Origin of the sequence: Psychrobacter sp. UBA3068 (genome assembly GCF_002366815.1) — a bacterium.
Lineage (GTDB): Bacteria > Pseudomonadota > Gammaproteobacteria > Pseudomonadales > Moraxellaceae > Psychrobacter > Psychrobacter namhaensis.
Map to the genome: position 1 here is coordinate 374 of NZ_DFBY01000027.1, position 57671 is coordinate 58044.

General features: G+C 45.6%; 41 protein-coding genes, 1 tRNA gene and 1 pseudogene (1 of these 43 cut by a window edge). 33 read left to right on the forward strand and 10 right to left on the reverse strand.

Features of this window, described 5'->3' with window-relative positions:
* Window positions 1–343 precede the first annotated feature (343 nt).
* From B2P60_RS06765 to B2P60_RS06810, 11 genes and pseudogenes are all read left to right on the forward strand, one after another.
* A tRNA-Trp gene (locus tag B2P60_RS06765) sits at window positions 344–419 on the forward strand.
* A 51-nt stretch (window positions 420–470) separates the two neighbouring features.
* Window positions 471–956: a preprotein translocase subunit SecE gene (gene secE, locus B2P60_RS06770; RefSeq protein WP_193006697.1), complete on the forward strand. Its 486-nt coding sequence runs from the start codon at window positions 471–473 to the stop codon at window positions 954–956.
* An 87-nt stretch (window positions 957–1043) separates the two neighbouring features.
* A complete protein-coding gene (gene nusG, locus B2P60_RS06775; protein WP_193006698.1) occupies window positions 1044–1574 on the forward strand; it encodes a transcription termination/antitermination protein NusG in 531 nt (176 codons plus the stop codon).
* Window positions 1575–1666: 92 nt separating this feature from the next.
* On the forward strand, window positions 1667–2098 hold the full coding sequence (rplK, locus tag B2P60_RS06780; protein ID WP_193006699.1) for a 50S ribosomal protein L11: 432 nt from the start codon (window positions 1667–1669) through the stop codon (window positions 2096–2098).
* A complete protein-coding gene (rplA, locus tag B2P60_RS06785; RefSeq protein ID WP_193006700.1) occupies window positions 2098–2799 on the forward strand; it encodes a 50S ribosomal protein L1 in 702 nt (233 codons plus the stop codon). Before rplK ends, rplA begins: the two co-directional genes overlap by 1 nt.
* Before the next feature lie 109 nt (window positions 2800–2908).
* Window positions 2909–2971 (forward strand): annotated as a pseudogene (locus tag B2P60_RS12350) (hypothetical protein); the annotation flags it as partial.
* 263 nt (window positions 2972–3234) lie between these two features.
* A complete protein-coding gene (rplJ, locus tag B2P60_RS06790; protein ID WP_193006701.1) occupies window positions 3235–3762 on the forward strand; it encodes a 50S ribosomal protein L10 in 528 nt (175 codons plus the stop codon).
* Between the two features lie 126 nt (window positions 3763–3888).
* Window positions 3889–4260 carry a 50S ribosomal protein L7/L12 gene (rplL, locus tag B2P60_RS06795; protein WP_057761722.1) on the forward strand — a complete coding sequence of 124 codons (372 nt, stop codon included), beginning with the start codon at window positions 3889–3891 and terminating at the stop codon, window positions 4258–4260.
* 739 nt (window positions 4261–4999) lie between these two features.
* The gene (gene rpoB, locus B2P60_RS06800) at window positions 5000–9118 is read left to right on the forward strand and encodes a DNA-directed RNA polymerase subunit beta (protein ID WP_193006702.1); all 4119 of its coding nucleotides are present in this window, start codon (window positions 5000–5002) and stop codon (window positions 9116–9118) included.
* 152 nt (window positions 9119–9270) lie between these two features.
* Window positions 9271–13488 (forward strand): DNA-directed RNA polymerase subunit beta', encoded by a 4218-nt coding sequence (rpoC, locus tag B2P60_RS06805; RefSeq protein ID WP_286740181.1) that lies wholly within the window; start codon window positions 9271–9273, stop codon window positions 13486–13488.
* 273 nt (window positions 13489–13761) lie between these two features.
* The gene (locus B2P60_RS06810; RefSeq protein ID WP_286740182.1) at window positions 13762–14289 is read left to right on the forward strand and encodes a DUF6586 family protein; all 528 of its coding nucleotides are present in this window, start codon (window positions 13762–13764) and stop codon (window positions 14287–14289) included.
* A 95-nt stretch (window positions 14290–14384) separates the two neighbouring features.
* Here B2P60_RS06810 and B2P60_RS06815 read toward each other — a convergent pair whose 3' ends face one another.
* Entirely contained in the window at window positions 14385–17018 is a 2634-nt protein-coding gene (locus B2P60_RS06815; protein ID WP_286740184.1) for a penicillin-binding protein 1A, read from the reverse strand.
* A gap of 192 nt (window positions 17019–17210) precedes the next feature.
* Here B2P60_RS06815 and B2P60_RS06820 point away from each other — a divergent pair, with 192 nt between their 5' ends.
* The 11 genes from B2P60_RS06820 to B2P60_RS06870 all read left to right on the forward strand — a co-directional run bounded on the left by B2P60_RS06820 (window position 17211) and on the right by B2P60_RS06870 (window position 34100).
* Window positions 17211–18266: a pilus assembly protein PilM gene (locus tag B2P60_RS06820; protein WP_198333791.1), complete on the forward strand. Its 1056-nt coding sequence runs from the start codon at window positions 17211–17213 to the stop codon at window positions 18264–18266.
* On the forward strand, window positions 18266–18913 hold the full coding sequence (locus B2P60_RS06825) for a PilN domain-containing protein (RefSeq protein ID WP_286740186.1): 648 nt from the start codon (window positions 18266–18268) through the stop codon (window positions 18911–18913). The genes B2P60_RS06820 and B2P60_RS06825 overlap by 1 nt, the downstream gene beginning before the upstream one ends.
* Window positions 18910–19626 carry a type 4a pilus biogenesis protein PilO gene (locus B2P60_RS06830; protein WP_193006708.1) on the forward strand — a complete coding sequence of 239 codons (717 nt, stop codon included), beginning with the start codon at window positions 18910–18912 and terminating at the stop codon, window positions 19624–19626. Before B2P60_RS06825 ends, B2P60_RS06830 begins: the two co-directional genes overlap by 4 nt.
* The gene (locus B2P60_RS06835; protein WP_193006709.1) at window positions 19626–20159 is read left to right on the forward strand and encodes a pilus assembly protein PilP; all 534 of its coding nucleotides are present in this window, start codon (window positions 19626–19628) and stop codon (window positions 20157–20159) included. The genes B2P60_RS06830 and B2P60_RS06835 overlap by 1 nt, the downstream gene beginning before the upstream one ends.
* Window positions 20160–20186: 27 nt before the next feature.
* The gene (gene pilQ / locus B2P60_RS06840) at window positions 20187–22544 is read left to right on the forward strand and encodes a type IV pilus secretin PilQ (protein WP_286740187.1); all 2358 of its coding nucleotides are present in this window, start codon (window positions 20187–20189) and stop codon (window positions 22542–22544) included.
* 154 nt (window positions 22545–22698) lie between these two features.
* Window positions 22699–23253: a shikimate kinase AroK gene (gene aroK, locus B2P60_RS06845; RefSeq protein WP_193006711.1), complete on the forward strand. Its 555-nt coding sequence runs from the start codon at window positions 22699–22701 to the stop codon at window positions 23251–23253.
* 75 nt (window positions 23254–23328) lie between these two features.
* Entirely contained in the window at window positions 23329–24438 is a 1110-nt protein-coding gene (gene aroB / locus B2P60_RS06850) for a 3-dehydroquinate synthase (protein WP_286740188.1), read from the forward strand.
* 129 nt (window positions 24439–24567) lie between these two features.
* Window positions 24568–25677, forward strand: coding sequence for a hypothetical protein (locus B2P60_RS06855; RefSeq protein WP_286740190.1), 1110 nt, complete (start codon window positions 24568–24570; stop codon window positions 25675–25677).
* Between the two features lie 904 nt (window positions 25678–26581).
* Entirely contained in the window at window positions 26582–31051 is a 4470-nt protein-coding gene (gltB, locus tag B2P60_RS06860; protein ID WP_286740192.1) for a glutamate synthase large subunit, read from the forward strand.
* A gap of 187 nt (window positions 31052–31238) precedes the next feature.
* Window positions 31239–32660, forward strand: coding sequence for an FAD-dependent oxidoreductase (locus tag B2P60_RS06865; RefSeq protein ID WP_193006715.1), 1422 nt, complete (start codon window positions 31239–31241; stop codon window positions 32658–32660).
* Window positions 32661–32900: 240 nt separating this feature from the next.
* Window positions 32901–34100, forward strand: a complete 1200-nt coding sequence (locus B2P60_RS06870; protein WP_198334024.1) for an FUSC family protein — start codon at window positions 32901–32903, stop codon at window positions 34098–34100.
* Window positions 34101–34344: 244 nt separating this feature from the next.
* Here the strand turns inward: B2P60_RS06870 and B2P60_RS06875 are convergent, their stop codons facing one another.
* A complete protein-coding gene (locus B2P60_RS06875; RefSeq protein WP_286740195.1) occupies window positions 34345–35481 on the reverse strand; it encodes an ABC transporter substrate-binding protein in 1137 nt (378 codons plus the stop codon).
* A 326-nt stretch (window positions 35482–35807) separates the two neighbouring features.
* On the opposite strand from B2P60_RS06875, the gene B2P60_RS06880 reads away from it, so the two are divergent.
* Both B2P60_RS06880 and B2P60_RS06885 read left to right on the forward strand, forming a co-directional pair.
* Entirely contained in the window at window positions 35808–36605 is a 798-nt protein-coding gene (locus tag B2P60_RS06880; protein WP_230709835.1) for a 3-oxoacyl-ACP reductase, read from the forward strand.
* Window positions 36606–36695: 90 nt separating this feature from the next.
* Window positions 36696–36959 carry a hypothetical protein gene (locus B2P60_RS06885; protein ID WP_230709834.1) on the forward strand — a complete coding sequence of 88 codons (264 nt, stop codon included), beginning with the start codon at window positions 36696–36698 and terminating at the stop codon, window positions 36957–36959.
* A 61-nt stretch (window positions 36960–37020) separates the two neighbouring features.
* Here B2P60_RS06885 and B2P60_RS06890 read toward each other — a convergent pair whose 3' ends face one another.
* A complete protein-coding gene (locus B2P60_RS06890) occupies window positions 37021–37851 on the reverse strand; it encodes a Cof-type HAD-IIB family hydrolase (RefSeq protein WP_226949561.1) in 831 nt (276 codons plus the stop codon).
* Window positions 37852–38372: 521 nt separating this feature from the next.
* Here B2P60_RS06890 and B2P60_RS06895 point away from each other — a divergent pair.
* Window positions 38373–38966, forward strand: coding sequence for a hemerythrin domain-containing protein (locus tag B2P60_RS06895; RefSeq protein ID WP_193006719.1), 594 nt, complete (start codon window positions 38373–38375; stop codon window positions 38964–38966).
* A 266-nt stretch (window positions 38967–39232) separates the two neighbouring features.
* Here B2P60_RS06895 and parC read toward each other — a convergent pair whose 3' ends face one another.
* Window positions 39233–41551, reverse strand: coding sequence for a DNA topoisomerase IV subunit A (gene parC / locus B2P60_RS06900; RefSeq protein WP_286740197.1), 2319 nt, complete (start codon window positions 41549–41551; stop codon window positions 39233–39235).
* A 625-nt stretch (window positions 41552–42176) separates the two neighbouring features.
* On the opposite strand from parC, the gene B2P60_RS06905 reads away from it, so the two are divergent.
* The 5 genes from B2P60_RS06905 to B2P60_RS06925 all read left to right on the forward strand — a co-directional run bounded on the left by B2P60_RS06905 (window position 42177) and on the right by B2P60_RS06925 (window position 48852).
* Window positions 42177–43904 (forward strand): AMP-binding protein, encoded by a 1728-nt coding sequence (locus B2P60_RS06905; RefSeq protein ID WP_193006721.1) that lies wholly within the window; start codon window positions 42177–42179, stop codon window positions 43902–43904.
* A 614-nt stretch (window positions 43905–44518) separates the two neighbouring features.
* Window positions 44519–46216 (forward strand): AMP-binding protein, encoded by a 1698-nt coding sequence (locus B2P60_RS06910; protein ID WP_414706633.1) that lies wholly within the window; start codon window positions 44519–44521, stop codon window positions 46214–46216.
* Between the two features lie 211 nt (window positions 46217–46427).
* Window positions 46428–47144 carry a ribonuclease PH gene (rph, locus tag B2P60_RS06915; protein WP_193006723.1) on the forward strand — a complete coding sequence of 239 codons (717 nt, stop codon included), beginning with the start codon at window positions 46428–46430 and terminating at the stop codon, window positions 47142–47144.
* Between the two features lie 119 nt (window positions 47145–47263).
* Window positions 47264–47767, forward strand: coding sequence for a hypothetical protein (locus B2P60_RS06920; protein ID WP_286740200.1), 504 nt, complete (start codon window positions 47264–47266; stop codon window positions 47765–47767).
* 266 nt (window positions 47768–48033) lie between these two features.
* The gene (locus B2P60_RS06925) at window positions 48034–48852 is read left to right on the forward strand and encodes a hypothetical protein (RefSeq protein ID WP_286740201.1); all 819 of its coding nucleotides are present in this window, start codon (window positions 48034–48036) and stop codon (window positions 48850–48852) included.
* A gap of 134 nt (window positions 48853–48986) precedes the next feature.
* Here B2P60_RS06925 and hemJ read toward each other — a convergent pair whose 3' ends face one another.
* The 6 genes from hemJ to serB all read right to left on the reverse strand — a co-directional run bounded on the left by hemJ (window position 48987) and on the right by serB (window position 54627).
* Entirely contained in the window at window positions 48987–49421 is a 435-nt protein-coding gene (gene hemJ / locus B2P60_RS06930; protein WP_198333806.1) for a protoporphyrinogen oxidase HemJ, read from the reverse strand.
* Between the two features lie 93 nt (window positions 49422–49514).
* Window positions 49515–50675 (reverse strand): biotin synthase BioB, encoded by a 1161-nt coding sequence (gene bioB, locus B2P60_RS06935; protein ID WP_198333807.1) that lies wholly within the window; start codon window positions 50673–50675, stop codon window positions 49515–49517.
* Window positions 50676–50949: 274 nt separating this feature from the next.
* A complete protein-coding gene (locus B2P60_RS06940) occupies window positions 50950–51456 on the reverse strand; it encodes an SCP2 sterol-binding domain-containing protein (RefSeq protein WP_230709822.1) in 507 nt (168 codons plus the stop codon).
* 171 nt (window positions 51457–51627) lie between these two features.
* Window positions 51628–52029, reverse strand: a complete 402-nt coding sequence (aciT, locus tag B2P60_RS06945) for an AciT family ciprofloxacin tolerance protein (protein WP_230709820.1) — start codon at window positions 52027–52029, stop codon at window positions 51628–51630.
* 228 nt (window positions 52030–52257) lie between these two features.
* Complete coding sequence (locus B2P60_RS06950) at window positions 52258–53253, reverse strand: DUF368 domain-containing protein (RefSeq protein ID WP_286740203.1); 996 nt, start codon at window positions 53251–53253, stop codon at window positions 52258–52260.
* 183 nt (window positions 53254–53436) lie between these two features.
* Complete coding sequence (gene serB, locus B2P60_RS06955) at window positions 53437–54627, reverse strand: phosphoserine phosphatase SerB (protein WP_193006730.1); 1191 nt, start codon at window positions 54625–54627, stop codon at window positions 53437–53439.
* Between the two features lie 416 nt (window positions 54628–55043).
* On the opposite strand from serB, the gene B2P60_RS06960 reads away from it, so the two are divergent.
* The 3 genes from B2P60_RS06960 to B2P60_RS06970 all read left to right on the forward strand — a co-directional run.
* The gene (locus B2P60_RS06960) at window positions 55044–56525 is read left to right on the forward strand and encodes a hypothetical protein (protein WP_286740208.1); all 1482 of its coding nucleotides are present in this window, start codon (window positions 55044–55046) and stop codon (window positions 56523–56525) included.
* A gap of 184 nt (window positions 56526–56709) precedes the next feature.
* A complete protein-coding gene (locus B2P60_RS06965) occupies window positions 56710–56943 on the forward strand; it encodes a PA3496 family putative envelope integrity protein (RefSeq protein WP_021815424.1) in 234 nt (77 codons plus the stop codon).
* A gap of 279 nt (window positions 56944–57222) precedes the next feature.
* A protein-coding gene (locus B2P60_RS06970; RefSeq protein WP_198333811.1) for a UPF0149 family protein crosses the window boundary here: on the forward strand, window positions 57223–57671 show its 5' portion. 109 nt of this gene lie beyond the right edge of the window; 449 of the gene's 558 nt are visible here — the first part of the coding sequence; the start codon lies at window positions 57223–57225; the stop codon falls past the right edge of the window.

Below are 57671 nucleotides of genomic sequence, written 5' to 3' on the forward strand. Positions count from 1 at the left end.
TTTTGAGTTAGTCATAAAAAAGCCGTTCTCTTAGAGGATGGCTTTTTTTATGGGGGCGGGGAAGTGCTACATACGTGATAAAGCAAAAATAGAGTGCTTATTTTTCAAACACACTACCGGCTCACATCCACGTTTATTTGTTCTCATTGGTATTGTAATCTGTGACGTTGCTTGCTATATTAACGCTGCTTCTTATAAGCCGTGCAGGTTAGCGGTTTTGACAAAAGACTGACTGACAAACAGCAGTCTGGTATAAGAGGCAAGTTAGGGTAATAAAACAATTTTACCGCTAAGGGCTTGCATTTTATGCTAAATATTGTATAATGCTGTCCTTTACACCCATAGGCGATTGGCTCAATTGGTAGAGCATCGGTCTCCAAAACCGAGGGTTGTAGGTTCGAGTCCTACATCGCCTGCCATCTTCTTATCATTTCTTTGTTGTACCTCACCATCTCCGAAGCGAGTTCTTTATGAGCAATAATCAAGATAACCTCGAGACTAAGTTATCTGATGCCAAGGCGGTTGCTGGTGGAATGCTGTCTAAAGATAAGCATGTTTCAGCGGGTAATAATTCTGCTGTTGAAGTTGCTAAGACGGGCTCAATAAAAGATTTGATTTTGTGGCTTCTTGCCGCAGTGCTTTTGATAGGCGCAACGTTAGTTAATCAGTATTTACCCGGTTATTGGCAACCCGCCAATGATGTCTGGGTACGTATTGGTATCATCGTTGCCCTCATTGTAGTTGCAGTTGTGTGCTTGGCGTTAACGCATCAAGGTCGCGCTTTTAAAATATTGTTAAAAGACGCCGCTGTTGAGCTTCGCCGAGTGACATGGCCAAGTAAAGACGAAACCTTCCAATACACATGGCAAGTTATTGTCGTGATTGCTATTGTCGGGTTTTTCGTGTGGTTACTAGATAACTTTTTTAATTGGTTCGTTGGCATATTTATTGGTTAAGTGTTTTGAAGTTGATCGTGTATTACGATTGCCTTTCATTTAAATACTGCCACTCAAATTTTTACTTATAACGATTAGGAGCGTGATATGCGTTGGTATATTGTCCAAGCGTTTTCAGGATATGAAAAACAAGTACAACGTTCATTAACTGATCGTATTAATCGTAGTGACTTCGCTGAGTCGTTCGGTGATGTGTTGGTTCCTACTGAAGAAGTCGTTGAAATGAAAGACGGCAAAAAACGTAAGAGCGAGCGTAAGTTCTTTCCAGGATACGTATTGATCCAGATGGACATGAACGATAATACTTGGCACATCGTTAAAGACTGCCCACGTATTATGGGCTTTGTAGGTGGCACACCTGAAACGCCAGCGCCCATTACGCAAGTAGAAGCCGATCGTATCTTAAATCGTCTCAATCAGACTGAAACTGACCCACGTCCTAAGACGCTATTTGAACCAGGCGAAGAATTGTTGGTTATTGATGGTCCATTCACTGACTTTAAAGGGTTGGTAGAGAAAGTGGACTATGAGAAATCTAAGCTACATCTAACGGTAAACGTATTTAATCGACCGACTCAGGTTGAGCTTGAGTTTAGTAAAGTTGAGAAACTGGACTAAACCCGCAAAAATTTCATCAACCGGGGAGCTGTTAATCCGCACTGTGTCTACACAGGATTGATTTGGCGCTATCACCCATTTAGGAGAAAATCATGGCTAAGAAGATTGATGGTTACATCAAACTGCAAGTGCCTGCAGGCAAAGCAAATCCTTCACCACCTATTGGTCCAGCATTGGGTCAAAAAGGCGTGAACATCATGGCGTTCTGTAAAGAATTTAACGCTGCAACCTCAGGTCAAGAGCCGGGTCTACCGATTCCAACTGAGATCACTGTATACAGCGATAAGTCTTTTACCTTCATCATGAAATCACCACCAGCTGCGTACTTACTACGTAAGGCTGCTGGTATTGCTAAAGGTTCAGGTACACCAAACACCGCTAAAGTCGGTAAAGTTGATCGTGCGCAACTAGAAGAAATCGTTAAGACCAAAGATGCAGACTTAACTGCTGCTGATCTTGATGCTGCTGTCCGTACCATCGCTGGTACCGCTCGTTCAATGGGTATTACCGTGGAGGGTGTATAATGTCTAAGCTAACCAAACGTCAAAAAGAAATTCAAAGCCGTATTGATAACGAAAAACAATACACTATGGAAGAAGCCGTTCAAATCTTAAATGATTTGCCTGCGCTAAAATTCAAAGAGTCTATTGATATCGCAGTAAACTTGGGCGTTGACCCACGTAAATCTGATCAAGTGGTTCGTGGCGCTACCAACCTACCTGCTGGTACTGGTAAAACCAAACGCGTTGCTGTATTCGCTCAAGGCGCTGCTGCTGAAGCTGCTAAAGAAGCTGGTGCAGACATCGTTGGTTTTGAAGATCTTGCAGAAGAAATCAAAGCTGGCAACATGGACTTTGATGTTGTTATCGCCGCTCCTGATGCGATGCGTGTTGTTGGTCAGTTGGGTACGATCCTAGGTCCACGTGGCCTGATGCCTAACCCAAAAGTCGGTACAGTAACGCCAAACGTTGCTGAAGCTGTGACAAACGCGAAAGCCGGTCAAGCACAGTACCGTGTAGATAAAGCGGGTATTATTCATACCACTATCGGTCAAGTTGGTTTTACTGCTGAGCAAGTAATCCAAAATGCTGAAGCACTAATTACCGATCTAAAACGTGCTAAACCTGCTACTTCTAAAGGTACTTTCATCAAGAAAATCACCTTGTCTAGCACGATGGGTCCTGGTCTAAGTATTGATCCAGTTCCATATCGCACAGCAAAATAATTAAGTATATGCCTTTATTTGACAATTTCAAATAAAGGCGACAAAAGTCTTTTAAAGAATTAGGTCAGTGTAGCATACGCTATGCTGTCTAAGACCGTAGGTAGAGAGCGGTTTTGCGTTATTGATAGTGATTTTTGGATTATTAGTAATAACCACGAGCTGCTTTTGTTAATCGACAAAAGATGAAAATCTTAGTTGTCCTACGCAGACGGTGACCCACCCAGTTGTTGATAAGAGCCGATAGTTTAATCTATCACTTGATGTCATTCTGATAACGGTGCCGTAATCAGTCGTTATGAGTAGATTTTATTTTTATATTATTTACAAATAACGTGTCGTATCAAGTCAGTCTAAGCCAGACGTTTAATAAATGAAAACTTAGGTTTTTAAGTATTGAAGTACTGAGCTGATTGATAAGATTAAAGGAGTCAACTTATGGCATTAACGCTAGAGCAAAAACAACAAGTTGTGGCTGAAGTGTCTGAAGTTGCTGCTAATGCTTACTCAGCAGTAGCTGCCGAATATCATGGTATTGGTGTTGCAAAGCTTACTAAGCTGCGCGAACAAGCCCGTGAGAAAGGCGTGGTTTTGAAAGTGGTAAAAAATACCCTAGCAAAACGCGCTTTTGAAGGCACTAAGTTTGAGAGCATGTCAGACCGTATGACTGGTCCACTACTTTTGGCTTTCTCTATGGAAGATTTGGGATCTGCAGCTCGAGTCGTTTTCGACTTTAGCAAAGAGAACAAAGCTTTAGAGACCAAATTGGTATCAGTCGGTGGTGAAGTTTATGGTCCAGAAGAGCTAGAGCGCGTATCGAAGCTACCAACTCGCGACGAAGCAATCTCTATCTTGATGGCTACTATGAATGCACCAGTGACCAAGCTTGTCCAGACTATGAACGCTGTTCCTGGCAAGTTCGTTCGCACGGTAGCGGCAATCAAAGACGCAAAAGAAGCTGCTTAATTGCTTGTTTTAACGTAACTTTGACATCGCTGGTTACATTTTTTTGTCAACCCTATTTTCAAATTTGGCAAGTAATCAAAGCGATATTAAAATCAATTAATTTTTATCAGATAACGGAGAGTTCTCATGGCACTATCTAAAGATGATGTGTTAAACGCAATCGCTGAAATGTCAGTAATGGATATCGTTGAATTAATCAGCGACATGGAAGAAAAATTCGGCGTAACAGCTGCTGTTGCTGCTGCACCTGCTGCTGCTGGTCCTGCTGCTGCTGCTGCTGAAGAAAAAGACGAGTTTGACGTTGTTCTTGCCAGCTTTGGCGAGAAGAAAGTTGGCGTAATTAAAGCCGTACGTGAAGCTACTGGTCTTGGCCTAAAAGAAGCGAAAGATTTGGTTGAAAGTGCTCCAGCACCAATCAAAGAAGGCGCATCTAAAGCTGAAGCTGAAGAGTTGAAAAAGAAACTTGAAGAAGCTGGTGCAACTGTTGAACTAAAATAAGTTTAACGCTGTACGAAAAAAAGCTGGTAATGCCTTGCATTGCCAGCTTTTTTTTACTATAATTCGTAGCTTGACCTTTTGTGTCTGCCAACATACGTATGCAACATCACGGTGGATACCCATCAAAAGGACAGACGATATACATGCAAGCACACATGCCAGTTTTTGAAATCAGTTAATATGAGCTAAACGTCCGTAGATGTTTGGCATTTTTTTGTGTCTGCATGCTTTCCCATTAACACTATAGTTTATACTGATTCTAAAAGTTATAGTTATCCCTATTATTAATTCTAAAAAGCTACTGATCTTAGGTTATCCATTTAGCATGGTTTGCTGTCAGTATGTAGCCTTGTAGACGGTACCCGTCAGTGATGACGTGAGTTTTCCATGACGAGCTGTCTAAATGCAAAATGGGGCTTGATGACAGATAGCTTGGAAAAATCCGAGTAGTCATATTTTTTTGTAAGGTTGTTTGTGACTGATGCCGTAAGGGCAATAGACTGTATGATATTGAATTTTTTGGTATGGGTAGTCATATAGACTTATTTAGATACCGATTATACGATTAAGTGCAGTGTGCTAAACAAGCACTGATTAGTAAAGTAGTCGTTGATAAAAAGATATGAGTTGAACACGAACACCCGTTTTATATTATCGTTTACGTCGCTAAGTTTGCATTGTATTTATGCAGGTTGGCCGCGCTTTTAATTTGTTTCCACGTTTACTGTAAGGACTCTCGATGGCATATTCTTATACTGAAAAAAAGCGTATTCGCAAAAGTTTTGCTGAATTGCCCACTGTGATGGACATTCCCTATTTGCTGTCTATCCAAGTAGATTCTTATGAGCAATTTTTGCAAGAGCATAAAAAGCCAAAAGCTCGTGAGAATACTGGTTTGCAAGCTGCGTATTCCTCTATTTTCCCAATTGAGAGTCACTCTGGTAATGCTGAGTTGCAATTTGTTGAGTACTATTTAGGTACGCCAGAATTTGATGAGCGCGAGTGTATTTTGCGTGGTTCAACGTTTGCTGCGCCTATGCGTGTCAAAATCCGCTTAATCATCAAAGATAAAGACAGTAAAGACAAAGACAGTAAAGCTGCGATCAAAGACATCCGTGAGCAAAGCGTTTACATGGGTGAGATCCCGTTGATGACAGCGAACGGTACCTTTATTATCAATGGTACTGAGCGTGTCATCGTATCACAGCTACATCGTTCACCAGGTGTCTTCTTTGATCATGATAAAGGCAAGTCACACTCAAGTGGTAAAGTACTGTATAACGCCCGCATCATCCCTTATCGTGGCTCATGGTTAGATTTTGAATTTGATGCGAAAGACTTAGTATTTGCTCGTATTGACCGTCGTCGTAAGCTATTGGCTTCTATCATTCTGCGGGCACTCGGTCTGACGACTTCTGAAATCTTAGATCTGTTCTTTGATAAAGTAAGCGTTTACAAAGGCGAAGAGCAGTTTGAGATTGATCTGGTGGCTGATCGCTTGCGTGGCGAGATGGCACAGTTTGATATCGTTTCACCTGAAGGTGAGGTGATTGTTGAGCAAGGCAAGCGTATTAATGCACGCCGTATTCGTCAGCTTGAAGAAGCAGGTATGACGAAGATTGCTGTGCCTGATGAATATCTCTATGAGCGTATTTTGGCTGAAGATATCGTCGTGAATGATGAAGTCATCGCTCGCGCCAACACGCTCATTGATCATGAACTATTGGTTAAATTAAACTCGTTTGAAGCCAGTGGCGCTATTAAAGAATTCAGCATTCTATTCACGAATGACATCGATCAGGGTAGTTATATCGCAGATACGCTACGTGCTGACAGTACGTCAACCCGTGAAGAAGCGTTGATTGAAATCTATAAAGTCATGCGTCCAGGTGAGCCACCAACAGTTGAGACGGCTGAAAAATTGTTTGAAAGCATGTTCTTTAACGCTGATCGTTATGACTTATCAAATGTCGGTCGTATGAAGTTTAACCGCCGCCTTGGTTTAGAGTTTGATAATACAGATGATCCGGATGTTCAACGCGAACGCAGTGTGTTAACCAACGAAGACATCGTTAATGTACTAAAAGAGCTGATTGAGATTCGTAATGGTCGCGGCGACGTTGATGATATTGACCATCTTGGTAACCGCCGTATTCGCTCAGTAGGTGAGATGGCAGAAAACCAATTCCGTGTTGGCCTAGTACGTGTTGAGCGTGCGGTCAAAGAGCGTTTAAGCTCAGCGGAATCAGATAACTTGTCGCCACAAGATTTGATTAACTCTAAGCCTGTAGCGGCTGCGGTGAAAGAATTCTTTGGTTCAAGCCAGTTGTCACAGTTTATGGATCAGAACAACCCGTTGTCTGAAGTTACCCATAAGCGCCGTGTATCAGCACTAGGTCCTGGTGGTCTGACTCGTGAACGTGCAGGCTTTGAAGTACGTGACGTACATGACACGCATTATGGCCGTGTCTGCCCGATTGAGACTCCTGAAGGTCCAAACATTGGTCTGATCAACTCACTAGCGACATTTGCTAAAACCAATAGCTTTGGTTTCTTAGAAACGCCTTATCGCCGTGTGGTTAATGGTCAAGTGACCGATGAGATCGAGTATCTGTCAGCGATTGAAGAAGTGGGTACTGTCATTGCACAGGCCGACTCCCCGATGACCAAAGACGGCGCGTTAAGTGACGAGATGGTTAGTGTACGTAGCTATGGTGAATTTGTTCGTATGCCAGCTGACAAAGTGACGCATATGGATGTGTCACCAAGTCAGGTTGTCTCGGTCGCAGCAGGTCTTATTCCGTTCCTAGAGCATGATGATGCTAACCGTGCCTTGATGGGCTCGAACATGCAGCGTCAGGCTGTTCCTACGCTACGTGCTGATAAGCCGTTAGTAGGTACTGGTATGGAGCGTCACGTTGCTCGTGACTCTGGTGTTTGTGTGATCGCTAAGCGTGGCGGTGTGATCGAAGATGTTGATGCATCACGTATCGTTGTTCGTGTCAACGAAGACGAGATGACTGCTGGTGAAGCGGGTATTGATATCTATAACTTGATTAAATACACACGTTCTAACCAAAACACCTGTATCAACCAACGTATCATTGTTAACCAAGGCGACGAGATTGCCCTAGGTGATATCTTAGCTGATGGTCCATCAACGGATCTTGGTGAGCTAGCACTAGGTCAGAACATTCGCATCGCATTTATGCCGTGGAATGGTTACAACTTCGAAGATTCAATCTTGCTGTCTGAAAAAGTGGTGAAAGAAGATCGTTTTACTACCATTCATATCCAAGAATTGACGTGTGTGGCTCGTGATACCAAACTAGGTACAGAAGAGATCACGGCTGACATTCCAAACGTTGGTGAAGCCGCGTTATCAAGCCTTGATGAAGCAGGTATCGTCTATATCGGTGCTGAAGTTGACGCTGGTGATATCCTAGTGGGTAAAGTCACGCCAAAAGGCGAGACGCAATTAACGCCAGAAGAGAAATTGCTACGGGCTATCTTTGGCGAAAAAGCGGCTGACGTAAAAGACACGTCACTACGTGTACCGACCTCTAGTAAAGGTACGGTTATCGATGTACAGGTCTTCACCCGTGATGGCGTCGAAAAAGACGCACGCGCAAGAGCGATTGAAAAGTCGCAACTTGACAGCTATCGTAAAGATTTAAAAGAAGAACTACGTATCTTTGAAGAAGCAGCTCGTGGTCGTATTGGTACGCTGTTAGATGGTCAAAAAGTTAGTGGCGGTGCTGGTCTAAAAGCTGGTACGGTCATGGCGTTGGCTGATATGAAAGATATGAGCCTTGAGACGTTGCTTGATATCCAACCAGTTGAAGAGGAAATCTCTGAGCGTCTCACGCAAATCGCTGACTACTTGGTTGATAAGCAAAAAGACATCGATGTGAAATTTGCTGAGAAAAAACGCAAATTGACTGCTGGTGATGACTTGCAACATGGTGTACAAAAAATCGTTAAGGTTTATCTAGCGGTTAAGCGTCGTATTCAGCCGGGTGATAAGATGGCTGGTCGTCATGGTAACAAAGGTGTGGTATCGCGCATCATGCCGGTTGAAGACATGCCTTATGATGAAAATGGTAATACCGTTGACATCGTATTGAATCCACTTGGTGTACCATCTCGTATGAACATCGGTCAGGTTCTAGAGACGCATTTGGGAATGGCGGCAAAAGGCTTGGGCGAGAAGATTGACGGTATGCTCAAATCTCAAGCAGCGATCAAAGAGCTCCGTGACTTCTTGGACAAAATCTATAACCAAGTCGGCGGTGAGCAAGTTGATCTTGATAGCTTGAGTGATGATGACATCATGGCGCTAGCAGACAACCTACGTGGCGGTGTACCGATGGGTACGGCAGTATTTGACGGCGCAAGAGAAAGCCAAGTCAAAGACTTGCTAGAGCTTGCTGGTATGGATCGCGATGGTCAGCAAACCTTATATGATGGTCGTACTGGTCAGAAATTTGACCGTAAAGTGACGGTTGGCTACATGTACATGCTCAAATTGAACCATTTGGTTGATGACAAAATGCATGCGCGTTCAACGGGTTCTTACTCACTAGTCACGCAGCAGCCACTTGGCGGTAAAGCTCAGTTTGGTGGTCAGCGCTTTGGTGAGATGGAAGTGTGGGCACTAGAAGCTTATGGTGCGACCTATACGTTGCAAGAGATGTTGACTGTGAAGTCAGATGACGTTGAAGGCCGTACCCGTATGTACAAAAACATTGTTGATGGTGAGCAGTACATGGATCCAGGTATGCCTGAATCGTTTAACGTATTGACCAAAGAAATCAAATCACTGGGTATTAATATTGAGTTAAAACAAAGCAACTAACCCCGTTGTTTAACTTAGTTGTCCACTAAAGGCAGCCTGCTTTATTGCTGCTGCTTTTAGTGATTTGTCTCAACCCTATTCATTGCCTTCATTCATCTTATCTGCGTCAATAGATTGCAGTCAGATGATTATAAAGATAACGGAGAAGCAACTTGAAAGATTTACTCGATATCATGCAAAGCCCTGCCGGCAACGGTAATCAAGAGTTTGATAGCATTCAAATTACTTTAGCCTCACCTGACGTGATCAAATCATGGTCACATGGCGAAGTAAAAAAGCCTGAAACCATTAACTATCGCACGTTTAAGCCTGAACGTGATGGTCTGTTTTGTGCCAAGATTTTTGGCCCAGTAAAAGATTTTGAATGTCTATGTGGTAAGTACAAGCGCCGTAAGTTCCAAGGCGTTATCTGTGAAAAATGTGGTGTTGAAGTCACCACCGCTAAAGTCCGCCGTGACCGTATGGGTCACATTGACCTAGCCAGTCCTGTGGCACACATTTGGTTTTTAAAATCATTACCTAGCCGCATCGGTCTATTGCTAGACATGACGCTGCGTGATATTGAGCGCGTACTGTATTTTGAAAGCTACATCGTCACTGAGCCTGGCCTGACTTCTTTAGAGAAGTACCAGTTGCTGGATGATGAAGATTATTACAAAGCCCTAGAAGAATTTGGTGACGAATTCACGGCTAAGATGGGTGCTGAAGCGGTTCAAGACTTATTAAAAGATATCGACATGGATATCGAAATTGATGAGCTGCGTGAAGCGATTCCGCAAACAGGTTCTGAGACTAAGCTTAAAAAGATGTCTAAGCGTCTTAAATTATTAGAAGCGTTCCGCGATTCTAATAACAAGCCTGAGTGGATGGTAATGAATATCTTACCAGTACTACCACCAGATTTGCGTCCGCTAGTACCACTAGAAGGTGGCCGTTTTGCGACATCAGATCTAAACGATCTTTATCGCCGCGTAATCAACCGTAACAACCGTCTAAAGCGTCTGCTTGAGCTGAGCGCGCCTGACATCATCGTACGTAACGAAAAACGTATGTTGCAAGAGTCAGTGGATGCGTTGCTTGATAATGGTCGCCGCGGTCGTGCAATTACCGGCAGTAACAAGCGTCCATTAAAATCTTTGGCTGATATGATCAAAGGTAAGCAAGGTCGTTTCCGTCAGAACTTACTTGGTAAGCGTGTTGACTATTCTGGTCGTTCGGTCATCGTTGTTGGTCCAACACTACGTTTGCATCAGTGTGGTCTACCGAAGAAAATGGCACTAGAATTATTCAAGCCATTTACTTATAACAAGCTATTGTCTCATGGCCTTGCGACCACGATTAAAGCTGCCAAAAAGATGGTAGAGCGTGAAGAGCCACAAGTTTGGGACATGCTGGCCATGGTTATCCGTGAGCATCCAGTACTACTTAACCGTGCGCCAACACTTCACCGTTTGGGTCTACAGGCATTTGAGCCAGTATTGATCGAAGGTAAAGCGATCCAGTTGCATCCGCTTGTTTGTACCGCGTTCAACGCTGACTTTGATGGTGACCAAATGGCCGTTCACGTGCCATTGACACTAGAAGCACAGCTTGAATCACGTGCCTTGATGATGTCGACCAACAACATCTTGTCACCTGCGAACGGTGATCCGATCATCGTACCATCACAGGATGTGGTACTAGGTCTGTATTACATCAGCCGTTCATCTATCAATGCTAAAGGCGAAGGCATGGTTTTTGCCACCGTCAATGAAGCATTGCGTGCGATTGGCTCAAACGATTTACATGTAAACGCTAAAATTAAAGTGCGTGCGACCGAAACGCATATTGATGAAGATGGTAACGAAACCAAAGAAATCAGCATGAAAGAAACGGTTGCTGGTCGTCTACTTATCTGGAACATCATGCCTAAAGGTATGGCGTTTGATGAGTGTAACCAAGAGATGACGAAGAAAAACATCTCGCGTCTGATCAACTCTTGCTACCGTAAAGTCGGCGTAAAAGAAAGTGTCATGTTTGCTGACCAATTGATGTATCTTGGTTTTGCTCAAGCGACGCTATCTGGTGTGTCTATCGGTATCGATGACATGGTCATTCCACCACTGAAAAAGCAAATCATTGAAGTGGCAGAAGGCGAAGTTCGCGAGATTGAAGATCAATTCGAGCAAGGTTTTGTGACCGCTGGTGAGCGTTATAACAAAGTGGTTGATATCTGGTCACGTACCAATGATAAAGTCGCAAAAGCAATGATGGACAACTTGGCGACTGATAAAGTCATCAACGCCCAAGGTGAAGAAGACGAGCAGAAGTCGTTCAACTCAATCTTCATCATGTCAGACTCTGGTGCTCGTGGTAGTGCGGCTCAGATTCGTCAGCTCGCAGGTATGCGTGGTCTAATGGCGAAACCAGATGGCTCAATCATTGAGACACCCATTAAGGCTAACTTCCGTGAAGGTTTGACCGTACTACAGTACTTCATCTCAACTCACGGTGCGCGTAAAGGTCTAGCAGATACGGCACTGAAAACGGCTAACTCAGGTTACCTGACCCGTCGTTTGGTTGATGTGGCACAAGATTTGGTTATTACCAGTGATGACTGTGGCACAGAAGAAGGCTTGCTCATGAAGCCGCATATCCAAGGTGGTGAAATCATCGAGAAACTCGGTGAGCTAGTACTTGGTCGTGTGACTGCTCGTGATGTGACTTATAACGATGATGACTCAAAAGTCTTGATCCCAGCGGGTACCTTGATCGATGAGCATTGGGTAAACGTACTTGATAATAATGCGATCGATGACATCTGGGTACGCTCAGTCATTACTTGTGATGTTGAGCATGGCGTATGTTCACAGTGTTATGGTCGTGATCTTGCCCGTGGTCATAAAGTGAATATCGGCGAGTCAGTCGGTGTCATGGCCGCTCAGTCTATCGGTGAGCCTGGTACTCAGTTAACCATGCGTACGTTCCACGTGGGCGGGGCAGCCAGCTCAGCGTCTGTGGACAACAGCATCTCTGTACGTAATGCTGGTCAAGCGCATTTTGAAAACATGAAAACGGTACAGCATACAGACGGTCACTTGGTCATCGTATCGCGTTCAGCGGAAATCGCCTTGACCGATGAGCTTGGCCGTGAGCGTGAGCGCTATAAAGTACCGTATGGTTCAAGCGTACTTGTGAAAGATGAAGAGCAGGTCGAAGGCGGTCAAACCATCGCTAAATGGGATCCGCACACGCATCCTATTATTACAGAATTCGCTGGTACAGCACGCTTCAGTGATATCATTGATGGTTCAACGGCGACGGTCAAAGTCGACGATGCAACTGGTATGAGCTCATTTGAGATTCTAGCGACTCGTGACCGTTCAAGCTCAGCAAAAGACTTACGTCCTGCGATTATCTTGAACACTGACGAAGGCAAAGAAGTGGTTTACTTCTTACCAGCTGAGACCATCATTCGCGTCAGCGATGGTGAAAAAGTTGCAGCAGGTTCGATCTTGGGCCGTGTACCACAAGCGTCTTCTGGTACCAAAGATATTACCGGTGGTCTGCCACGTGTGGCTGACTTGTTCGAAGCACGTCGTCCAAAAGATCACGCCATCATGGCAGAGATGACTGGTGTGGTGAGCTTCGGTAAAGAGACCAAAGGTAAAAACCGCTTCATTATTACCAATGAAGATGGCGAGGTTCATGAAGAGCTGATCCCGAAATGGCGTCAAATCAACGTCTTTGAAAACGAGACAGTAGCACGTGGTGAGATTATCGCTGATGGTCCACAAAACCCGCACGATATCCTACGTCTAAAAGGTCAGACTGCGCTTGCTGATTATATCGTTAACGAAGTACAGGACGTTTATCGTCTGCAAGGTGTGAAAATCAACGATAAGCACATCGAAGTTATTATTCGTCAGATGTTGCGTAAAGTTGAAATCACCGATGGCGGCGATTCAAGCCACTTCAAAGGCGATCAGGTAGAGTATGCGGATATCAAAGCATTGAATGCGAAGCTAGAAGCGGAAGATAAATTCCCAGTACAGTATGAGCGTCAATTGTTAGGTATTACCAAAGCCAGCTTGGCTACTGAAAGCTTTATCTCAGCGGCTTCGTTCCAGGAAACAACCCGTGTACTAACTGCTGCTGCCGTAACTGGTAAAGTGGATGAGTTACGCGGCCTGAAAGAAAACGTGGTCGTTGGTCGCTTGATTCCTGCCGGTACTGGTCTTGCTTATCACAAGACACGTAAAGAAAAAGCGGATCAGAAGCTACAAGATAAAGATCTGAATGCCGCCTTTGATATGGGCGCAAGCACGGATAGCAAAGATTTTGCTAGCTTTGATGAAGCCTTTGCTCAAGAATTAAATCAAGATAATTAATCTTATTAACTGTTTTTGATACTTTCTTAATGTGATAAAAAAGCCAGCTTATAAGCTGGCTTTTTTGCGTTTTTAAACATTTAAATCGTCAAAAAATTGAGTGTGAATCTACATTTGGTAGGCTGAGTAGAGATGACGTGGTCACGTTGTGGTTCGGCTGTTATAATTTCTAAGAAAATCGGTCCAGTTAATAGTACACTTAAAGCATCACGTGATAAGTTATGACTGTACCAACTGGTCAGTGTTTATTGTCAATACAAGGATAAATAGCAAATGGCAGGTAAAACCCGTGTTGCCAAATATCAAGCAGATCGAACCAATCAAAAGTTATATTTCTGTCGTTTATCTTGCCAATCTGCAGGAAGTACCAATGATAAGCAGTTATACCAAGCCCATTGTGAGACTGCTATTTTTCATTTACATGGTGCTTTATTGGCATTTATTCAGGAGCTTGGTCATTTTTATAGTTTAAACATGACAGCGCCCACATTAATAGATATCGAGCAAGCCTTAAGCGAGCGGACACAGGTGTCGCCGGAAATTCAGCGCTTGCAGCAGTTACAACAACAAGGTTTTCTGGCCAATATAGAGCGTGCTTATCAGCGCTGTTTATATGCGGTACCGCCCGATACTATCGTTGATGAAAGGCCAAGTGATAATACGGCGGGATCAGCGGATCTGATTGTCAACGTTGTGACTTTGTCAAACCAGTGGTTACCGGATGAGGCGACCATACGCGAATGGCGCCAGCAGCTTTTAGAGCTTATCGAGCAGTTACGTGCTGGTATGGTTGAGTTTTAGGAGGGATAGGATTTTCAAAGGTTAAAAAAAGCGTGTTTAGTAATCACTAAACACGCTTTTTTTTGTGTGAGTTGTCACCGTACTTAAGGTATGATTTACTCGGGTATTGGTGGCATCTCATCAACGGGTGTCACTGAGAGTGGATTTTGCGGGGCACTATCATTATTACGGCTGTCATTCGATTTTGCTGCCTGTAAGTTACCTGTCTCCTCAGTTGCTTCAGGGGCTGATGGTTTGCGCTGCTGAGTTTGGGTTTTGACGGGCTGTAAGGTGCTGGTGTCAGAAGCCTCATCATCACTCGCCACACCATCATCAGTCATTTCTATCAATTTTTGCTGCTGCTTTTGAGACTTTGAGCGGTTATTGATAGATACCCACTGATTGGGTGCGTCTTTGAGCTGAGCTTTCATAAAGTCCATCCAGACGGGCAGAGCTGCCACACCACCATACTCACGGCGGCCCATCGTAGCTGGTTGATCGAACCCCATCCATACCACAGTAACATTGGTAGGATGAAATCCTGCAAACCATGCGTCTTTAGCTTCGTTGGTTGTACCGGTTTTGCCGCCGATATCATCACGACCCAGAGCTTTTGCTCGTACGGCTGTACCGCGTTGCACCACATCGCGTAAGATATCGGCCATCTCAAACGCTACTCTAGGCTTTAAGATTCTCGGGGCTTGTTTGGCCACTGTATACTGCACAGCAGGCGCTTGTAAGCGATCTGATTGTGGACTAGCATCAGTCACGTCTACATTGATTTGGGTGTTTTCTTCATTGCTCTTTAATGCTTGGCTTTCAGCAGTTATTGCCGCATCAGTGGTACTGTTTTCGCCTTCATTTGACTGACGATGCTCTTCGATTAGCGTTTTATTGAGGGTTTCGAGTTGTTCGTTAAAACACAAAGCGCACGCTTGGCGCGGGTTGGCTTGAAATAATAGCTCATTCTTATAGTTATAAATTTGTTCAATAAAGTAAGGTTGTATGCGGTGACCACCATTGGCAAAGGTGGAGTAGGCCGTTGCCATCTGTAATGGCGTTGCTTGCCCCGCCCCTAGTGCTAATGACAACGTCGTCGGCAACTTCTCTTTATCAAGACCGAACTCATCCAATAGGCTGCGCACATCAGAGATACCGATGGCTTGTAGAAGGCGAATAGAAACCAGATTGCGAGACAAATACAGCCCGCGACGTAGCGTGATGTCGCCTAAAAAACGCTCGTCAGAGTTTTTAGGTTTCCAGTCTCCTACTTGGATAGGGCGATCCGAGACAATACTATCTGGACGATAGCCTTTTTCTAACGCTGCTGTATACACCAGGGGTTTAATGGTTGAGCCAGGTTGCCGCCAGCCTTGTAAGGCGCGGTTAAACTTACTATGGTTAAAGTCAAATCCACCGACCAAGGCGTTTACCGCCCCAGTTTCTGGATCTAATGACACCAGACTGCCTTGTATGTTTGGTATTTGACTCAGCTGCCAACTGCCATTAGCGGTAGGTATCACGCGAATGATATCGTTTTGACTGACAATTTGACTGGCGTTCGTAGGGGGGTAGCCGATACGATCAGCAGAAATGTATTTGGCTGCCCAGCTCATCTCAGGCCAGTTAACGGTTATATTTTTACCTGATTGCAAGGTTGCATCAAAGCTTTGGGCGTTAACCTGAGTGACTTTGGCAGGATACATATTGCTGTAACGGCGGAAATTCTCTAAAGGTTCATCATTTGCTTCTGCCCCGCGCCAGCCGTGGCGATGCTCGTAAGCGACCAAGCCTGTTAGAATAGCCGCTTCTGCCGCTGTTTGTGCTTCGCTATCCACGGTAAGACGTACGCGCCAACCACTGTGCATCACTTGCTCACCGTAGCGTTCGACCAAGGTAGCGCGAGTCATTTCTGCCAAATATGGCATATTAACGTCAAGCTTCTCTTGATAAAGGTTGATGCCTACTGGTGAATTAACGGCTTCGTCATATTGGGCTTTGGTGATATAGCCTAGCTCGTGCATGCGTCCAATGATCCAGTTGCGACGAGTCAGCGCGCGGCTAGGATTGGCCACAGGGTTGTATTTAGATGGCGCTTTTGGCAGACCGGCCAACATGGCCATCTCAGCAATAGTCAAATTTTCTAGTGATTTACTGTAGTATTTTTTGGCAGCAGCGCGGACACCATATGCGCCTTCACCCAAGTAGATTTTGTTGACATAAAGCGTCAAGATCTCATTTTTACTGAGTTCATCTTCGATCTTACGAGCCAAGAACAGTTCAGTCAGCTTACGATTTAGGGTGCGTTCTGGACTCAAAAAGTAATTTTTGGCCACCTGCATGGTGATGGTAGAGCCACCTGTCTGGCTATCATCATCAGTCACCACTTCGGTAACCGCACGGCCAAGTCCCTTAATACTAATACCACTGTGCTGAAAAAAAGAGGCGTCTTCTGCCGCTAAAAAAGCATGGGTGAGATCTTCAGGAATCTCATCAAAGGTAACGGGAAGCGATAAGCGATTGCCATATTGACCGATTAATTTATCGTCACTACTATAAACCTGTAATGGCATCTCAAAATTTGCTGTCTTAATTTCTTGTGTGCTAGGCAAAGTAGGGGATAAATACATTGCCATACCGTAAAAACCGATAGGCACAGCAAGCGCTAAAACCACTGCTAACGCTAAGCAGGCGATAAAAAGTCCCACTAAAAAATGAATGAGACGTGCGGTAGCAATTTTTTTGGTCATAGTAAGGCTTATCAATTAAAATTTGCAACAGGTAAGGCATTATACCTTGAACAAAATAAGAGGTCATAATAAATGTGTAAGTTAGCCTTAACAGCCAATTTAAACGCTTGAATCTATCTATTAAGTAAAGTATTGTGTTCAATTATTACAAATAACTATCAAAGTGTACACTTAATATAAGGTATAGAGCTTGTGAGGCTATTTACTTCCAAAAGTCAACATTTGATTGGCGTGGATATTTGTGCCACCTCAGTAAAGTTGGTTGATATACAGCGCCAACAGGGCATGTTTCACTTAAAATCTTATGGTATTGAGGGACTTCCGGAAGGAGTAGTCGTCGATAAGCTTTTAGTAGACACTGAAGCGGTTGGCAATGTGATTGCGACTTTGGCTAGGCGCTGTCAGGCGACGGGTAGTCAGGCCGCCACGGCAGTATCAGGATCCGCAGTGATTACCAAAATTATTGATATGGACGCGGCGTTAAGTGATGTTGAGCGTGAAGCTCAAATACGTTTGGATGCCGATCAATACGTGCCGTATCCTTTAGAAGACGTGAATTTGGATTTTGAGGTGTTAGGTCCGTCTTTGTTAAGTGATGAGATGGTACAAGTATTACTTGCGGCCTCGCGCTCAGAAAATGTCGATCAACGTGTCGATGCTTTAACTTTCGGTGGTATGCAAACCAAAGTGATGGATATTGAATCCCATGCGATTGAGCGTGCGTTTGGACTGATGGTTGATAACTTACCAAATAATCCAGAGTTGGTGGCCTTGGTAGATATCGGCCATAATCAAACGACTTTGTATGTTGCTAAGAATGGCGAGTTTATCTATAGTCGCGAGCAATTATTTGGTGGCGTACAGTTGACAGAAGCGATTCAAAACCGTTATGGGCTCACGGCTGAAGAGGCAGATATCAGTAAGCGTGAGCGCACCTTACCTGATGATTACTATATTGATGTACTAACCCCATTTATCGAAAATACCATTCAACAAATCACTCGTTCACTACAGTTTTATTTCTCCTCAAGCCAGTACAGTAGTATCGATCATGTGGTACTGGCTGGTGGCAGTAGCTCTATCGCTGGTCTGGCAGGTATGGCACAACAAAAACTTGGTGTGACGGTCAGTATCGCCAATCCGTTTGTTAATATGACCATCGCGCCAAATATCGACAATGAACAACTGGCTATTGAGGCACCAAGCTTGATGGCGGCGTGCGGTCTTGCGTTAAGGAGCTTTGACTAATGGCTCGTATTAACCTTTTACCTTGGCGACAAGAAGAGCGCGAACGTCGCAACAAAGAATTTATAACATTAGTGGTCGCGGTGACTTTGCTCACTCTGTTGGTCGCCTTTGCTTCGTGGAGCTACTTTAACAATGAGCTTGATGAGCAGCTCGATGCCAACGCATTGATCGAACAAGAAAATGCTCGTTTAGACACAGCGCTCACTGAGATTGATAGTCTGGAGCAGCGCCGTGAAGACATTATCTCACGTATGCAGGTGATCCAAGACTTGCAGGGTCGACGCCCTGTACCAGTACGTCTGTGGGATGATCTTGCTAAAGCCATTCCCCCAGCATTGTACCTCAATAACCTCAAACGTGAAGGCGATACGCTCACTTTGACGGGTCTGGCAGACAACCCAAATGTAGTCTCAAGCTTGATTCGCAATCTTGATAACAGTAAGTGGATGGGCAACTCTGCGGTGAGTAACATTCAACAAAATATCAGTGCGTATGAAACAGCGCCAGCGCTTAATAATACGGTTACTGCTGGCGAGGCGCCGCGCCCTGTTTATCCTGAAGACAGTTATGTACAGTTTGTGGTAACGACGAAAGTGCAGTCAGAGACAGCCACATCTGCTGATGCTGAGCTGGGAGATGAGCTATGAAGCTTAGCCGCAAAAAAAGCCTGATCAAAACCAGAAAAACGGCGGTGACACCAAAGAAGCAGTTTGATCTAAATGAGTTTCGGCGCAGTTTTGAGTCTTTAGATTCCGAAAACTATGGCAGCTGGCCACTCCCAGTAAAAATAACCGTTATTGGGCTTATCATTGTCTTTATAGCGGCACTAGCGTGGGCGCTACCGATTAGCAGCAAGATTGATGAGATCAGCGCTGCCGAAAGTCAGCAGCAAACCTTGCTTGAGAGCTACCGTGAAAAAGAGTCACGCGCGCGCCACTTAAAAGCGTATCAAGCACAAGTTATCCAAATGGAGACGGAATTCAACACCTTACTCGATCAGCTACCAAAAGATACCCGTGTGTCAGAGTTGGTAGAAGGGATCAATATGACAGGGGTGGGCAGTAACATCCGTTTTCAAGACATTTCCGTCGAACCTGAGATTGAGAACGAGTTCTTTATTGAGCAGCCTATTCGCATTGCAGCTTTAGGTGAATATCATCAATTTGGCAGCTTTATCAGTGGTCTTGCCGCCTTACCACGAATTATTACCATGCACGACTTTGAGGTGAGTAATCCGCAGCCAACACTGGACGTCTTACCAGAGCTTAATCTGGTGCTACAAACCAAAACGTATCGCTCAAAAGAAGCGGCGCCTGAGGATGAAACTGGCGCTGCGACTGATAATGCAGGAGGCAACTAATGAGTAGCCAAAAATTGCCCATCCTACTGGTGTTAAGCGTTACTGTGTTATCAATGACGGGTTGTACTGACCGTATTGCCATGGCAGAGCAAGCAATGACTGACATACGCAATCAGCCTGCACAGCCTATTGAGCCGCCGCCCAAGGCGGAGCTGGTAGAGGACTTCGTTTACAGTGCTAGTGCGCAGCGTAGTCCATTTTTGCCACCAAGTTTGGTCAATGTAGAAGGCCCGACTACCTCAATTGACGGTGTGCGCCCTGATATTACCAGAGTAAAAGAACCGCTTGAGCAGTATGAGCTATCGCAACTGGTTTTTCGTGGTGTGGTGGTATCCCCCGAGGGACAGCGCTATGCGCTGATACAACGTCCTGATGGCTCGGTTGCTAGTGTTAAAGTAGGTGATTATCTTGGATTAAATGACGGCCGTATTGTTGAAATCACGCCGACCCAGATTAATTTGATTGAAATTGTGCCAGACAGCCGCGCAGGGTTCATTGAAAAACCCCAGTCGCTGGTATCCCCCATAAGCTAAGTCGGCAGATTTTTTGAGGAATAAGTAATGACAGTACGCAATAACAAGGTAATGATGATGAGCAACCGCGTGTCCTCTGCTTTTGCCATTTCAGCATTGGCAATCAGCATGGTAGCAGTGAGTAACAGTGCCCATGCTGTACAGCGTATTAACAACGTCACTGTGGTACAAACAGCGCCTGCGGTGACGCAACTGCGTTTGGGCTTTGCAGGCTTACCAGTATTACCGGCGGCTTATCAGCTGGATGATCCTAGCCGTTTGGTGCTAGATTTCGAACAAGTGCAAAACGGGTTGGCCAGTCGTTTCAATGAGTATAATGTTGGCGTGGTCAATGATGTTACGACGTTAAGTAGTGACAGTACCACGCGTCTTATCATTGGCCTCAAGCAGTCAGGCAGTTATACGACAGCGATTGAGGGCAATGATTTGTTGCTGACCATTACGGATCCCAATCGTCCAGTCGTGACCAGTGACCCTATTCAAGACGTGCTCAACGACAGTGATGACCTGACGACCACAGCTGTTGTCACACCAATCGTTGAGACCAGTGTGGCGCCTGTGGCTGCCGTCCGCACCACCAGTCGGGCAGTAGAAAAAAAGACCGTACCAGCCGATACGATGGTGGTTAGAGTCAATCCTCTACTCAATCCGCAGCTTGCCGCGTCACAAGTGAGTAAGCAGTACAGTTATGACGGTCTAAGCGCGGTCAATTTTGCGGCCGGGAATAATGGTGGTGGCAATGTCAGTATCGCCCTTGCCAACGAAGCCATTCCTGTGGATGTACAACGTCAAGGTAATAAGCTGGTTGTACGTTTGACAGGCAGTACGGTTCCAAGAAATTTACTACGTCGATTAAACATTAATAGTGGTCTTGTTAGTAGTATTGATACCAAGAACCAAGGCCAAAACGGTGTCATCACTATCAATATGGTCGATGATTACGAGTATCAAGCTTACCAATCGGGCAACCAGTTAAACATCAGTATCAATAAGCCTGAACTGCTACGCGAGCCGACGCTTGAAGAAAAAGTGTATAGCGGTGAGCGACTGTCTATGGAGTTCCAAGACGTTGAGATTCGTAGCGTTTTAGATATCTTAGCGCAGTTTACCGAGATGAATATTGTTGCTAGTGATTCGGTGTCTGGTAATATCACTTTGCGCCTAATCAATGTCCCATGGGATCAAGCACTTGATATTATTTTGAAAAGTAAAAACCTAGGCAAACGTGAAAATGGGAATGTCATCTTGGTGGCGCCAGCCACTGAGCTTGCTGAACAAGAAGCACGTGAGCTTGAGGCACAGCAAGCAGTTGAGTCTTTTGCCCCCCTACGCACTGAGTACATTCGCTTAAGTTATGCAAAAGCCCAAGATGTACTGACACTTATTTCTCAAGGTAGTGGCGCGTCTAGCGGTGGTAATAGTGGTATTGCCAATCGCGTTGACGACAATAATACGCTGTTATCCAATCGTGGAACGGTCACGGTCGATGAGCGCACCAATACGTTAATCATTAAAGATGTGGCTAAAAGTATTGAGAATATCCACAAATTAATCAGTAAAATCGACATTCCAGTTCGTCAGGTAATGATTGAAGCACGTATCGTCAGTGCCACTGATAGTTTTAGTAAAGAGATTGGGGTGCGTTGGGGTATCTTGTCAAATGGTGCGGCCAATAATCGTAATCTATTGGTTGGTGGTAGTAATCAGACCTTATGGGATTTGAAGGACTTTGATGTAGAAACGACGACAGTCAATGGCCAAACGGTTTCTTACCCTTCTTATGATATTACCCGTCCTGACAATCTAAACGTGGATTTAGGGGTGGCCAACCCAGCGGGTAGTATCGCTTTTGGTTTGCTCAGTATGTCTGATGTGATGCTCGATCTTGAGCTGTCAGCATTGCAAGCCGACAACCGAGGTGAGGTGATCTCTACGCCAAAGATTTTGACCGCAGATAAGCAAACAGCGAAAGTGTCTTCTGGTACCCAGATTCCTTACCAAGAGGCATCTGCCAGTGGCGCCACGACGACCAGTTTTAAAGAGGCGGCACTCAGCCTAGAAGCCACACCAAACATCACGCCTGATGGTAAGATTGGTTTGCAACTGGTCATTACAAACGGCACACCAACTATTATTAACAATCAGGTCGCCATCGCTGAGGACTCTATTTCAACCAACGTTATTGTTGAAGACGGTCAAACGGTTGTACTGGGCGGTGTCTTTAAAAACCGTACCAATAACGGCGTCGATAAGGTGCCTTTTTTAGGAGATTTGCCGTATATTGGTCGTGCGTTCCGTCGTGATGTGCGCAGTAACAATAAAGAAGAGCTGTTGATATTTGTCACACCAAAATTAATCAATGATGGTATCAGTCGCTTGGATTAAGCCGTCTTTGATTGTTTTTTGTCCGAAAAAGCAAGCCGCAACGCTTGCTTTTTTTATGTATAAATTTTTAAAGTTTGCGAACAATAATCACAGCGCATTACTAGCCAGAATATCAATGACGTTGTATCATACCTAATTTAGCTGAGTGAGTGTTATGGTGGAGGAATTACCGTCGGTGTTTTTAGTAGGACCGATGGGAGCAGGGAAGACGACGATCGGCAAATTGCTTGCCAAGCAGTTAGGACGCACCTTCGTAGACAGCGATTGGTATATTGAGTCACAAACAGGTGCCGATATTGCTTGGATATTCGCTAAAGAAGGTGAGGCTGGGTTTCGGGAGCGTGAGACGCGAGCCATTGATGAGCTCACTCAGAAACCCCACATTGTCTTAGCCACCGGTGGCGGCGCCGTGATGAGTGCTGAAAACCGCGCGTTTTTAAATCAACGCGGCATTGTGGTTTATTTGAATGCACCAGTCGATGTGCAAATGGCTCGTACGGCCAAAGACAAATCACGACCATTGTTACAGCAGCCTAATCCCAGACAAATACTGCAAGACCTGTATAGCACACGCGATCCATTATATCGTCAAGTTGCGCATATCATAATGCCAACTGGGCACACGTACCCGCGGCATATGGTCAACCAACTCTTACAGCAGCTAGCGTCCTTTAATATCTCTAGCGCAGTAGGCTCTAAAAAAGAGTGATAAGAGGCAAAGATAAACCGAGTTATTAATTACAGTCAGCTACTTTTATCTCATTAAAATGCTTAGGGAGTGCTCATGGCCAAGCCACTGTTTCATGATGGATTAACCGTTCATACGCAAAGTCATGACTATCCAATTGTCATTACTGAAAAAACGGCGACAGAAAATAACAGCATGGCAAAGCAAGTCGCACCCTATATCAGCGGTCGCCAAGTGTTGATTGTCACCAATGACACCGTTGCGGCTTTATACTTAAATGCTTTAACAGAAGAGCTGGCAGAGCAATTTACCGTCAAGGTTTGCGTCCTCCCTGATGGTGAGCAATATAAGAACCAGACCAGTATCAACCAAATCTACGATGCCTTGATGGCGGAGCATTTCAATCGTGATGTCACACTGATTGCGTTGGGTGGCGGCGTGGTTGGGGACATGACAGGTTTTGCGGCGGCCAGTTTTATGCGGGGGGTGAGTTTTATCCAGATTCCAACCACGCTACTGTCGCAAGTGGATTCGAGCGTTGGTGGCAAGACGGGCATCAATCATGCGCAAGGCAAAAACATGATTGGCGCTTTTTGGCAGCCGCAAATGGTGCTTGCGGACATGAGCACGCTCAAAACACTGCCCGCGCGTGAGCTGTCGGCAGGACTTGCTGAAGTTATTAAATACGCGCTTATCATGGACGAAGCATTTTTGACATGGCTTGAAAACAATTTGCCTGCGATGATGGCATTGGATTTGGCCATACTTGGCGATGCAGTAAAGCGCTGCTGTCAGTATAAGGCCGATATCGTCGCGCAAGACGAGAGAGAGTCAGGCGTGCGTGCGTTGCTAAACTTTGGGCATACTTTTGGGCATGTGATTGAGACGCACCAAGGCTACGGTAACTGGCTGCATGGTGAAGCAGTCGCTGCTGGGATGGTACAAGCGGCCGAACTGTCGCAAAAACTGGGCTGGTTAACGGCCGAGGAAGTTGCCCGAGTTAAACGTGTGTTAACCTTGGCCAATTTGCCTATCACACCGCCGCCTATTGAGGTGCAAACTGCTTTAGATTTGATGGGTCATGATAAAAAAGTGAAACACGGACAAATCCGCCTTATTTTGTTAAAATCGCTAGGTAAGGCCGTATTGACCAATGATTTTGATGCCAAGTTGCTAACTGACGTATTGTCACCACCTATGGCATAACACCTCAACATTTCATGGCTCATCATTGCTCACTGACTATAAACATACCTATTATACTGGTTAGCCGTCATTTTACTTAAACACGCATTGACGTGTGCGGTTGAACACACTTTCACCAAGGACATTTCCATGGCAGCCTCAAGATCGACGACTCGTACCGCTCGCCAATCATATCGCCGGCAAGCACTGATTTGGCTGATAATGACCTTGCTGTTGGGGGTAGTGACAGCGCTGGTTTGGATGCTTAGTCAAACGCCAGCGCTGGGTGCTAAGATCGAAAATGCCCCGATATCAGCACCAGAGCCATTAAGTAATGAGCTTGAACAGCCCTTAAAAATTGAGTCGCTACATGAGCTTGATACCGATGTGCAGCCCATCAGTTTTGATGCGACGGTTCGTGACTTGCGCAACTATCCTGATGAGTTTAAAGACAAGCGTTATTTGCTGGCCAATAAAGGCAAATGGACGGTGCAGGTGATGAATGTCACTGAAAACGAGGTGATTGTCAGTTACCTAGAAGGCCGCGAGGACCGTGATAAATTTGCTTACTTCCGATATCTCGATGATGCAAATCAAGTACGCTATATGCTGACTTATGGGATCATGAGCAGTCCACAAGAAGCTGTCGGCGCCGCAAAACTCATAGACTTTAAGTTGCCTGATAACGTGCGGGTGTTACCAGAAGAGATCAATCGCTACGTCAGTATTATCGATAACTATGAACGCCCTGATCCAGTAAAAGACTTAAGCACAAAGCGCACACGTTCCGTGAATTTGAACCCAACTAAACGCGAAGTCCCCGTGCGTCAGCAAACGCAAAATGCTAGCAGTGGTGATAGTAACCAAGCAGCAAGCAACAATGAAAATCGTAGTAGCCAAGACGCCACAAATGACAATAATGAGGAAAGTATTCGTCAGTCGGCTGATACTTCTGCTACTTTATCCGTGAGTGAAGAGCGTATCGTCGGTTATGAAGGCCAAGCGCCAGCTGACAAGACGTCTAAAGACAAAGACAGTGTGAAAAAACCTGCGCAGGACACCAAAAAGCCAGCGGCATCCGCGACTGATAGTAACAGCACGAAAAAACCCCCAGTAGTGCCAACGCCTAAACCGCCAAGTAATACGAATAATACAAATTCTGTCAGCAAAAGTGACAACACCAACGCCTCTAAAGCGAATAGCTCTCCTAAGACGAGTAGCGATAGCATAAAAACCCTGATAGAAGATAAAAGTAACTAGTGGCTAGCTAGTAGTTCACAGCAGTGACAACGTCGCGATAATGATGAAAGGTAAAACCCACTAACAAAAACAGTTGGTGGGTTTTTTTATGCAAGTTTATTAATGTGTGATCAACGCTATAGTAAGTGTGCAGGGATAACACGGCTACCTGAGTTACGGTCACCAAGCCTTGCAATTATTACTTTACGTTAGAGAGTAACTGCGATTTTGAGATATCCTATAACCAATAGTAATAAGTTCTCTTACAAAATATGGTCGATGAATCGAGAGAAAAGACTAGATTTTTTGCCCATCATTAACTAATATAACTGTGGGCGACGTTCTGTATAGTTATCGTAAAAAACTATTTATCTAACAATCATTTAGTAAGACTCTCTTATTCATAAGATATTTTACTAAAACTTGTTGTCTCAAGCGCAGCTGCTTGTCATGCATAGCGAAGCTACTGCAAGTGGCGCAACCTCTCTTATTGTCACTCTTTTTAGGGTTAATAAAGCGCTTGAATACAGAGCGTCAGATATTCAAAATTAATCAAATGTACTGTTGTTCGATGCCCAGCCAATCAGCTTGAAACGCTAGGCATAACACAATGACAAGCGACACTCATAATAACGACGTTACGTTATTGATGATTAAGTAACTGGCACATAGGGACGGGTTTCGCCCCATTGCCACGGGCTACTACTTACTATCTGTTAATACACTAATTACCTGTTAAGACATCATCTACTGACTAGGAGGGTCAAGGGTTTTACCTTACTCTCAAAGCATGATGGCTATGAGCGTCACACCATTTATTAATTCGGATATACGAATATTAATTACCAGCCCGTTCTGCCTACGGGTGTCAGCTTATGTGCCGCATTGGTTACCTAAGTTACCCGTTTACTTAAAAGGACCAGCTATGTCAATGATTTCCTCGCAAACCCACCTGGCCACGCCAGATGACTTTTCTGATAATTGCGGTTTTGGTTTGATTGCTCACATTGAGGGTGAGGCCAGCCATGATTTGGTAAAAACTGCTATTCATAGCCTCAGTTGTATGACTCACCGCGGTGGTGTTGCGGCTGACGGTAGAACTGGTGACGGTTGTGGTTTATTACTGGCAACGCCTACTGAGTTTTTTAAAAAAATCGCAGCTGAGCAGCAGTTCACACTTACCGAGAATTTTGCAGTGGGTATGGTGTTCGTTAATTTAGACGAGGCTAAGGCCAAGCATAGCCAGCAAGTACTAAGCGAGGAGATCGAGGCACAAGGACTAGAGGTTGCAGGTTGGCGCGATGTGCCGCTTGATTTAAGTATTGTTGGTGAGATTGGTCGTGAGACACTACCAGATTTTAAGCAAGTGTTTGTCAATGCCCCCAATGACAATGAGCTGGCAGCGGACGATTTTAACCGTAAATTGTTTGTCGCCCGTAAAAAAGCGGAGCAACGTTTGGTCGATGATGAGCTGTTTTATGTTTGCTCATTGAGTTGCCAGACGATTATTTATAAAGGTTTGGTGATGCCATCAGACTTGCCAGCGTTCTTTTTAGATCTACAAGATGAGCGTTTGGCGTCGCATATCGTGGTGTTCCATCAACGCTTCTCAACCAATACCTTGCCACGCTGGCCGTTGGCACAACCATTCCGTTATCTTGCCCACAATGGCGAGTTGAATACCATCACAGGTAACCGCAATTGGTCGGAAGCACGTACGCCAAAACTAAAATCAGAAAAATTGCCCAATTTGAATGAGTTGACGCCTTTGGTAAATCGCACGGGGTCTGATTCATCAAGCTTGGATAACATGCTTGAAGTGCTGATGTCAGGCGGTATGAATTTGTTCCATGCGATGTCGATTCTAGTGCCACCCGCTTGGCAGAATGTCGATAGCATGGACATGGACTTGCGCGCGTTTTATGAGTTTTACTCGCAGCATATGGAAGCGTGGGATGGCCCAGCAGGTTTGGTGATTCAAGATGGGCGCTATGCCGTTTGTATGCTCGACCGAAATGGTCTGCGTCCGTCGCGGTGGGTGACCACCAAAAATGGGTATATCACGGTCGCCTCTGAGGTTGGCGTTTGGGATTACTCGCCGACAGACGTATTGGCAAAAGGCCGCGTTGGACCTGGTCAGATGCTGGTCATTGATACGTTGACCGGTCAAATATTAGATACTAAGGCAATTGCAACCTTACTTAAAGAAGCCCATCCGTATCGTAAATGGTTACGTGAAGAAGCAACTCGCGTTCGTGATGATGAGCGTTTAGAAGAAACATTGGCGGCGCAGTCTTGCCGCGGTGACAAGCTAAAAGCCTTGCAAAAAATGTATCACATCACCAATGAAGAGCGCACTGAAATCATTCGTCCCAATGCCGAAAATGGTCAAGAGCCAGTCGGATCGATGGGGGATGATACGCCCATGGCAGTACTATCGCAGCAAATTCGTCATGTGGGTGACTTTTTCCGCCAGCAGTTTGCACAGGTCACCAATCCACCGATTGACCCACTGCGTGAATCTATTGTGATGTCGCTACAGACGTGCTTAGGTGCTGAAACCAATGTGTTTGCGCCGTCTGCGAGAGATGCCCATCGTATTATTCTATCGTCACCGGTGTTATCAGCCAGCAAGATGCAGCAGCTTGAGACTTTAGAGGATCCTGCGTTCAAGATGGATCGTATCGACTTGAACTATGATCGTACGCTAGAATTGTCTGATGCCATTACTGCCATCTGTGAGCAAGTGGCGAGTAGCATTCGAGCGGGCAATACACTGATTGTGTTGTCTGATAAGGCCATTGATGTAGATAAAGTGCCGGCCAACGCTATTATGGTGACGGGTGCCGTACATCATTACCTCATTGCCCAAGGTATTCGTACCGATGCCAATCTCATCATTGAGACAGGTCTTGCTCGTGATTCGCATCAAGTAGCCGTATTGATTGGCTTTGGTGCGACCTGCGTTTATCCATACTTAGCCTACGATGTCATCGATGACTTGGTCGCAACGGGCGAGCTGCTTGGTGATCCGATTCAAGCACGGGTAAATTTCCGTAAAGGCTTGGATAAAGGCCTGCTAAAAATCTTATCAAAAATGGGCATCTCTACCGTGGTTTCTTATCGCGGTGCCCAGTTGTTTGAAGCCGTTGGCCTCTCAGAAGAAGTCGTAAGCTTGTGTTTTAAAGGCGTGCAAAGTCGTATTAAAGGCGCAACCTTTGCAGATTTGGCAGCGGATCAAGCACAACTGGCTGCTAATGCCTTTAAACGCCGTGCACCACTTGATCAAGGTGGATTGCTCAAGTTTGTCTTTAACAAAGAATATCATGCCTTTAATCCAGACGTAATCAACAGCTTACATACGGCGGTACGAACGGGCGATTACGTCAATTATCGTCATTATGCAGATCTGGTCAATAGCCGTCCAGTTGCTACCTTGCGCGACTTATTGCAGTTAAAGACAGACAACAGTATTGATGTCAATGAGGTCGAAGATATCTCCAAAATTTTGACCCGTTTTGACTCTGCTGGCATGTCGCTTGGCGCCCTATCTCCTGAGGCCCATGAAGCCATTGCTATGGCTATGAACACCATTGGCGGACGCTCAAACTCTGGTGAGGGCGGGGAAGATCCAGTGCGTTATGGCACGCTGCGCAACTCAAAAATCAAACAGGTTGCCTCAGGCCGTTTTGGCGTGACCCCTGCGTATCTGCGCTCAGCAGAAGTGATGCAGATTAAAGTGGCTCAAGGTGCCAAACCGGGTGAAGGTGGCCAGCTACCGGGTGGTAAGGTCAATGCCTTGATTGCTCGCTTGCGATACTCTGTACCGGGGGTGACGCTGATTTCTCCACCACCGCATCATGATATTTATTCTATCGAGGATTTGGCGCAGCTGATTTTTGATTTAAAACAAGTCAATCCAGATGCCTTGGTGTCGGTCAAGCTGGTCTCTCGTCCAGGGGTTGGCACAATCGCCACAGGCGTGGCAAAAGCCTACGCTGACTTAATCACCATCTCAGGTTATGATGGTGGTACAGCAGCGTCGCCGCTATCTTCTATTCATCACGCAGGCTCACCGTGGGAGTTGGGGCTTGCTGAGACTCACCAGTCGCTACGTGTTAATGGACTACGTGATAAAGTACGAGTGCAGACCGATGGTGGCCTAAAAACGGGTCTTGATGTCGTAAAAGCCGCTATCCTTGGTGCAGAAAGCTTCGGCTTTGGTACCACACCGATGATTGCGGTTGGTTGTAAATACCTACGTATTTGTCATTTGAATAATTGTCCAACAGGCGTTGCCACTCAGAAAGCCAGATTGCGCGATGAGCACTTTATTGGTGAAGCTGAGATGTTGATTAACTTCTTTAAGTTTGTGGCGACCGAAACACGCGAGTGGCTCGCAGTACTGGGCGTACGTAGTATGGAAGAGCTGGTCGGACGTACTGATTTGCTCGACGTATTAGAAGGGACGACTGACAAGCAGCGCCACCTTGATCTAACCCCATTGCTGTTTAGTCATCCGGCCAGTGCTGGTAAAGCGCAAACATGTCAGGTAGAGCGCAATGAGCCATTTGACAAAGGCTTGCTCGCCGAGCAGATGATTAGCGATATGCTATTGAATATCCGCCAAGGCACAGGCGGTGAGTACAGCTATGATGTGGGCAACTGTGATCGCTCTATCGGCGCTCGTATTTCTGGCGAAATCGCGCAGCTATGGGGCAATCTGGGTATGAGCGACATGCCAATTAAGTTGCGTCTGACAGGCACCGCAGGGCAAAGCTTAGGCGTCTGGAATGCGGGCGGCTTGAACATTGAGCTTGAAGGCGATGCCAATGACTATGTCGGTAAAGGCATGGCAGGCGGGGAGATCGTCATTTATCCACCGAAAAACTCAAGCTTTACCGCACAAAACACGGCCATTATCGGTAACACTTGTCTATATGGCGCCACTGGTGGCAAGTTGTATGCCGCTGGTACGGCAGGCGAGCGCTTTGGGGTTCGTAACTCGGGGGCGCACGCGGTCATCGAAGGCACAGGCGACCACTGCTGTGAGTATATGACGGGCGGTATCGTCACGATTCTTGGACGTACAGGTCTCAACTTTGGGGCAGGTATGACCGGTGGTTTCGCTTATGTACTCGATATGGAAGGCGACTTCTTTGATCGCTGTAATCATGAACTGATCGATCTGAATCGTATTTCAAGCGAGCAAACAGAAGAACATCGCATCTATTTGCAACGCGTGATCGAAACTCATATAGATAAAACCGGTAGTGCGTGGGGCCAGACGATATTGGATGACTTTGAACACTACGTTCGTAAGGTTTATTTGGTAAAACCAAAAGCTGCGAACATTGCAAGCCTTCTTAAAACTACTATGGCAGACCCACAATAGCTGATTGGTCATCGTTGATTGATAGCAGCTTTGAGTAGGTTACCCAATAATAGGTTTTTAGATACGTTGTAACTCACAGGTTTTAAGCAGGTAAGTGACAGCAACAGCCGACATGCCTTGTGTTCATTGAGCATCGCTGGCTGTCACCGCCCACTGTAAAAGAGCCTTATATAAAAGAGATAGCACCATGGCAAAACGCATAGAAAATAGTTTTCAGTTTTTAGATGTACCACGGCTTGAGCCGATCAAAAAAGACATCGCAACGCGCTCAACGGAATTTGTCGAAATTTACACACCGTTTGAGAGTGAAGCAGTGGCGCAGCAGTCGCACCGTTGTCTTGAATGCGGTAATCCTTACTGTGAATGGAAGTGTCCCGTACATAACTACATTCCTAATTGGTTAAAACTGGCCACCGAAGGGCAGATATTTCAAGCGGCTGAATTGTGTCACCGTACCAATACCTTGCCTGAGGTTTGCGGACGCGTCTGTCCACAAGATCGCTTATGTGAAGGGGCTTGTACGTTAAATGATGGCTTTGGGGCCGTCACCATTGGCAATGTAGAAAAATACATCAATGATACTGCCTTTGCTCTCGGCTGGCGTCCGGATATGTCTGATGTGGTTTGGACGGATAAAAAAGTCGCTATCATCGGTGCAGGACCCGCAGGCCTAGGCTGTGCAGATATCTTAGTCAGAAATGGTGTCAAACCAGTCGTTTTTGATAAGCGTCCTGAAATTGGGGGCTTACTTACCTTTGGTATTCCAGAATTTAAAATGGAAAAAGACGTGATGCGCAATCGCCGTGTCATCTTTGAAGGCATGGGTATTGAGTTTCGTCTGGAAACAGAGATTGGTACAGATATTAGTATTGATGAGCTGCTCAGCGATTATGATGCGGTGTTTATGGGTATGGGCACGTACACTTATATGCGCGGTGGGTTTGCTGGTGAAGAGCTAGAAGGCGTTTATGATGCGCTAGATTATCTGATTGCCAATGTCAATCGTTGTAATGATTGGGAAAAGAATCCCGAAGAGTATATCGACTTCAAAGGCAAAAGAGTGGTGGTACTAGGCGGCGGTGATACAGCGATGGACTGTAACCGTACCAGTATTCGTCAAGGTGCTGAGCAAGTGGTCTGTGCCTATCGCCGCGACGAAGAGAACATGCCAGGCTCGCGCCGTGAAGTGGTCAATGCTCGTGAGGAAGGGGTTGAGTTTTTATTCAACCGTCAACCAACTGAAATCATTGGCTTAAACGGTAAAGTCAAAGGCGTAAAAGTCGTAACGACTCAATTGGGTACGCCCGATAACCGAGGTCGTCAACGCCCTGAGCCCATTCCAAATTCAGAAGAAATTATCCCTTGTGATGCGGTGATTATGGCCTTTGGTTTTAGACCAAGTCCGGCGGATTGGTTTGAGGGTCAGCAGGTCGAAATGAGTCTCAATGGTCTTGTACTGGCACTTGAAGATCAGCCTTATAAGTTTCAGACCAAAAACCCGAAGATTTTTGCAGGCGGTGACATGGTACGCGGGTCGGATCTGGTCGTGACAGCGATTTGGGAAGGTCGGCAAGCGGCTGAAGGGATATTGGACTTCTTAGAAGTATAGTTTAGCAGTACACTTTAGAAGTGCCATCAAACCTCTCTGCGTTTCATTATTCATAGTTTCATTATGCATAAGTAGGCTTTGACCTCGAACGTCTTTTGTCTTTTAATAGGCAAAAGGCGTTTTTTTTGACAATTGCTTTGTAAATGAAGGCGCTACTGCTAGCATGTGAATACTTAGCGCCTCATTCCTACCCCTTATCCGACCATCAACTAAAAAGAGTAGCCCGACGTGAAATTAACTATGTGGCAACGATTTACCGCACCGTTTGTTGAGCCTTATGTTCGTTATCAACACGCGGATATCTTGCATGCAACACGGTTGGGTGTGGCTGTGATACTTGCCTTGTTAGTCAATAAGGTCACAAACCTCCCACATGGGGAGTGGACGACCATTACGGTTTTTATTATTTTGGGACTATTACAATACCAAGGCGCGATCTATACCAAGGCTAAAGAGCGGGTAATGGGCACCTTGTTGGGCATTGGTGCCGCTCTTGGTGTGTTGTGGTTCAGTCAAAACGTGGGTGCATGGTTGTGGGTAGATTATGCGCTCATTGGACTGATCAGTGGCATCATTGGCTATCTGGCGGTCAGGCAACTGGGATACACGGGGCTGCTGACTGGGATCACGATGTTGATGATTGTCTCAGATTTGGGCCATAGTAGTATTGGACAAGATGGGATTTACCGCGCTCTAAATATTTTACTTGGGACGGGGGTCGCCGTGGCAGTGACACTGGTCTTGCCATTAAAGTCGACCCTGATGTGGCGTTTTTTATTGAGTAGTAACCTCGATGCCTGTAGTAGTCTCTATGCTAGCGTGGGCAACCACATTGACACGGCGGACGGGATGACGCAAGATTTGGCTCAACCGCCGAACCCAGTGGCGTTTTCAGTCGATGGAGTACCGGTTAACAAGACGTTAGTCACAGCGCTACAACAGATCAATAAACGCTTGCTGGCCGTGCGTCCACATATCGCTGCGACAGCCAGTGAGTCAGGGATTAAAAAAGAGACATTGGAGACGATCCAGCGTACTCACCGGAATATTATCGGAACGATTGACTTGCTATTGAGTGCAGCGCCGCGCTTGGCCAATATCGACATCGATGATGAAAATCACACTTTATTGATACATTATCAGCATGAGCTGACCCAAGCCATGCAGCATATGGCAGCAGTACTGCGTAGTCCAAGCGATGAGATGTTTCGCCCCATTACTCGTATTGCCGTCTCAGAGTACCCAAGCGTACAGCACTTGGCGTTTGAATGGCAGGGGTATTTTTGGTTGACGCAAACCTTGCAAACCCAATTGCAGCAGTTGAGTGACTTGCTACAAACCACCAAACCGCACTGGTATGCAGCGTCTGGCCTGAGCTATCAGCGTCGTGAGCAGCGCCGGATAAAACAGCAAGGCGGCGAGACTGACTTACATTTATAATATACAGTCGATTCTATTTAAAACCGATACAGAGTGAATGGGATGAATTTTTTGTAGCCTCTGTCACGCCTGCGAACAGCAAGCAAGAAAAATGTATCCCATTAGCACGATGATATTAACGTATCGATTTTATTTTCAACTGATTATAGTGGATCTTAAATAAAAAAACGCTGACTCTTTAACGTCAGCGTTTTTCGTTGCTAGCTTCATAGTTATCGCTAAAAAGCAGTCACTAAAGAAGTCACTAGCGCCCCGTTTTTAGCTTATCCCAATACTGCTGGTACACTTGTAGTGCTTCATCGCCCACATCTTCTTGGAACTCAGCGTTGGCTAGCACGTCTTTACTAGGATAAATAGTGGCATTATTACGCACATCTTCGTCCATCAGCTCACGTGCTGCCATGTTTGGTGAGGCATAACCAATCTCTTCACTGACGATTTTGGCATTTTCAGGACGTAGTAAGTAGTCGATAAATTTGTGCGCCGCATCGACCTGTTTTGCATTTTTTGGAATGACAAAATTATCCATCCATAGTATCGCGCCCTCAGACGGGTACTTATAAACCAAGCTGGTCAAACCTTCATCATTGGCCATAACCGCTTCGCCATTCCACGTCATACCCAGTGCAGTTTCGCCTTCGATATAGGGCATACGTGTCGCATCGGAGTTAAAGGTTTTCACATTTGGCATCAAAGTGGTGAGCTTATCGTAAGCCGCTTTGATCTCGTCAGGATCGCTACTATTGCCTGAATAGCCAAGTGTCAGTAGTGCCATACCAAACACTTCGCGCACATCATTGGTGAGCATTACCTGACCTTTATATTTAGGATCCCATAGGTCATTCCAGCTGTTGACCGTCGCAGGATCCACAGTATCGCCATTAATAGCCAGTCCTGTGCTGCCCCACATATAAGGGATAGAGTATTTATTTTCTGGGTCAACTTTGGTGTTGGTAAATGACGTATCTAGATTTTTAAAGTTACTCAGTTTCGATTTATCCAATTCTTGTAGCAGCCCTTCTTTGGCCATCTTTTCGACATAATAAGTCGATGGGATCGCAAGGTCATACTGACTAGAGTCATCGAGCAGCTTGAGCTTAGCGTACATGGCTTCATTAGAATCAAAGGTGGTGTAATTCACATTAATACCAGTCTCTTCTTCAAAACCATCCAGAATCTCTTGTGGCATGTATTCTGACCAGTTATATAAATTAAGCGTCACATCGCTCGTGGCGGCACTACCATCAGCCGCAGCGTTGTCAGAGTTGCTACAGCTAGCAAGTGCCAAGCCAACCGTCATTGCCAACAGGGCTTTTGGTATCAGACGACCGACAGAGGCCGCCGTGTGTGCGGGTAGGTGGGACGATGATAAATGGGTCAAAATATCTCTCCTAGATAAGGTGATGCAAATCGATAACCATCAGTAAAGACTGACAGGTAATAAATGTTTGATAAAATGGTCACCCTATTATGGTCATTGTGGTCAAAAATTTAAAGGGGCGTGTCTAACAGTCGTTGAGCCGCCTTGATCCGTTGCTCAGCGCTTTGGTTTAAATGATTGAATGACCAATCCAACAGGTATATACGGCCCTATTTATAGCGAGCTTAGGACGCGGCAATGACAGCAGATAATCATGCTATGATAAGTGCAGATTTGGGCGGCGCTATGCTCTTGACTAACCATAACATAATAATGGATGACCCATCATGACTCAGACCAACGCGGTGATACCGGCTTTTTTGCTGAATAAAGTGGTTATTGTCACTGGTGCCAGTCGTGGACTTGGCGCACAAATCGCTCAGAAGATGGCAGGAGCGGGCGCAAGTGTGTGCGTCAATTATCTCAATAGTCAAGAAGCGGCTGACACAGTAGTTGCAGATATCGTCGCGGCAGGTGGGCAGGCATTTGCTTATCAAGCCGATGTGACAGAGCTTGAGCAGATGCAAGGTATGGCAAATGAGGTGACGGCGCGCTATGGTCGTATTGATATACTGGTCAATAATGCGTTGCCAAGCTACCAATTTAATCCTAGTGCGGACTATACCAGTATTGAAACCGTTCAGTGGTCGCATTTTACCCAACAAATAGATGGCATCGTAAAGGGTGCGGTCAATGCCGTGCAGGCAGTCCTGCCCCAGATGAAAGCGCAAAAGACAGGCAAGATCCTCAACATTTCAACCAATCTGGTCTACAACCCTGTGGTCACTTATTATGACTATACGACGGCCAAATCTGCCTTGATTGGCTTGACTCGTAACCTAGCGGCTGAGCTTGGGCAGTATGGTATTCGGGTCAACTTGCTGGCAGGTGGCCTGTTAAAAACGACGGATGCCAGCCGTTTAACGACCGAAGCGGTTTTCGACTACATTGCGACGACCACCCCGCTGCGTCAAGCAACCTCAGTGGATGACTTTGCCAATTCAGTTCTGCTAATGGCCTCTGATCTAAGCGCGGCTATCACGGGACAGTCCATCGCTGTCGATGGTGGTTTGACGATGCCTTAGTATTTACGTCTAAACGCGCTATGAGTTAACGAATCAATGATAACCACCCTCATGCACAAAACACGTCACTGAATATAGAAGAGAGAAAAGATGAACAACCACAAACGTGCTGGATTTATTACCGCGGTGATCGGCATAGTCGCTTTTATGATACTGTTCAACGCAGGCTCACATGCGTCTATCGTCAATTGGCCTGTTGAGACCTATTTAGGGTTGGCGTTTACGATTGGTTGGTTGAGCCACGTACCAGTTTGGTTGGCTCATACACTGGCAGCGTTGGTACTTATCCTTATCATCGTAGGGTTTTATAAAGTTGGTAGCTGGGTTTATGGTCTGCTAGCAAAGCGCCGCTAAAGGTAGGGGCTGAGAGAGTAGTTTATGCGTCCTTATTTGCAAACTCACCCGACCCAAGTTGTCAGGGTGTGACATGAAATTGCTCAAGCACCGCTTGTATCCCGCGCTCTTCAATCGTTCCAGTGACAAAATCTGCTCGTGCTATCAAATCAGGCTGAGCATCCCCCATCGCCACCGCATAGCCGACCAAATCAAACATCTCTAGATCATTCATACCATCGCCAAACGCCATACACTCGTTGACATCTACCGCGTAGTACTCACACACGTCTTTGATGCCTCGTGCTTTGGAGGCATCCACAGGCAATATATCTGCGCCGATATGATGCCAATGCACCAGCTTTAAACCGTAGTGGTCAAAGTTCACGTCTTGCATTTTATCAATTTGATTGTTAAAAAATACAGAACACTGATACACAGGGGTTGATTGATAATAGACCGGATCGACGATAGAGTTTGGCGTTCTGGCATTGTAATCGCGTAAGCGCTCGTTTTCGTCTGACCATGCTATATGAGTGGCGGAGTCAAACTTATGAATCAACGCGCTCTGTTGGCAAAGATGGACAATTTTTTCCGTCTGTTCAGCAGACAAAGGGTAGTGGCTGATGCGTCCGTTTTTATCGAAGCTGTATTGCCCATTCATACAAATAATAGCGTCTAAGACACCCACATCAAGTAGCGCTAAAATATCATCAGGTATGATGGCTTTAGAGCGTCCAGTCGAAATCACCAGCTTGATATCCGTCTTGGCTAGCTGCTCAAGAGTCGCTTTGTTATGCTCGGCGATCATACCGCCCCGGCTCAGGGTATCATCGATGTCAAAAAAGATGATTTTGGGTATGGGCAGTTTGTGTTTCATACCGGCTGTAGCCGCTTTATCAACAATAAACATGATTGTCCTTTATGTTTTAGATCCTATTACCGTCAGTTAAAAATACCAGAATGAGGCAAAAAAAGCGTGCGACTGGTATACCTGTTCTTTGCTTACTGCGACGTTGCAGTCTATTGTATTATTTTTAAATCAAATCGACTACATCAAGGGTTATCAAGGCCTACTCGATAATGGTTAAGCGGCTTTGTCGGTTGTTATTATTCGTTTTATCCTACAGGCTCATCAGCGAAAAATAACGGGTTTTTTGACTAGGTTGTGTAACGTGCTGGTCAGTAAGGTTCTACCGCCGGCTGTGGGTAGAATCCTAATACGTAACTAAATACATAGTTGATATTTTGGTTGATATTCTGTTTTTTAACTCTATATATATCCTACATGTATAGTCAATTATTTTTAGATTTTCTAATGAATATCTTACGTTATTTTCTATGCTGAGAGTGTGGTTAGAGGCACTTGATTGACCATCACCCAAGCGCCCATACAAGACACTGAATCAGTAACACAACCTATAGGAACAAACCATGACGGCTTCTACTCAAAAATCAAATCATCAAGACAGCGCTGATGGGGAAGTGTCTGGGCCAACGCCGCGGCACCCTGACAGCCGGCTTGAGGCAGATTGGCTGTTTTTGTATGAGCAACTCCCACCCAATCAGTGGTACAGCGCAGACTATGTTTATAAAACATCGGGATGGTTAAATATTCATGCCGATATTCGTAAGCGCCAGCGTATTCTTAACCAAATCAGTGACGCCTATCATTCGGGTGATATTGAGTGGTCAGAGTACCGCGCACAACTCTCACCTCGGATTCATCAGTATATTTTTAAGCTGCATCAGCATCATAGAGTTGAGGATAAGGGGTACTTCCCACAGTTTATTCGTATGTATCCGCAGTTAAAGTCGGGGTTTGAGGTGTTAGATCGTGACCATGTGCATTTAGACTCGCTACTTAATGAGTTGCAAGGATTAAACAGTCAGCTTGCGACAAGTGAGGATGAAGATAAGGCGCTAGGTGGACAATTGCATCAGACCTTAGTTGACGTGAGTGTTCTACTCTCGCAACATCTGACCGATGAAGAGGACTTGGTGATCCCTATTTTGGGATTGAATTAGGGGGTGGGGCGAGCCAAATTTGTACTATATATCAGAGAAATAGCCAAGTATCAGAGAAATAGTCAATAGAGCTGTGAACAGGTAACGTGCTAAACAAAGAAGAAAACTTTTGAGGCAAAGAGTGTTTGTAAACGTTGGATAGCACTTAGTTTAATGCAAAAGAACGCGTTATCAGCGCAATGATAAAACCTCCCACGGTAGAGCTAGCTACTATGGGAGGTTTTTGAAAATTACTTTTTGTGTTATCAATTACGGTCGTACTTTCACTACCCAACCTCAACCGAGGTCACATTCTGAAAGCCTCTTGGCAATTGGCCGCCACGATTACCACGGGTGCCCGTATAGTTGGCCAAGTCGTTTGGTTTTAGCGTCACATGGCGTTTGCCTGCGGTAACCACTAAGCTGTCCTGCTGACTCAGTGGCGTGATAGCCAGTACCTCTTCGCCATCTTTTAGCTTAATCAGTTTGTTGCCTTTACCGCGCGCTTGTTCAGGCAAATCATCAAGAGCAAATATCAATAAGTAGCCCGCATTGGTCACGACAGCGATCTGGTCAGGTGCCATGCGTGCGTTGCTGTTTTCACTGTCAGTATTGTCACTGTTATTGGCAGTTATATCCACTGGCGCATCGATACGCGCCACGGGCAGTAAGCGGCTGTCAGCGGCTAAATTGATGATTTTTTTCCCTGCTTTTTGATTGCTGTCTAAATTGCCAAGGGTATTAATAAACCCATAACCTGCTGAGCTGGTGAGGATGATGCGCTGGTCATCATTACCGGTTAACAACTGCTCAAAACTGGCGCCTGCTGGCGGCTTTAACACACTGGTCAGCGGATCACCTTGACCACGGGCAGAGGCGAGGTTATGTGCATCAATACTATAACTGCGCCCTGTACTGTCGAGCACGTAGATTTTCTCATTGGATTTACCGCGCACATGTGCTTGGTAAGCATCGCCTGAGCGATAACTCATGCCAGGTGCATCGACGTCATGCCCTTTGGCCGCACGTATCCAGCCGGCTTTTGATAGGATGGCGGTCACAGGCTCACTCGGTACCAGGTCGGACTCTTTGAGCGCTTGTGCTTCCGCGCGTTCTGCTAATGGCGATACGCGCTCGTTGCCGTGTTCTTTCATGTCGGCCGTCAGCTCATCAATCATCAGATTGTTAAGGCTCTCTGAATTGTCCAAATACTCCTGAATAACGGCACGTTCGGCAGCCAGCTCATCTTGCTCACGTCTCAGCTCAATCTCCTCTAACTTTGCCAGCTGACGCAGACGAATGTCCAAAATCGCATTGGCTTGAATGTCGGTAAGATCATAGTCTTGCATCAACGACAACTTTGGATCGTCATCTTCACGAATAATGCGAATCACTTCATCGATATTGAGATAAGCAATCAGCAAACCTGCAAGAACATGCAAACGCTTATCGATTTTATCAAGACGATACTGCAAACGGCGCGTGACCACAGAGCGGCGACAGATGAGCCATTCTTCTAAGATTTCTTTGAGGTTTTTGACTTGCGGTTTACCGTTTAGGCCAATCATATTCATATTGACGCGGTAATTACTCTCAAGGTCAGTGCTGGCAAACAAATGGCTCATGACACGATCGACATCGACGCGCGCTGATCTCAGCTCAAGCACGATACGGCAGGCGTTTTCGTGGTCTGATTCGTCGTGAATATCGGTAATCCACGGCAGTTTTTTGTCGGTCATGAGCTTGGCAATTTGCTCTTGAATCTTGTTGCCCGAGACTTGGTAGGGCAGCGCATCAATGATGACGAGGTTTTTTTCTTTGCTATCGACATGAAACGTGGCGCGCATCTTATAGCTGCCACGACCGCTTTCATACATGGCCTGCAAGTCTTTTTTACTGGTGATGATCTCGGCAGGCGTTGGTAAATCAGGCGCTGGTATCGACTGAGTTAATTGCTTAACGGACAGCTCGGGGTTTTTTAGCAAACGAATGGCCGCGCGTACCACTTCATTTAAGTTATGCGGCGGAATATCGGTTGCCATACCGACCGCGATACCCGTGGTCCCATTTAATAATATATTGGGCAGGCGTGCAGGTAGGGTGGTTGGCTCCTGCATGGTGCCATCGAAGTTATCTTGCCAATCAACCGTCCCTTGTCCGAGTTCGGCGAGCAAGGTATTGGCATAGGCGGACATTTTGGCTTCGGTATAGCGCATTGCGGCAAAGGATTTTGGGTCGTCAGGACTACCCCAGTTGCCTTGACCGGTGATGAGCGGATAGCGATAGCTAAACGGCTGTGCCATGAGTACCATTGCCTCATAACAAGCGCTGTCACCGTGTGGGTGGTATTTACCCAGCACATCACCAACTGTGCGCGCCGATTTTTTCGCCTTGGCTGAGGATTTTAGCCCCAGCTCGCTCATGGCATATACGATACGGCGCTGTACTGGTTTTAGCCCGTCAGCGATATTGGGCAAGGCCCGATCCATGATGACGTACATGGCATAATTGAGATAGGCTTGCTCGGTGAACTCTGCCACTGAGCGGGTATCCATCGGTTCATTAGGGATGATTGGGGCAATTGTAGGATCAATAACATCGGACATAAAATAGGATTCACTTATGAGTTTTAATAGGTGTCAATAATTGGTTCAATCGAGCAAATAGAATAGTGCTATCGTAAAGGATATTGGCAGAATTAAAAAGGTATAAGTCAGAATAGACGACAGCGCGTGACGTGCCTAGAGAGGATTGGTTGGTACTTTTACAACGTCAGTTCAGCAATGGTTCATTGAATGGTCTTTTGTCATTCTGTCTACTGATAATCTGAGTATGTAGTGAGTGGTGAATGCCTTGATCAGCGGCGAGCAAGCGCAGTAATTGTATATCAAGCTAAATGAATGAGTATTTATAGATAAATGTTCGCAAAAAACCACTGGTTATTTTACCTATAATTATGGTTAAGTTATTGATATTTATTATTTTATTGACCGTCAAGCCAGTTTGCGCACTCAAGTAGCAATCTTTTGTATTGAGTAGTCTGTATAAAGTGTGTATGTTAATTAACAAAGGGCTATTTACCGCTATATTGTTTGCTCGTCATCATACGATTACATCACGATTTGGCTTATCGCTATGGGGAGAGGCCAACCACTGATTCTTCGTATTTTTATCACACTGTGATTTGCATGGGTTGACGATAGCGTACTATTTACTAGGAGAAAAAAGATTATGGAAAATCACGGTAACCTCACTCGTCGCAATGATAAGGTCTGGGTCAAAACTTACGAAAAGCTTGGTATTCAGTACGATATTGAGATGCCGCCTGCTGACACGTCATTGATCGATATACTAGAACAAAACTTCATTAATCATGCAGGCAAGACCGCTTTTGTCTGTATGGATGTTAAGCTCTCGTACGAAGAATTAGATCGTTATAGTAAACAAGTTGCGGCCTATCTACAGTCACTTGGACTCCAAAAGGGCGATAAAGTGGCGGTGATGATGCCCAATATTTTACAGCTACCTGTTGCTGTATTGGGTGTGCTACGTGCTGGCATGACGTTGGTCAACGTCAATCCCCTTTATACCACCAAGGAGCTTGCGCATCAGTTAGAAGACTCTGATAGCAAAGCGCTGATTCTGCTTGAAAACTTTGCCAAAACTTATGAAGATATCGGTAAAGATTTGGTCGATCATGTGATAGTGACGTCAATGGGCGATCTAATGAGCCCAATCAAAGGCTTCATCGTCAATGCCGTGGTTCGACATGTCAAAAAGATGGTGCCTGATTACCATATCAAAGGCAGCGTTAAATTTAAAAAAGCCCTAAACCGCTTCTCTGCTGAAAACTACAAGCGTCCCAATAACATTGGGCTGGATGATGTGGCTGTTCTTCAATATACGGGTGGTACGACAGGTGTGGCCAAAGGCGCGATGCTCACGCATGGCAACTTAGTGGCAAACTTAATCCAGTGTGACACTTATCTGGGCAATGCTTTTGATAAGTTTGAGAAACAAAATGAGCAACCCGTCATTATGACGGCCTTGCCACTCTATCATATTTTCTCGTTTACCGTCTGCGGTATGTATGGCTTATACCGTGGTTGTATCGGTCTGCTGGTGCCAAACCCGCGTGATTTACCAAGCTTGATTAAAGCCTACAAAGATTATCCACCAGCGTTTTTCCCAGCGGTAAACACGTTATTTACTGCACTTGCTAATAATGAGGAGTTCCAAGGGCTGGATCATAGCAAGCTTGAGATGTCGATGGGCGGCGGTATGGCGGTACTCAAAGACACGGCGACTAAATGGGAAAAAGTCACGGGGAATGTCATCGTTCAGGGGTATGGACTGTCAGAGACTTCGCCAGTTGCGTCAGCGAACCCACACGGTACGGGCGAGTTTTCAGGAAACATTGGCCTGCCAATGCCTGCCACTGATATGGCTATTTTGGACGAAGAAGGCAATGAAGTGGATCTTGGGGAGCGCGGTGAGATTTGTGTCCGTGGCCCGCAGGTAATGAAAGGCTATTGGAAGCGTGATGACGCCACTGCCGAAGTCATGACCTCTGATGGTTATTTCCGTACAGGCGACATTGGCGTGATGGATGAAGACGGTTATTTCAAAATTGTTGATCGTAAAAAAGACATGATATTGGTATCGGGCTTTAACGTATATCCGAACGAAGTAGAAGACGCCATGTCAGACCATCCAAAGATTTTGGAATGTGGTGTCATCGGTGTCGATGATGAAAAGAGTGGCGAAGTACCGAAAATTTACGTCGTCCGTAGTGACGAGAGCTTAACAGCTGAAGAGGTTATCGCTTATGGTAAAGAAAACCTAACTGGCTATAAACGTCCTCGTCATGTTGAATTCATTGATGAGCTGCCAAAATCTAATGTTGGTAAGATACTACGTAAAGATTTGCGAGCGCTTGAAGAAAAAAACCACGGCTGATTCACTAACCCTCATATGTAGATGTTTGATGATGAGTCCTGCTAAGTAGTAGGTACTCATAAAACGTCATGATAACCAATGCCGTAATAACCAAAAATGATAAGGTCGCTGATAGGCTACCTTGTCATTTTTTCGTCTGTACGGTTTTTTTTGACGTGGCGGTACTACCAGTATAGATAGAGAATTTTTAGCAAAACTGCTATAGTGCTCACCGACGTATTTTTTTATTTGTCTATAAAAAGACGGCAATTTTGCTCTATATGTTTGGTAAAACGATGATGATAAAGGCAACGCTTGATTCAGTGCAGCTGAGTCATTTCGAGCTTTATCATGGACTTAATATGGTGCTTTGATTGACAAAGCTTATGAATAACAAACCTTATCGTGTTACCACGTTTCTTATTCACAAGCTTATGCTGTCATTGACCATTCACAAAAAATAATGGTGTTTTCATTAGATTATTCTACGTTCTTAACGGTAACCTTTAGGGAAAATTATGACCGACAGTATCAATAAAGAGACAGCAAACGGTAAAACTGCGACTAGCAATAAAGGCAATGCGACTAACAATGTTCATGAAAGCAACGTTTATCAAGACAATGCCTTTCCTACCATGCCAACGATACCTAGCGATAGACCGTGGCTAAGTGCGTATGAGCGCTATGGCATTGACGCTACTATCGATATGCCGGACGACAATACCTCTTTACTTGATGTGTTTGAGCGTAACTTTAGCCGTTATGGACAAAAAACGGCTTATATCTGTATGGGTGCGACGATTAGCTTTAAGCAACTCGACTTGTATAGCCGCCAGATTGCCAGCTATTTACAGTCATTGGGATTGGTCAAAGGCGATAAAGTTGGCGTGATGATGCCCAATATCTTGCAATACCCAGTGGTGGCTTTGGGCATTATCCGCGCAGGTATGGTACTGGTCAACGTCAACCCTCTATATACCAGCCGAGAGTTATCGCATCAGCTGCATGATAGTGGGACTAAAGCTTTATTTATCGTAGAAAATTTTGCCAAGACCTATCAAGAAGCACAAGACAAAGGGCAGGTGCAGCATGTTGTCGTTTGTAAGATAGGTGACATGCTAGGGATGGTCAAAGGAACAGTGGTTAACCTAGTCGCTCGCCATATCAAAAAAATGATTCCTGCTTATAGCTTGCCAAATAGCGTGAGTTTCAAGCAGGCGTTAAGTGCGGTATCAGCGAGCAAGTACAAGCGCCCTGATATGAATCTAAGCGATGTGGCTTTATTGCAATATACGGGCGGTACGACTGGTGTGGCTAAAGGCGCGATGTTGTCGCATGGCAATCTAGTCGCCAATATGCTACAGATTAGCGCCTTGATGGACAGTGCGTTTGAAGAGGATGTCGATGCCAGCGACGTTATCTTGACAGCGCTACCGCTATATCACGTGTTCTCCTTTATGGTGTGCGGCATGTATGGCATGTATCAAGGTTATGCCGGTTTGCTTATCCCAAATCCACGCGATCTTGACGGTTTGATTAAAGAGATGGGCAAATACAAACCCTCTTTTATCCCTGCCGTGAATACTTTGTTTAATGGTTTGGTACATAAAGAAGGCTTTGCAGACTTAGATTTCTCTAACCTAAAAGCCTCGATTGGCGGTGGTATGTCCGTGTTACCAAGCGTGGCTAAAGAGTGGCACAAAATTACGGGACTACCTATTGTGGAAGGGTATGGTCTGTCGGAGACGTCTCCTGTGGCCGCTTTTAACCCCATGACCATTGCAGAGTTTACCAATAAGATTGGTATTCCTGCTTCGAGCACGGACATGATCTTGATCGATGATGACGAAAACGAAGTCGCGCTCGGTGATCGTGGCGAGATATGCGTCAAAGGTCCACAGGTTATGATGGGATATCAAAATCGTCCAGAAGAAACGGCCGACACCTTCACGGCTAATGGTTACCTAAAAACGGGTGACATCGGTATCATGGATGAAAAAGGCTTCATTAAAATTGTTGATCGTAAAAAAGACATGATTTTGGTGTCAGGTTTCAATGTCTATCCCAATGAGATCGAAGAAGCCATGAGCGAGCATCCAGCAATCACGGAATGCGGCGCCATTGGTGTGCCAAATGATGACCGCGGTGAAGAGCCAAAACTGTTTGTGGTCAAAAAAGGCGAAGTGACAGAGCAAGAGTTGCTCGATTTTGGCAAAAAGCAATTGACGGGTTACAAGCGTCCACGCCATATCCAGTTTGTGGACGAATTACCAAAATCAAACGTTGGTAAAATCTTGCGTAAAGAGTTGCGTAAGATGGAAGGGTTAGAGTAGTTTTTACGGCGATTGTTGTTGATCAAGACAGCTTTTGGCCTAAGTGCAGTGGCGTCATAGCTTAAGCGAATCTTGCTATTGCGCCGCTGTCACGTTAGGATATCTCAATATTTAAGTCTGGTGTTTTGCCAAACACACATTGCTCAGCCGAGTAGCAACAGACCTCTTATTTTTATGACACTGCTTTTAAAACATCGTACTAGGAATTTTTATGCGTATTGACAATCGTGAGCTTGACCAACTTCGCTCGATCAGCTTTGAGCGCCATTATACTAAGCATGCCGAGGGGTCAGTATTAGTGAGCTTTGGCGATACCAAAGTACTGTGTACGGCTAGTGTCGAATCTGGTGTACCGCGCTGGCTAAAAGGCAAAGGTAAAGGCTGGATCACTGCTGAATATGGCATGCTGCCACGTGCGACCAACACCCGAAATCAGCGTGAAGCGGCACGCGGTAAGCAGTCAGGTCGTACGCAAGAAATTCAGCGCTTAATTGGTCGTAGCTTACGCGCTATGATTGACTTGAGTAAGCTGGGTGAAAACACCATTTATCTTGATTGTGACGTGCTACAAGCCGATGGGGGTACTCGTACCGCTAGTGTGACTGGGGCGGCGATTGCGCTGATTGATGCATTAGAAAGCATTCAGAAAACCAAAAAACTAAAAGCCGATCCGCTGATTGGTTTGGTTGCGGCCGTTTCTGTCGGTATGAAAGATGGAGAAGCGTATCTGGATCTGAACTACGAAGAAGATGCCAGCTGTGATACCGATTTGAACGTCGTTATGACACAAAAAGGTGAGTTCATTGAGCTGCAAGGTACAGCAGAAGAAAAGCCATTTACCCGTGCGCAAGCAGACGACATGCTGGCGATGGCCGAAAAAGGTATTGCAGAATTGATTAAAATGCAGCAAACCGCGCTTGGCTGGTAACTTAGTTTTTATCTTCAACCCACTGTCTTGATGATTGGTTTCAATAACTGCCTGTTAGCGCTTGATAGGCAGTTTTTTAATAGACAATTACCCGAACATCCTGCAATAGGTAGTAATGCATGCTTAAGCTGACTGATGATGGCGCCAAAATCACCTTAGAGGGTCAGCCGCAAACGGCGGACAACGGCATGTTTTGGTTTGGGTTTGCGTTACTCGTAGGGGCAGTTGCGGTGGCTTTGGCCATGAGCTTATTGTCTGAGCGTTTGGCGATTGGTGCGCTCGCGCTTCTGATCATTGGTAGTTTTGTTTTTAACAAGCAGCGCCAAAAGCACAAAAAAGCCATGAGCGGTATGATTAGTAGTGGTACGTTGTGGGTGCGTGCAGGTGAGCTGGTGCATGACGGTCAAGGTAAGCGTGAGCACATTCACATAGCTGATGAGGACAAAGTCGTGCTTATCGATGATGAATTACAGATCGTCGATCGTAATGATATCCGCAAATACTCTATTAGTGGCTTTGAGAGTCTCCAAGAAGCAACCGCTACTAAAGCCATCCTAGAAGGACAAGCACTGACAAAACGCCATGTAAATATCAAAATGAGCAATGATGAGAGCCGCTCTTAGCGGTTGGTTTGTTCATTGATGTCCTTTTATAAACGCTTATTTTATCTCATGATAATGTAACGCTGTCTGTTTGATTCTATTTTTATCCCGCCTAAATTTCTGCTTTGGTTTAACCATTGGTCGGTGTTTTTATACCTATTATCGGCTGTTTGAGGTGAATAGGGCTTGCAGATCCGTGTCTAAATGGTTTATAAGTAGGATTGAAAAACCCCCATTGTTACGTTTGTTTTTGTTGTCATTTGTCTCTTATTGACAAGGAGTTAGTCATGTCGCGTTTGCCCATGCTGCGTATTACAGCGCCGTGCAGTTTATTGTTACTCACCTATGGCATAGTAGGACAGGCCCATGCAGATAGCATGAGTGCACTCATTGCCCAAAAGTCCGTTCAGCAAAATATCAGTGCTCGCTATACACCGTCTTATTCAGCGGTGCCTTCTGTTAGGGTTAGTACGCACTCCACCATTCAACGTGCTCGCTCACCTCAAAACGCTGTAGACATTCAGCAAAGAGACAGCGGCAGTTATTCTCATAGTAGCCATTATTCTAGTATGAATAACGATGGCAATCAGGCCACGTCAAACACTGCTTATCGTTATCCTATGGTACAGCGGCAAACGCCTTCGGTACTACCAGCGTTTTTATCGGGGAGTTATGACAACGTCGATAGCGAGTATTTACCGCTGCTAAGTAATGCTGAGACGCAAAGTAGTATGGCTGCACGCGAGGTCGTCAGTACGGCCCGTAAAATGGCGCTCAATGAGCGTACCATTATTCGAGGCGGCTGCTGGGATTATCTGAATGCCGTGTTCAATCGGGCAGGGGTAACCCGTGATACTGTTCATAAAGGCACTTACGGACAAGGCCCTTATGCCAGTAGCGGCGAGATTGAAGTCGGTGATTGGCTTTACTATATCAACCATGGCTACAATGGGGTGGAGCATAGTGGACTGTTCGTGGGCTGGGTCGATGAGCGTGCTAAGCAGGCTCTCATACTCAGCTACGCTGGTGAAAACCGCCGCGAACCAGCGCGTTATCGTGTTTATGATCTGAGCAATGTCTATCAGATCATGCGCCCTAGTGTTTAGAGTTGTATTGCTATTATTGATTTACTCGTCAATTCACTCGTCAACTCGCTTAGTCTACTAAGTACAGTGAAGGCATAAAAAAAGCGTCTACCACGTGTATGAGTGATGGACGCTTTTTTGTGTGAACAGTAGAGTTAAAACGGTTTTACCACGACTAAAATTACAATAATGACTAAGGCAAAGACTGGCACTTCATTAAACCAACGCCAAAATTTATGGGTTTTATAATGCGGGTTATCCATCAGCTTTTTACGATAAAAGCCGCAGGCACCGTGATAGCCAGACAGCAGTATCACTAATAGCAGCTTAACGTGCAACCAGCCCTGAGTTTTATAAACCTCCCAGCCAATAATCAGCATCCACAGACCAAAGACCCATGTCGCTATCATCGATGGTGTCATAATACCACGATACAACTTGCGCTCCATAATAATAAAGCGCTCATGACTGACGCTATCGTCGCTCATCGCATGATAGACAAACAGACGCGGCAAATAAAATATCGCGGCAAACCAGCAGACCATCGAGATAATGTGCGCCGCTTTAATCCAGTTAAAATAGTCTGGCATGACAGTCCTCTTTTATATGCCCAAGCAGATTGGGGCGGTAAATCGTGCTGGCAAGCTTAGCGCAGATGATCCAATAATGGTAGCGTTAAAAAACTACTCTGCCAACACAACTTGTGATTGATGACCACTCATCGCATCCATGACAGGCACTTGCTTTGGTGGTCTAGGAGCCGCAAATTGTGCGGTTAAGCCAAGCTCACGCATCAGTCTGTTATCGCTTGACTGGCTGGCATTGCCTGTGGTCAGCAGCTTATCGCCATAAAAGAACGAGTTGGCACCAGCCATAAAGGCCAAAGCCTGCTCAGAATCAGACAAGCTTTCGCGTCCAGCAGACAGGCGCACATAACTGGTCGGGCAGCAGATCCGCGTCACAGCGATGGTGCGTATCCACTCAAGCACCGATAGCTGACCCTCTTCAATCACTCGATCGCCAATCGGCGTGCCTGCGATAGGAACCAATAGATTCACCGGAATAGACTCTGGCGCTTTGGGCATTTTGAGCAGCTCATGCACCCAGTCAATGCGGTCATCACGGCTTTCACCCATGCCCACGATATTGCCACTACAGACATTGATGCCTGAGTTGCGCACGTTGGTGAGCGTGTCTAGACGCTCATCGTAGCTGCGGGTGCTGACCACTTGCTCATAGTAGCGGCGTGACGTGTCTAGGTTGTGGTTGTAATAATCCAATCCTGCATCGGCCAATTGGGTGGCTTGCGCGGTATCGAGCATACCAAGGGTCATACAGGTCTCAAGTCCTAATGCTTTGACTTCTTTGATCAACTCAACCACATAAGGCATGTCTTTGGCGCTGGGATGTTTCCAAGCCGCGCCCATACAAAAGCGCGATGAACCAGTGGCTTTGGCACGTTTGGCCGCGGCAATCACCTTGTCAACTTCTAAGCGCTTTTCTGCTTGCAGCTTAGTCGTGTCGCGGTGATGACCCGACTGGGAGCAGTAGCCACAATCTTCAGGACAGTTGCCTGTCTTGATGGACAGTAAGGTGCTGATTTGTACCTCATTGGCAGCAAAGTGCTGACGATGAACCGTTTGCGCTTGTAGCAATAAGTCCATCAAAGGTAAGTCAAATAACGCAGCGATGTCTTCACGGCTATACTGTTTGCTGGCTTGCAGGCTTTTAGTAGCGTCTGTTGCAAGGCGGGCCAACAAGTCATTATTGAGGCTATTTTGATTATCAATTGGGTCAGTGGGGCGACTGGCATTCGGTTCTGCAATGCTAAGTAATCCTGCCATGGTATAAATCCTTTTATAATAATAGTAAATCGTGTCAATTTAATCTAAATACTTGGAGCGACGGTCATTTTTGCGACAATAAAAAAGGTTGCGGTATAGTATAACGCAACCTTTTTAGAAAGTCAGAACCCTGCTAGAGAGTATTTAGCATCAACACAATAAAGCCCATAAACCGTAACCACTTGCGACGCCATGATCTCATCATTGGTAAGTTATAGGAATGATAAGTCAGGTAAATACTAGGTTATAGCAATACTAAGTTATAACAGTAGAGCTACTTGCCCAACTTGTGCTTCGCCACTCCGATCCAATGATTGGCAAACTGCTGAGCTTTATACGCATAAGGTTTGGCTTTTTGAATGTACGGTTTGTACTCTTCTGGAATGGTCGGCACGATGTGCTTCGCAAGCTTGTTAAACCACATCATAAGACTGTAGTCACCTTCAATGCTCAAATTGCCCTCTTGTACCGCAGTCATAAAGGCTGGCAGATCGCCTTTGGTCAAAAGCTTGACGCCAGTCATAGAGTCTTTAAAGTTGATCGTAAGGTCGGCTTTTTCTGCATGACCGCTGTGTTGGCTAAATTGGCCATTATCAAAGCGATAATAACGCGCGACATCAGACTCGTCGCTGGCAAGCTCGATGGTGACCTTGCGATCAGCAAAAAGCGCTTTAACGTCTTCGTCATTGCTGTCGGCAAGCATAGACAAACGGTAGCCGATCACAGCCAATAACACATCTAATGGGTCGGACTTGATATCTAACACAGGCACAGTAAACATAAGGAAACTCCTAAAGAATGAGACGCAAAATAATGCGTACTTTATAACAATTTTTGGCACAAATATATAAGTAGATTATAAACGATGAGTCAGGCTCAATTCTTTAGGAGTTACGTAGAGTGCGTTAAGTATCTTGTAACATTCGTGGACATTAACATTATTAGAGCGGGCTTAATAAAAGCGTGGCTGATAGTCGTCATCATAAACAGGGGTGTGCTCAATATAGCGCGCCGCTTCTAGTTTGCGCTGTTGTTGTACTGATTGACTCACATCCTCATAACGTAGCGCCCGATATAGTACCCAAACCGTCAAAGGCAACCAACTAATACCCATGGCGACCACATAGCGGTGCCACTCTGATAGCTCAGACAGCAGAGGGCGAGTTGCTAAGGTGCTCTGGATGGCTTCCACGCCTAGCCAATACGCCATCCCACCAAATAGATACCACAGTAGCCAACGTTGTGATGATAAAGCGATTGCCACTACCGAGCCCGCTAGTACGCTATAACCAAGCAATTCAACATTGCTCCATGTGTCTATGGCAATAAAAGAAAATACAGTGAGTAACATCATTCATCTCGCTATTCATAAGGTGAATTCCAATGAGGCTATTATGAAAGTTTGGGGAACAAAGCTAAAGAGGGGAGAGGCGACTTTGCGACAACCGTTGACGTTTGATTTTTTAGTGCGTTTTGAGGTTTTTCTCGTGCAGATTTTGAGCTAAGCACCACAAAGATGGTGCTTAGTTTTGCAAACAGAGAGAGTTATATAGAGGGGTTTATTCTGAACTGACGGTAGCGCTTAAACAGGGTTGCGACGGTTGCCCCACCACGATAACAGTGACACCAAAAATGCGCCCAGTAGCATCAGCCCTAGCGTGGTTAGCCAATGGGCGCCAGTAGGATAGTGCCAAGGCATGACGTTGTTTATCGCCTCGCTATTTAGCGTGCCCAAGGTATCCGTTTTCCACGGCCACACTTTGACCAAAGACCCTGCGATAAAGCCTGTCAGTAGCGCTAACGTGGCTTGATAGTAGCGGGATAACAACCATTTAAGGGCACGGGTAAACAACAACAGACCAGTGGCCATACCCGCAATAACAGTAAAGATGATACTAAAATTCAGAGTATGCACAGCTTCTAATACCGCGTCATAAGCACCCAACAACAGTAAAATAAACGATCCTGATATACCAGGCAATATCATGGCACAAATCGCGATAGCCCCAGCTATAAACAAATACGGCAAGCTGGGTGTGGTGGTGAGTAAGGGTAAGCTACTAATGACCACAGCGAAGATAAGCCCAGTGGCAAACAATGCCACTCGCCCTACATTCCAGCGTTTAATCTCACTTAATAGGATAAAGACCGTGGCAACGACCAGCCCAAAAAAGAACGACCAGATATACAGAGGTTGATTGTCCAGCAAGTGTTTAATAATGCCAGCTAACGTCGCAAAACTGCTCGCAATACCGAGTAACAAAAACAGTAAAAATGTCGCATCGACCGCTCGCCAAACAGCAAGCAGCCCTTTAATGCCGCCTTCTTGTCGAAATGTCTGCCAGAGATTAGGGCCAATGCTGCCAAGCGCATTAATCAAGCGCTCATAAATCCCAGCAATCAATGCAATGGTACCGCCAGAGACACCAGGCACGATGTCCGCTGCGCCCATGCACATTCCTTTGATATAAACCCCTACTAATTGCTTAGGCGTATCGGCGGGTTTAGGAGGAGCATTCTTATCCAATAGTAGTGGCGCTGACGGCTCGTTCGGCCGTGGTGATTGTGGTGCCGTCATGGACAATCCTTCATTATTTAACAATAAGTGTTGAGGGTTAATGGTATGTCGCGTTTATGGCCGCGCTAAAATAGGGACGCTAAAAATGGCTGTATAAAGCTGATGGCATGAAAAAAGCATAAAAGCCAGATTAATGATAAAAACATCAATCTAGCTTCGGGTATTGTTTTGAGAGTGTGGTCACTACTGTGTCGGCGCTAAGGCTGGATAGCCAAGCGCGTAAAGGGTGCCTTCAAGCCCAGTCACGTTGATCGCGGCATCGGCACGTGCTTGGACGATGGGCTTCGCATGGTAAGCGATGCCTAGATCGGCAATGCTCATCATCGGTAAATCATTGGCACCATCACCAACGCAGACAACTTGTGACATCGCGATACCCAAACGCTCAGCTGTGTGTTCGACGATAGCGGCTTTTTTGGCACCATTGACGATGGGCAGCTGGACATGACCTGTGACTTCATTTTCGTCGATGTCTAAGGCATTTGCATGAACTTCGTCAATGCCCAGCTGCTCAGCGATGTAGCGAGCAAAATAGGTAAATCCGCCTGAGACGAGCACCGTATGATAGCCTAAGGCTTTTAGCGCGCTAATGGTGGTGCGAGCGCCCATGGATAGAGTTAGGCGGCCACATATCTCATCAAGCACCTCGGTTGAGATGCCTTTTAATAACGCTACCCGTTTGGCAAAAGACTCATCAAACTCAATTTCACCGCGCATGGCAGCTTCAGTGATGGCGGCAACCTCCTCACCGATGCCTGCGGTTTTGGCCAGCTCGACGATGACTTCTTGCTCAATTAAGGTTGAATCCATATCAAAGCAGGCAAGCTTATGGGTACGGAGCATATGACCGACAGACGAAATATGGCAATCAACCACATCTAGGTGGTCGGTATTATTTGCATGATTAGCGTTTTTATACGCTTCAGTTAAATCGTGACGCAAGCGCGTCGTCAGCTGGTCATCAATGATGTGCGCGGCAGCGGTTTTTTTACCGGGGTGCATGAGCGTATCAGTCACTGGAACCAGCAAGTAGCGGAATACTTGCGACTGGGTAAAGGGTAGACGCTGCGCGTTCCCTGCCATCGGCTCTGTATCAGAAACGCTGATATTGACAAAACTGGCATCGGTATCTTCTGCGACGGTGACCAAATGCCAGCTTGGCTGCTCATCGACCCATGACTGTACATACTGATGGATATCAAGAGTGGATATTTTGTTAGGTAGTACGACAATGAGAGCAAACACAGGGAGAGACTGTAGCGCGTCAAAATCTTGTAAGTTGGTGCCTTCAGGTAGTAGTGATGCAATAGAATCGACGGCTTGTTGCCATGCTTTGCTGTCTTTTGGTAACGAATAAGATGTATTGTTTGGCATGGCTCAATTGTCCCTTGTATGCTCATATAAGATTAGGAATAATACCAGTTTTACTGGGCAGCGCCTATAGATGACACACAAAGTATCATGGTGGTGCAAAAACGGCTGTTGTGGCTTAAAAGACCGTTGAAATTGAATACCATTATTATGATGAATTTATAAAGTTGCTCACGCTATAAGGTTTATTATGGTGATATAGTAGAGCGTAACAGGTGACTGTATTTCTGATAGTGTTATCAGTTACAGCGAGTCCAAAGTGCGCCAGCTTACGTTAAGTAACAACATCTTAGACAACAGCACTTGCTTTGAGTAACGGTTTGTAAAGATGTACGCAGTACCATTTTTTTTAACTTAGCCAAAAAATGAGCGATAGCCTTGTTTTTTAATTTCTTTTATCCAAAAAAGTTTAACATATCATGACGTATTTAGCGCCGCGGCAAGGGTTGTTTGCCATTATTCTTCTGGTTAGTTTTTGTTTACAGACTTTGCTATTGGTCATCAGCACAGATCAGCAGCTGAGTAAAAGTCGTGCGTTAAAAGGCGAGCAGATGGTCGCCCAGCTGATTGATGAAGCACGGTTGTCTTTAGAAAATAAAGACCGTGTCAGCTTAAGTGTCATTGCCAATCGCTATACTAGCGAGCAAGACGTGACACGCATATTGATTAAAGACAATAACGACGATGTCTTGGTACCTGTTGGCAACGCGCCAATGCAGCAAGGGGATACCATTCGACAGATTGCCACCAATGGCGATGCGGTGATTGGCAGTGTGTCGTTGACGCTAAAAGATATTAGCAAAGGCGAGATTATCGCCATGCAATGGCCGTTTGTCATCGGTTCCATGCTACTGCATTTATTACTTTGGCTGATTTATGGTTATCTTGCTCGTCCAACCAAAGAGCAGATCAATGCCCTAAGCCGTGACATTCAAGACTTGCATCGCGAGCAGTATATGCAGATTGACCCGCGAAGCTATGATCGTGACTTTGAACGTCGTTCAACGGATAGAGACACGGTCGGTTCTACTGAGAGCACAACAGACAGTGAGACAACCCCTATGCACAAATTTGATGTGCACAGTGAAGTGAATCAATATTTAAAAACCCAGCAAAATCAAAACGGGGCGAGTGATACCGGTGGCGCTAGCGCCAGCACTACTGAAAGTGCAACTGCAGAGCGCACGGATCATCAGTCAGCCAGCAGACAAAATGAGATAAGCAGCGCTAATGCTAGCTCTAAAGATAGTAGCGCTCATAAGTCTAGTAGCGCCTCTCGACTGTCTGCCACCCGCTCGTTTGACAGTGTGAGAGTGCAGATTGTGTTTCATGATGAGTTCAATATGCTTGAGCGTCTGGCACCGGCTCAGCGTTTGCCTTATCTGGCGTTATGCACACAGCTGTTGAATCAAGCGGTGACCGAGCTACTCAAGCAGCCACTATTGCTGGGTGTGAGCGTGATGAATGAGCCACGTTTTGAAGATAATGGCGCAAGCGTGTTGTTAAAAGCGGACAACAGGCATGCAAAAGTTGCGCTCGCTGGTGTGATGCTTGGCAAACTGTACTTAATGCTCAACAAGATTATCCATGATAAGCATATTGAGCTGTCACGTTTTGCCTTGCCTGCCAAAGCGGGGGTCAGTGATGACGCGCAGTCAGAGGCGATGACGCAACTGCTACACAGTATCGGCAAAAAAGAGCAAATGCTGATCTTACTACCGAATGCAGGTACCAAGCAGATCAGTCACCATGTACAAGTACATAGCGTCATGCGTCCGACAACCGTCTATGAGCGCGAATGTGCCATATTTGATGGTGGTAATGATGCGATGATTCAGCGTTTAGCGGATGTCCGTAACGCCGTATTAATGGTAGAAAATGATGGCGAGTCATCTACTTAACCACACTGGGGCTTAGTGGTTTATACACAATTGTCTGCTGTAGGACTGGTATCGTTATGTTGGCTCTGAATACAAAATAGGCCATAGTGATAAAAAGGATTGACAACGCTTAACAGAGACTTTATAAGGCATATGTATATTGATGTATTATTAATACCCTTGCTAAAAAAGATAGGAGTTTTTCATGAGTGACGCTGATATTGACGACGATTTTGATGATGATTTTGTCGACGATGATGATGCAAAGATGGTGGAAGAGGCCGAAACGAGTGTACGTACACGCTTAAGTAGCCTAGAGAAGCGTCGGTTGATTGACAACTTGCTAGAAGAAAAGCGTTTGGCCAAAGAGCTAAAAGACGATCTAGATGATATAGACAACTTCGATGAAGATGGCGATGACTGGGATGACGATCTTTAGGCGTTAGACTCAGTTGTGATGGCAGTGAAGGTAGCCAAGTCATGTAAGCCGACTAACGCGCTTTATTACTGGATATTTATCTGGCTGCGCTAAGCTGATGGTGTCCTATTTGCCACTTTTTACAGTTGCTAGTAACCCGCTCTATTCAATGTTCTTACTTTATAATGGTGGTTTGGGTGTTTATCCAAACGACCTTTATCCTCAGATTTTCCGCTATCCTGCATTCATCCAATCATTTATTGCGACTGACGCAATCCATCTATTAAGGACCACTACCTCATGAGTAATCAACTAAGCTTCGATGAACTACTAGACTATTTAGACAATCAAGAGAGCCAGTTTGTGCTCGATAGTGTCGCGGCCCATGGTTTTTTGACCGCGACAGTGATCGGACGCCCGTTGCCAAACTGGATGGATGCCTTATTTGAAGGTCATACCAGTGAGATTCCAGACAATGTCATCGACGGTATCCAGCGCTGGCGTGACGCTATCATGGCGGAGCTAAAAAACGAGACGCCTATCGAGCTGCCGTTTGGTGAAGACGCGGGTAACGAAGAAGTGGCGGTCGATTTTTCAGATGAGTCAGACATCGTTGCTTGGTCGATTGGCTTTGTCGATGCGATGTATGGCGATGAAGCAAGCGACTGGTTTGAGGATGAAGAGACCGCAGAAGATGTGGCTGTATTGACCTTGCCTATGATTGTGTTGAGCGGCATCGATGATGAAGA

Excerpts from the sequence above, each read along its gene's own strand:
- secE (WP_193006697.1), top strand. The coding sequence starts at position 471 with ATGAGCAATAATCAAGATAACCTCGAGACTAAGTTATCTGATGCCAAG.
- nusG (WP_193006698.1), top strand. The coding sequence starts at position 1,044 with ATGCGTTGGTATATTGTCCAAGCGTTTTCAGGATATGAAAAACAAGTA.
- rplK (WP_193006699.1), top strand. The coding sequence starts at position 1,667 with ATGGCTAAGAAGATTGATGGTTACATCAAACTGCAAGTGCCTGCAGGC.
- rplA (WP_193006700.1), top strand. The coding sequence starts at position 2,098 with ATGTCTAAGCTAACCAAACGTCAAAAAGAAATTCAAAGCCGTATTGAT.
- rplJ (WP_193006701.1), top strand. The coding sequence starts at position 3,235 with ATGGCATTAACGCTAGAGCAAAAACAACAAGTTGTGGCTGAAGTGTCT.
- rplL (WP_057761722.1), top strand. The coding sequence starts at position 3,889 with ATGGCACTATCTAAAGATGATGTGTTAAACGCAATCGCTGAAATGTCA.
- rpoB (WP_193006702.1), top strand. The coding sequence starts at position 5,000 with ATGGCATATTCTTATACTGAAAAAAAGCGTATTCGCAAAAGTTTTGCT.
- B2P60_RS06810 (WP_286740182.1), top strand. The coding sequence starts at position 13,762 with ATGGCAGGTAAAACCCGTGTTGCCAAATATCAAGCAGATCGAACCAAT.
- B2P60_RS06815 (WP_286740184.1), bottom strand. The coding sequence starts at position 17,018 with ATGACCAAAAAAATTGCTACCGCACGTCTCATTCATTTTTTAGTGGGA.
- B2P60_RS06825 (WP_286740186.1), top strand. The coding sequence starts at position 18,266 with ATGGCTCGTATTAACCTTTTACCTTGGCGACAAGAAGAGCGCGAACGT.
- B2P60_RS06830 (WP_193006708.1), top strand. The coding sequence starts at position 18,910 with ATGAAGCTTAGCCGCAAAAAAAGCCTGATCAAAACCAGAAAAACGGCG.
- B2P60_RS06835 (WP_193006709.1), top strand. The coding sequence starts at position 19,626 with ATGAGTAGCCAAAAATTGCCCATCCTACTGGTGTTAAGCGTTACTGTG.
- pilQ (WP_286740187.1), top strand. The coding sequence starts at position 20,187 with ATGACAGTACGCAATAACAAGGTAATGATGATGAGCAACCGCGTGTCC.
- aroK (WP_193006711.1), top strand. The coding sequence starts at position 22,699 with ATGGTGGAGGAATTACCGTCGGTGTTTTTAGTAGGACCGATGGGAGCA.
- aroB (WP_286740188.1), top strand. The coding sequence starts at position 23,329 with ATGGCCAAGCCACTGTTTCATGATGGATTAACCGTTCATACGCAAAGT.
- B2P60_RS06855 (WP_286740190.1), top strand. The coding sequence starts at position 24,568 with ATGGCAGCCTCAAGATCGACGACTCGTACCGCTCGCCAATCATATCGC.
- gltB (WP_286740192.1), top strand. The coding sequence starts at position 26,582 with ATGTCAATGATTTCCTCGCAAACCCACCTGGCCACGCCAGATGACTTT.
- B2P60_RS06865 (WP_193006715.1), top strand. The coding sequence starts at position 31,239 with ATGGCAAAACGCATAGAAAATAGTTTTCAGTTTTTAGATGTACCACGG.
- B2P60_RS06870 (WP_198334024.1), top strand. The coding sequence starts at position 32,901 with ATGTGGCAACGATTTACCGCACCGTTTGTTGAGCCTTATGTTCGTTAT.
- B2P60_RS06880 (WP_230709835.1), top strand. The coding sequence starts at position 35,808 with ATGACTCAGACCAACGCGGTGATACCGGCTTTTTTGCTGAATAAAGTG.
- B2P60_RS06885 (WP_230709834.1), top strand. The coding sequence starts at position 36,696 with ATGAACAACCACAAACGTGCTGGATTTATTACCGCGGTGATCGGCATA.
- B2P60_RS06890 (WP_226949561.1), bottom strand. The coding sequence starts at position 37,851 with ATGTTTATTGTTGATAAAGCGGCTACAGCCGGTATGAAACACAAACTG.
- B2P60_RS06895 (WP_193006719.1), top strand. The coding sequence starts at position 38,373 with ATGACGGCTTCTACTCAAAAATCAAATCATCAAGACAGCGCTGATGGG.
- parC (WP_286740197.1), bottom strand. The coding sequence starts at position 41,551 with ATGTCCGATGTTATTGATCCTACAATTGCCCCAATCATCCCTAATGAA.
- B2P60_RS06905 (WP_193006721.1), top strand. The coding sequence starts at position 42,177 with ATGGAAAATCACGGTAACCTCACTCGTCGCAATGATAAGGTCTGGGTC.
- B2P60_RS06910 (WP_414706633.1), top strand. The coding sequence starts at position 44,519 with ATGCCAACGATACCTAGCGATAGACCGTGGCTAAGTGCGTATGAGCGC.
- rph (WP_193006723.1), top strand. The coding sequence starts at position 46,428 with ATGCGTATTGACAATCGTGAGCTTGACCAACTTCGCTCGATCAGCTTT.
- B2P60_RS06920 (WP_286740200.1), top strand. The coding sequence starts at position 47,264 with ATGCTTAAGCTGACTGATGATGGCGCCAAAATCACCTTAGAGGGTCAG.
- B2P60_RS06925 (WP_286740201.1), top strand. The coding sequence starts at position 48,034 with ATGTCGCGTTTGCCCATGCTGCGTATTACAGCGCCGTGCAGTTTATTG.
- hemJ (WP_198333806.1), bottom strand. The coding sequence starts at position 49,421 with ATGCCAGACTATTTTAACTGGATTAAAGCGGCGCACATTATCTCGATG.
- bioB (WP_198333807.1), bottom strand. The coding sequence starts at position 50,675 with ATGGCAGGATTACTTAGCATTGCAGAACCGAATGCCAGTCGCCCCACT.
- B2P60_RS06940 (WP_230709822.1), bottom strand. The coding sequence starts at position 51,456 with ATGTTTACTGTGCCTGTGTTAGATATCAAGTCCGACCCATTAGATGTG.
- aciT (WP_230709820.1), bottom strand. The coding sequence starts at position 52,029 with ATGATGTTACTCACTGTATTTTCTTTTATTGCCATAGACACATGGAGC.
- B2P60_RS06950 (WP_286740203.1), bottom strand. The coding sequence starts at position 53,253 with ATGACGGCACCACAATCACCACGGCCGAACGAGCCGTCAGCGCCACTA.
- serB (WP_193006730.1), bottom strand. The coding sequence starts at position 54,627 with ATGCCAAACAATACATCTTATTCGTTACCAAAAGACAGCAAAGCATGG.
- B2P60_RS06960 (WP_286740208.1), top strand. The coding sequence starts at position 55,044 with ATGACGTATTTAGCGCCGCGGCAAGGGTTGTTTGCCATTATTCTTCTG.
- B2P60_RS06965 (WP_021815424.1), top strand. The coding sequence starts at position 56,710 with ATGAGTGACGCTGATATTGACGACGATTTTGATGATGATTTTGTCGAC.